This is a genomic window from Streptomyces barringtoniae (genome assembly GCF_020819595.1).
GTDB lineage: Bacteria > Actinomycetota > Actinomycetes > Streptomycetales > Streptomycetaceae > Streptomyces > Streptomyces barringtoniae.
This window is the reverse complement of sequence record NZ_JAJHNP010000010.1, coordinates 1-56,300: the sequence shown is the minus strand read 5'-3', so window position 1 is coordinate 56,300 and position 56,300 is coordinate 1. Positions and strand designations below refer to the sequence as shown.

Annotated in this window: 54 protein-coding genes (1 of these 54 running past the window's edge); 34 read left to right on the top strand and 20 right to left on the bottom strand. The window is 71.4% G+C overall.

The window, feature by feature from the left end; genetic code table 11:
• Positions 1-1,180, top strand: the 3' portion of a protein-coding gene (locus tag LMU33_RS19460) for a citrate synthase (RefSeq protein ID WP_208900767.1). The gene continues 110 nt to the left of window position 1, outside the view; the window shows 1,180 of its 1,290 coding nt (coding positions 111-1,290); its start codon lies beyond the left edge, outside the window; its stop codon occupies positions 1,178-1,180.
• 679 nt (positions 1,181-1,859) lie between these two features.
• Here LMU33_RS19460 and LMU33_RS19455 read toward each other — a convergent pair.
• The 4 genes from LMU33_RS19455 to LMU33_RS19440 form a co-directional block, all read right to left on the bottom strand.
• Positions 1,860-4,112 (bottom strand): heavy metal translocating P-type ATPase, encoded by a 2,253-nt coding sequence (locus LMU33_RS19455; RefSeq protein ID WP_228621758.1) that lies wholly within the window; start codon positions 4,110-4,112, stop codon positions 1,860-1,862.
• 94 nt (positions 4,113-4,206) lie between these two features.
• Positions 4,207-4,446, bottom strand: a complete 240-nt coding sequence (locus LMU33_RS19450) for a heavy-metal-associated domain-containing protein (RefSeq protein ID WP_228621757.1) — start codon at positions 4,444-4,446, stop codon at positions 4,207-4,209.
• 86 nt (positions 4,447-4,532) lie between these two features.
• Positions 4,533-5,486 (bottom strand): PrsW family intramembrane metalloprotease, encoded by a 954-nt coding sequence (locus LMU33_RS19445; RefSeq protein ID WP_228621756.1) that lies wholly within the window; start codon positions 5,484-5,486, stop codon positions 4,533-4,535.
• Positions 5,487-5,603: 117 nt separating this feature from the next.
• Positions 5,604-6,242: a TetR/AcrR family transcriptional regulator gene (locus LMU33_RS19440; protein ID WP_228621755.1), complete on the bottom strand. Its 639-nt coding sequence runs from the start codon at positions 6,240-6,242 to the stop codon at positions 5,604-5,606.
• Positions 6,243-6,402: 160 nt separating this feature from the next.
• On the opposite strand from LMU33_RS19440, the gene LMU33_RS19435 reads away from it, so the two are divergent.
• Together LMU33_RS19435 and LMU33_RS19430 are read left to right on the top strand one after the other, a co-directional pair.
• Positions 6,403-8,643 (top strand): MMPL family transporter, encoded by a 2,241-nt coding sequence (locus LMU33_RS19435; RefSeq protein WP_228621754.1) that lies wholly within the window; start codon positions 6,403-6,405, stop codon positions 8,641-8,643.
• A gap of 148 nt (positions 8,644-8,791) precedes the next feature.
• Complete coding sequence (locus tag LMU33_RS19430) at positions 8,792-9,835, top strand: zinc-dependent alcohol dehydrogenase family protein (protein ID WP_228621753.1); 1,044 nt, start codon at positions 8,792-8,794, stop codon at positions 9,833-9,835.
• Here the strand turns inward: LMU33_RS19430 and LMU33_RS19425 are convergent.
• From LMU33_RS19425 to LMU33_RS19410, 4 genes are all read right to left on the bottom strand, one after another.
• Complete coding sequence (locus tag LMU33_RS19425) at positions 9,816-10,379, bottom strand: GNAT family N-acetyltransferase (protein ID WP_228621752.1); 564 nt, start codon at positions 10,377-10,379, stop codon at positions 9,816-9,818. The genes LMU33_RS19430 and LMU33_RS19425 overlap by 20 nt on opposite strands.
• Positions 10,380-10,434: 55 nt before the next feature.
• Positions 10,435-10,629, bottom strand: a complete 195-nt coding sequence (locus tag LMU33_RS19420; RefSeq protein WP_228621751.1) for a helix-turn-helix transcriptional regulator — start codon at positions 10,627-10,629, stop codon at positions 10,435-10,437.
• 389 nt (positions 10,630-11,018) lie between these two features.
• Positions 11,019-11,972: a helix-turn-helix domain-containing protein gene (locus LMU33_RS19415; protein ID WP_372478013.1), complete on the bottom strand. Its 954-nt coding sequence runs from the start codon at positions 11,970-11,972 to the stop codon at positions 11,019-11,021.
• 41 nt (positions 11,973-12,013) lie between these two features.
• Positions 12,014-12,931 carry a sugar phosphate isomerase/epimerase family protein gene (locus LMU33_RS19410; RefSeq protein WP_228621749.1) on the bottom strand — a complete coding sequence of 306 codons (918 nt, stop codon included), beginning with the start codon at positions 12,929-12,931 and terminating at the stop codon, positions 12,014-12,016.
• 125 nt (positions 12,932-13,056) lie between these two features.
• Here LMU33_RS19410 and iolC point away from each other — a divergent pair, with 125 nt between their 5' ends.
• The 6 genes from iolC (at position 13,057) to LMU33_RS19380 (ending at position 20,958) form a co-directional block, all read left to right on the top strand.
• Positions 13,057-14,007 (top strand): 5-dehydro-2-deoxygluconokinase, encoded by a 951-nt coding sequence (gene iolC, locus LMU33_RS19405; protein WP_228621748.1) that lies wholly within the window; start codon positions 13,057-13,059, stop codon positions 14,005-14,007.
• A 65-nt stretch (positions 14,008-14,072) separates the two neighbouring features.
• A complete protein-coding gene (locus LMU33_RS19400; protein WP_228621747.1) occupies positions 14,073-14,951 on the top strand; it encodes a Cgl0159 family (beta/alpha)8-fold protein in 879 nt (292 codons plus the stop codon).
• 7 nt (positions 14,952-14,958) lie between these two features.
• Positions 14,959-15,789 (top strand): 5-deoxy-glucuronate isomerase, encoded by an 831-nt coding sequence (gene iolB, locus LMU33_RS19395; protein ID WP_228621746.1) that lies wholly within the window; start codon positions 14,959-14,961, stop codon positions 15,787-15,789.
• A complete protein-coding gene (gene iolD / locus LMU33_RS19390) occupies positions 15,786-17,666 on the top strand; it encodes a 3D-(3,5/4)-trihydroxycyclohexane-1,2-dione acylhydrolase (decyclizing) (RefSeq protein ID WP_228621745.1) in 1,881 nt (626 codons plus the stop codon). The genes iolB and iolD overlap by 4 nt, the downstream gene beginning before the upstream one ends.
• A gap of 16 nt (positions 17,667-17,682) precedes the next feature.
• Entirely contained in the window at positions 17,683-19,185 is a 1,503-nt protein-coding gene (mmsA, locus tag LMU33_RS19385) for a CoA-acylating methylmalonate-semialdehyde dehydrogenase (protein WP_228621744.1), read from the top strand.
• Between the two features lie 309 nt (positions 19,186-19,494).
• Positions 19,495-20,958: an APC family permease gene (locus tag LMU33_RS19380; protein ID WP_228621743.1), complete on the top strand. Its 1,464-nt coding sequence runs from the start codon at positions 19,495-19,497 to the stop codon at positions 20,956-20,958.
• Here LMU33_RS19380 and LMU33_RS19375 read toward each other — a convergent pair whose 3' ends face one another.
• The gene (locus LMU33_RS19375; protein ID WP_228621742.1) at positions 20,959-21,366 is read right to left on the bottom strand and encodes a GNAT family N-acetyltransferase; all 408 of its coding nucleotides are present in this window, start codon (positions 21,364-21,366) and stop codon (positions 20,959-20,961) included.
• A gap of 116 nt (positions 21,367-21,482) precedes the next feature.
• On the opposite strand from LMU33_RS19375, the gene LMU33_RS19370 reads away from it, so the two are divergent.
• The 6 genes from LMU33_RS19370 to LMU33_RS19345 all read left to right on the top strand — a co-directional run bounded on the left by LMU33_RS19370 (position 21,483) and on the right by LMU33_RS19345 (position 27,308).
• Positions 21,483-24,134, top strand: a complete 2,652-nt coding sequence (locus LMU33_RS19370) for a CocE/NonD family hydrolase (RefSeq protein WP_228621741.1) — start codon at positions 21,483-21,485, stop codon at positions 24,132-24,134.
• Positions 24,131-24,985, top strand: coding sequence for an ABC transporter permease (locus tag LMU33_RS19365; protein ID WP_228621740.1), 855 nt, complete (start codon positions 24,131-24,133; stop codon positions 24,983-24,985). The genes LMU33_RS19370 and LMU33_RS19365 overlap by 4 nt, the downstream gene beginning before the upstream one ends.
• A gap of 235 nt (positions 24,986-25,220) precedes the next feature.
• Positions 25,221-25,643, top strand: a complete 423-nt coding sequence (locus LMU33_RS19360) for a hypothetical protein (RefSeq protein WP_228621739.1) — start codon at positions 25,221-25,223, stop codon at positions 25,641-25,643.
• A gap of 646 nt (positions 25,644-26,289) precedes the next feature.
• A complete protein-coding gene (locus LMU33_RS41700) occupies positions 26,290-26,493 on the top strand; it encodes a hypothetical protein (protein WP_308280795.1) in 204 nt (67 codons plus the stop codon).
• A gap of 59 nt (positions 26,494-26,552) precedes the next feature.
• Complete coding sequence (locus LMU33_RS19350) at positions 26,553-26,882, top strand: hypothetical protein (RefSeq protein ID WP_228621737.1); 330 nt, start codon at positions 26,553-26,555, stop codon at positions 26,880-26,882.
• Positions 26,883-26,975: 93 nt separating this feature from the next.
• A complete protein-coding gene (locus tag LMU33_RS19345; RefSeq protein WP_228621736.1) occupies positions 26,976-27,308 on the top strand; it encodes a hypothetical protein in 333 nt (110 codons plus the stop codon).
• A 146-nt stretch (positions 27,309-27,454) separates the two neighbouring features.
• On the opposite strand, the gene LMU33_RS19340 is transcribed toward LMU33_RS19345, so the two are convergent.
• Positions 27,455-27,748 (bottom strand): hypothetical protein, encoded by a 294-nt coding sequence (locus LMU33_RS19340; RefSeq protein ID WP_228621735.1) that lies wholly within the window; start codon positions 27,746-27,748, stop codon positions 27,455-27,457.
• Positions 27,749-28,034: 286 nt separating this feature from the next.
• On the opposite strand from LMU33_RS19340, the gene LMU33_RS19335 reads away from it, so the two are divergent.
• The 7 genes from LMU33_RS19335 (at position 28,035) to LMU33_RS19305 (ending at position 36,135) form a co-directional block, all read left to right on the top strand.
• Positions 28,035-29,219 (top strand): glycosyltransferase, encoded by a 1,185-nt coding sequence (locus LMU33_RS19335; protein WP_228621734.1) that lies wholly within the window; start codon positions 28,035-28,037, stop codon positions 29,217-29,219.
• Between the two features lie 230 nt (positions 29,220-29,449).
• Positions 29,450-30,718, top strand: coding sequence for an O-antigen ligase family protein (locus LMU33_RS19330; protein ID WP_228621999.1), 1,269 nt, complete (start codon positions 29,450-29,452; stop codon positions 30,716-30,718).
• Positions 30,715-32,445, top strand: coding sequence for a lipid II flippase MurJ (locus tag LMU33_RS19325; RefSeq protein WP_228621733.1), 1,731 nt, complete (start codon positions 30,715-30,717; stop codon positions 32,443-32,445). The genes LMU33_RS19330 and LMU33_RS19325 overlap by 4 nt, the downstream gene beginning before the upstream one ends.
• Entirely contained in the window at positions 32,435-33,226 is a 792-nt protein-coding gene (locus tag LMU33_RS19320; RefSeq protein ID WP_372478012.1) for a polysaccharide deacetylase family protein, read from the top strand. The genes LMU33_RS19325 and LMU33_RS19320 overlap by 11 nt, the downstream gene beginning before the upstream one ends.
• The gene (locus LMU33_RS19315) at positions 33,223-34,353 is read left to right on the top strand and encodes a glycosyltransferase (protein WP_228621732.1); all 1,131 of its coding nucleotides are present in this window, start codon (positions 33,223-33,225) and stop codon (positions 34,351-34,353) included. Before LMU33_RS19320 ends, LMU33_RS19315 begins: the two co-directional genes overlap by 4 nt.
• Positions 34,354-34,360: 7 nt before the next feature.
• Positions 34,361-35,023, top strand: coding sequence for a YveK family protein (locus tag LMU33_RS19310; RefSeq protein ID WP_228621731.1), 663 nt, complete (start codon positions 34,361-34,363; stop codon positions 35,021-35,023).
• On the top strand, positions 35,020-36,135 hold the full coding sequence (locus tag LMU33_RS19305) for a GNAT family N-acetyltransferase (protein WP_228621730.1): 1,116 nt from the start codon (positions 35,020-35,022) through the stop codon (positions 36,133-36,135). Before LMU33_RS19310 ends, LMU33_RS19305 begins: the two co-directional genes overlap by 4 nt.
• A gap of 66 nt (positions 36,136-36,201) precedes the next feature.
• Here LMU33_RS19305 and LMU33_RS19300 read toward each other — a convergent pair whose 3' ends face one another.
• From LMU33_RS19300 to LMU33_RS19290, 3 genes are all read right to left on the bottom strand, one after another.
• On the bottom strand, positions 36,202-37,467 hold the full coding sequence (locus LMU33_RS19300) for a glycoside hydrolase family 26 protein (protein ID WP_228621729.1): 1,266 nt from the start codon (positions 37,465-37,467) through the stop codon (positions 36,202-36,204).
• A 150-nt stretch (positions 37,468-37,617) separates the two neighbouring features.
• Complete coding sequence (locus LMU33_RS19295) at positions 37,618-38,247, bottom strand: LPXTG cell wall anchor domain-containing protein (protein ID WP_228621728.1); 630 nt, start codon at positions 38,245-38,247, stop codon at positions 37,618-37,620.
• Positions 38,248-38,595: 348 nt separating this feature from the next.
• Positions 38,596-40,515, bottom strand: a complete 1,920-nt coding sequence (locus tag LMU33_RS19290; protein WP_228621727.1) for an AMP-dependent synthetase/ligase — start codon at positions 40,513-40,515, stop codon at positions 38,596-38,598.
• Between the two features lie 208 nt (positions 40,516-40,723).
• Here LMU33_RS19290 and LMU33_RS19285 point away from each other — a divergent pair, with 208 nt between their 5' ends.
• From LMU33_RS19285 to LMU33_RS19240, 10 genes are all read left to right on the top strand, one after another.
• Entirely contained in the window at positions 40,724-41,287 is a 564-nt protein-coding gene (locus tag LMU33_RS19285; RefSeq protein WP_228621726.1) for a hypothetical protein, read from the top strand.
• Positions 41,288-42,145: 858 nt separating this feature from the next.
• Entirely contained in the window at positions 42,146-42,355 is a 210-nt protein-coding gene (locus LMU33_RS19280; protein WP_228621725.1) for a hypothetical protein, read from the top strand.
• A complete protein-coding gene (locus LMU33_RS19275) occupies positions 42,355-42,954 on the top strand; it encodes a vitamin K epoxide reductase family protein (RefSeq protein ID WP_228621724.1) in 600 nt (199 codons plus the stop codon). The genes LMU33_RS19280 and LMU33_RS19275 overlap by 1 nt, the downstream gene beginning before the upstream one ends.
• Positions 42,955-43,084: 130 nt before the next feature.
• Entirely contained in the window at positions 43,085-43,582 is a 498-nt protein-coding gene (locus tag LMU33_RS19270) for a tyrosinase family oxidase copper chaperone (RefSeq protein WP_228621723.1), read from the top strand.
• A complete protein-coding gene (locus LMU33_RS19265) occupies positions 43,566-44,432 on the top strand; it encodes a tyrosinase family protein (RefSeq protein ID WP_228621722.1) in 867 nt (288 codons plus the stop codon). Before LMU33_RS19270 ends, LMU33_RS19265 begins: the two co-directional genes overlap by 17 nt.
• A gap of 204 nt (positions 44,433-44,636) precedes the next feature.
• Positions 44,637-46,049, top strand: coding sequence for a condensation domain-containing protein (locus tag LMU33_RS19260; protein ID WP_228621721.1), 1,413 nt, complete (start codon positions 44,637-44,639; stop codon positions 46,047-46,049).
• 255 nt (positions 46,050-46,304) lie between these two features.
• Positions 46,305-46,553, top strand: coding sequence for a hypothetical protein (locus LMU33_RS19255; protein ID WP_228621720.1), 249 nt, complete (start codon positions 46,305-46,307; stop codon positions 46,551-46,553).
• 183 nt (positions 46,554-46,736) lie between these two features.
• A complete protein-coding gene (locus LMU33_RS19250) occupies positions 46,737-47,075 on the top strand; it encodes a hypothetical protein (protein ID WP_228621719.1) in 339 nt (112 codons plus the stop codon).
• Positions 47,076-47,224: 149 nt separating this feature from the next.
• Entirely contained in the window at positions 47,225-47,476 is a 252-nt protein-coding gene (locus LMU33_RS19245; RefSeq protein ID WP_228621718.1) for a hypothetical protein, read from the top strand.
• A gap of 58 nt (positions 47,477-47,534) precedes the next feature.
• Positions 47,535-48,014, top strand: a complete 480-nt coding sequence (locus LMU33_RS19240; protein ID WP_228621717.1) for a hypothetical protein — start codon at positions 47,535-47,537, stop codon at positions 48,012-48,014.
• Between the two features lie 269 nt (positions 48,015-48,283).
• Here LMU33_RS19240 and LMU33_RS19235 read toward each other — a convergent pair whose 3' ends face one another.
• From LMU33_RS19235 to LMU33_RS19225, 3 genes are all read right to left on the bottom strand, one after another.
• A complete protein-coding gene (locus tag LMU33_RS19235; protein ID WP_228621716.1) occupies positions 48,284-48,577 on the bottom strand; it encodes a hypothetical protein in 294 nt (97 codons plus the stop codon).
• Positions 48,578-48,799: 222 nt separating this feature from the next.
• Positions 48,800-49,096 (bottom strand): hypothetical protein, encoded by a 297-nt coding sequence (locus LMU33_RS19230; RefSeq protein WP_228621715.1) that lies wholly within the window; start codon positions 49,094-49,096, stop codon positions 48,800-48,802.
• 217 nt (positions 49,097-49,313) lie between these two features.
• Entirely contained in the window at positions 49,314-49,784 is a 471-nt protein-coding gene (locus LMU33_RS19225; RefSeq protein ID WP_228621714.1) for a hypothetical protein, read from the bottom strand.
• Positions 49,785-50,288: 504 nt separating this feature from the next.
• On the opposite strand from LMU33_RS19225, the gene LMU33_RS19220 reads away from it, so the two are divergent.
• Positions 50,289-51,089 carry a hypothetical protein gene (locus LMU33_RS19220; RefSeq protein WP_228621713.1) on the top strand — a complete coding sequence of 267 codons (801 nt, stop codon included), beginning with the start codon at positions 50,289-50,291 and terminating at the stop codon, positions 51,087-51,089.
• Between the two features lie 77 nt (positions 51,090-51,166).
• Positions 51,167-51,448, top strand: a complete 282-nt coding sequence (locus LMU33_RS19215) for a hypothetical protein (RefSeq protein WP_228621712.1) — start codon at positions 51,167-51,169, stop codon at positions 51,446-51,448.
• Positions 51,449-51,558: 110 nt separating this feature from the next.
• Here the strand turns inward: LMU33_RS19215 and LMU33_RS19210 are convergent, their stop codons facing one another.
• The 4 genes from LMU33_RS19210 to LMU33_RS19195 form a co-directional block, all read right to left on the bottom strand.
• On the bottom strand, positions 51,559-52,665 hold the full coding sequence (locus LMU33_RS19210) for a glycosyltransferase family 4 protein (RefSeq protein WP_228621711.1): 1,107 nt from the start codon (positions 52,663-52,665) through the stop codon (positions 51,559-51,561).
• A complete protein-coding gene (locus LMU33_RS19205) occupies positions 52,655-53,332 on the bottom strand; it encodes a sugar transferase (RefSeq protein WP_228621710.1) in 678 nt (225 codons plus the stop codon). The genes LMU33_RS19210 and LMU33_RS19205 overlap by 11 nt, the downstream gene beginning before the upstream one ends.
• A 684-nt stretch (positions 53,333-54,016) precedes the next feature.
• A complete protein-coding gene (locus tag LMU33_RS19200; RefSeq protein ID WP_228621709.1) occupies positions 54,017-54,547 on the bottom strand; it encodes a LamG domain-containing protein in 531 nt (176 codons plus the stop codon).
• A 532-nt stretch (positions 54,548-55,079) separates the two neighbouring features.
• Positions 55,080-56,039, bottom strand: coding sequence for a D-2-hydroxyacid dehydrogenase family protein (locus LMU33_RS19195; protein ID WP_228621708.1), 960 nt, complete (start codon positions 56,037-56,039; stop codon positions 55,080-55,082).
• Positions 56,040-56,300: the final 261 nt, after the last annotated feature.

Genomic DNA, 56,300 nt, shown 5'->3' with positions numbered 1-56,300 from the left:
GACCGGTCTCGTGACTCTGGACAGCGGGTACGGCAACACGGCCGCCTATAAATCCGCTGTCACCTACCTCGACGGCGAGGCGGGCATCCTCCGCTACCGCGGCTACCCCATCGAGCAGCTGGCCGAGCGCTCCACCTTCCTCGAGGTGGCGTACCTGCTGATCAACGGCGAGCTGCCCACCGTCGACGAGCTCTCGACGTTCAAGAACGACATCACGCGGCACACCCTGCTGCACGAGGACGTCAAGAACTTCTACAAGGGCTTCCCGCGAGACGCCCACCCGATGGCCATGCTGTCCTCGGTCGTCTCGGCGCTGTCCACCTTCTACCAGGACAGCCACAACCCGTTCGACGAGAAGCAGCGCGACCTCTCCACGATCCGGCTGCTCGCGAAGCTGCCGACGATCGCGGCGTACGCGTACAAGAAGTCGATCGGCCACCCGTTCGTCTACCCGCGCAACGACCTCGGCTACGTCGAGAACTTCCTGCGCATGACCTTCTCGGTCCCGGCGCAGGAGTTCGAGCTGGACCCGGTCGTCGTCGCGGCGCTGGACAAGCTGCTGATCCTGCACGCCGACCACGAGCAGAACTGCTCGACCTCGACGGTCCGCCTGGTCGGCTCTTCGCAGGCGAACATGTTCGCGTCGATCTCGGCCGGCATCAGCGCGCTGTGGGGCCCGCTGCACGGCGGTGCCAACCAGTCCGTGCTGGAGATGCTCGAGGGCATCCGCGACTCCGGCTCCGACGTCGACACCTTCATCCGCAAGGTGAAGAACAAGGAGGACGGCGTCCGTCTGATGGGCTTCGGCCACCGGGTCTACAAGAACTTCGACCCCCGCGCCAAGATCATCAAGGCCGCCGCGCACGACGTGCTCTCCGCGCTGGGCAAGGAGGACGAGCTCCTCGACATCGCCCTGAAGCTGGAGGAGCACGCGCTGTCCGACGACTACTTCGTCGAGCGCAAGCTGTACCCGAACGTCGACTTCTACACCGGCCTGATCTACCGGGCCATGGGCTTCCCGACCGAGATGTTCACGGTCCTGTTCGCCCTCGGCCGCCTGCCGGGCTGGATCGCCCAGTGGACCGAGATGATCAAGGAGCCGGGCTCCCGCATCGGCCGCCCGCGCCAGATCTACACGGGCGTGGAGCTCCGCGACTTCGTGCCGGTCGAGGAGCGCTGACGCCTGCCGGCGGGGGCGCCATCCCGCGTGGTGCCCCTTGTTCCGAGGGTATGGGTTCGTTTCTTCCGGGCGCCTGGGGTGCGATGTGCATCCCTGGCGCCTGACGGACTCGCCGTAAAGGAAGTCGTAGCGACAGGCGAAAAGCGGAAGGCGCCCTGAGACGCCGGTCCCCCCACGGGCCGACGACCAGGGCGCCTTCCCATGTCCCGGTGCGGATTCCCCCCACGGGATCCGGCCGGGCGCTCGGAGAGGACAGCGCCTGAACCGCTGTCTTCGAGCAGAACGAGCAAAACTCGTCCTGCTCCAGTGACGCGCTGCGATCTGCCGGGACAACGCACGCAGGGAGGGCCGCTCAAAGCTTCCCGGCGCGCGTGCCCCGGCAACGCACTTCTGGGGAAGTCCCCCAAGACATCCCCAGATGCCAGTCAGCGCCCCCCAAGACGCTGGTCTGACATCGCCAACTTAGACCTTCGAACCCCTTCGATGGTTACGTTCGCATCACTGTGATCTGCGTCTCTTGCATATGTCCCTTAGGTGCGCAAGAGCCCCGATACGGCGATCGGGGTCCAAGCGTAAGGATGATGCGCGAGCCTTGTGAAGAGCTTATGTGAGGCTCGCGCAGGACTCTAGGGGGTCTCTTACTTCGGCTGCGACGAACCGCCGGTAACCCCACGGGACTTCAGCGGAAGCGGCGCAGCCGCAGACTGTTGGTCACCACGAACACCGAGGAGAAGGCCATCGCGGCGCCGGCGATCATCGGGTTGAGCAGCCCGGCGGCGGCCAGGGGCAGCGCGGCCACGTTGTAGCCGAAGGCCCACACCAAGTTGCCCTTGATGGTGGCCAGCGTCCGCCGGGACAGCCGGATCGCGTCGGCGGCCACCCGCAGGTCGCCGCGCACCAGGGTCAGGTCGCCGGCCTCGATCGCCGCGTCCGTTCCGGTGCCCATGGCGAGGCCCAGGTCGGCGGTGGCCAGCGCGGCCGCGTCGTTCACGCCATCGCCGACCATCGCCACGGCCCGTCCCTCGCGCTGCAGCCGCCGTACGACATCCACCTTGTCCTCGGGCAGCACCTCTGCGAACACGTCCCCGGAGTCGATGCCGACGCTCTTCGCGACCGCCTCGGCGACCGTGCGGTTGTCCCCCGTGAGCAGCACCGGCCTCAGGCCCAGCGCGCGCAGTTCGCGTACCGCCTCGGCGCTGGTCTCCTTGATCGCGTCGGCGACGGCGAGGACCCCGCGGGCCCGCCCGTCCCAGCCGGCCACGACCGCCGTACGGCCCTCCTGCTCCGCCTCGCGTGCCGCCCGGGCCAACTCCTTCGGCAGCTCCTCGTACAGGCGCCCCACGGCCACCTCACGGCCGTCCACGCGCCCGCGTACGCCCCGTCCGGGCACGTTCTCGAAGTGCTCCACCGGCGGGAGCGCCCCGGCGCGTTCCTCGGCGCCGGCGGCGATCGCGCGGGCGACGGGGTGCTCGGAGGCGTGCTCCAGGGCGCCGGCGAGCCGCAGCAGCTCCTTCTCGTCCTCGCCGTCGGCGGCGTACACCGCCTGGAGGGTCATCCGGCCGGTGGTGACGGTGCCGGTCTTGTCCAGCACGACCGTGTCGACGCGGCGGGTGGACTCCAGTACCTCGGGGCCCTTGATGAGGATGCCGAGCTGGGCGCCGCGGCCGGTGCCGACCATCAGCGCGGTCGGCGTGGCCAGGCCCAGCGCGCAGGGGCAGGCGATGATCAGGACGGCGACCGCCGCGGTGAACGCGGCGACCGTGTCCCCGGTGACGCCCAGCCAGACGCCGAAGGTGCCGAGCGCGACGAGGATGACGACCGGGACGAAGACCGCCGAGATCCGGTCGGCGAGCCGCTGCACCTCGGCCTTGCCGTTCTGTGCGTCCTCCACCAGCTTCGCCATCCGGGCGAGCTGGGTGTCGGCGCCCACCCGGGCCGCCTCGACGACCAGCCGGCCGCCCGCGTTGACGGTGGCGCCGGTGACCCGGTCGCCCGGGCCGACGTCCACCGGCACCGACTCGCCGGTCAGCATGGCCGCGTCCACCGCGGAGACGCCCTCGACCACCGTGCCGTCGGTGGCGATCTTCTCGCCGGGCCGCACGACGAACCGGTCGCCCACGGCCAGGTCCGCCACCGGAACCCGCACCTCACGGCCGTCCCGCAGTACGGCGACGTCCTTGGCGCCCAGCTCCATCAGCGCCCGCAGGGCCGCGCCCGCGCGCCGCTTGGAGCGGGCCTCCAGATAGCGGCCGAGCAGGATCAGCGCCACCACTCCGGCGGCGACCTCCAGGTAGATCGTGGAGGCGCCGTCCATGCGCGAGACGGTCAGGCGGAACTCGCCGTGCATGCCCGGCATGCCCGCGTCGCCGAAGAACAGCGCCCACAGCGACCAGCCGAACGCGGCCAGCGTGCCGACCGAGACCAGGGTGTCCATGGTGGCCGCGCCGTGCCGGAGGTTGGTCCAGGCGGCCCGGTGGAAGGGGGCGCCGCCCCAGACGACGACCGGCGCGGCGAGCGTCAGGGAGAGCCACTGCCAGTTGTCGAACTGCAGCGAAGGGACCATCGCGAGCAGTACCACGGGCGCCGCGAGCAGTGCGGAGACGAGCAGGCGGTGCCGCAGGGCGCCGAGTTCGGGGTCCTGCTCGGGGGCCCCGGTGGCCGCCTCGGGCTCGGGCTCCGGCGGTGCCGGCTCCTCGGCGGTGTAGCCCGTCTTCTCCACGGTGGCGATCAGGTCGGCGACCTGGACGCCCGCGCCGTACGTGACCTTCGCCTTCTCGGTGGCGAAGTTGACGGTGGCGCTGACGCCCTCCATCCGGTTGAGCTTCCTCTCCACCCGGGCGGCACAGGAGGCGCAGGTCATCCCGCCGATGAGCAGCTCTGCTTCGGAGGTCTGAGCCGTGGTTATGGCTGTCTCTGCGGTGGTGCTGGTCATGTCCGGACTCCAGACATCGGACCGGACCGTACGGAGCCAGTATCAGCTGGTCGGCGCGGCCCGGTCGGAAAAATTGGGGGGAGCGGAGGGGTGATCAGGCCTTGCCGGCCAGCTCGAAGCCGGCCTCGTCCACGGCGGCGCGCACGGCCTCGTCGTCCAGCGGGGCCTCGGAGACCACGGTCACCTCGCCGGTGGACGCGACGGCCTTCACCGAGCTGACGCCCGGGATCCGGGAGATCTCGCCGGAGACGGAGCCCTCGCAGTGGCCGCAGCTCATGCCGGTCACCTTGTAGACGGTGGTGACGGAGCCGGAGGTGTCGGTGTGGGCGGTCATGTCGTTACTCCTCGTCGAGGCGTGTGGGGCCGGTGGGGCCCGCGAGGGAACCCCACGCTCTCCACACTATACCCCTAGGGGGTACCTCACCAAGAAGGGTCCCGGCGCGCCAGCGACCGCAGCCAGCCGACCCCGGCCAGGGCCACCAGCGCCAGTCCGCCGACCGAGAACAGCGTGAACAGGGGTTCCTGTGCGGCGCTCGGCCGGACGAGGTACCCCGGTGCGAACAACTGTCCCTCGGGTGCGGTGCCGGTCAGCCGGGCGACCGACCAGAGCGCGGCGCCGTGCGTGGCGTCCCCCAGCGCGTGCAGCAGGGCCACGCCCAGGCAGGTGCCGGCGACCGGCGCGGAGAGGCGGAAGTACCCGTTCAGGCGACGCCGGGACAGCAGGACGCCGCCGGCGATCGCGGTCCACAGTCCGTGCCCGAAGGGGCCGAGCAGCCCGCGCGGCAGCTCCGCCTGCAGCAGGGTGCGCAGATCGACGCCCTCGGCGGAGACGGCCGCGCTGGAGAGGGCTGCGTTCACGGCGTACCCGGCGCTCTCCAGTGCGGCGAAGCCGCAGCCGACGGCCGCGCCGAGCACCAGTCCGGCGCGCAGCCCGCGGACGGCCGGCTGCCGGCGCAGCACGAACACCAGCGCGGCGAGCTTGGCCGCCTCCTCGATCAGGCCGACGCCGGCGAACGTCCCCGGCGAGGGTTGCAGCAGGTTCGACTCCGTCAGCGAGGCGCCGAGCACGCCGAGTGTCCCGCCGGCCAGGAAGCAGCCGAGGATCGCGCTGACGCCCAGGTCACGGCAGTGCCGTTCGTACGCCCACAGCACGAAGGCGACCGGTACGAGAAAGCTGCCGAGCAGGATCGGCGTCGGCAGCAGCGTGCTGTTCCGCGTCTCGTACGTCACCCATGTGATCAGCACCCACAGGGCGAGCCCCCCGCCCAGACACCGCCGCCACAGGCCCGCGGCGATGCGGGGATACGGCGGTGGCGGCTGCTGTGGGCCGGGGATACGGGCCTTGGGCGTGCCGGGAGGCGGGGAGTGGCTCACGGGGGTCCCCTCGGACAGCGGCTGGGCGAGGCGATCTATCCGCACTCTAGGCAGATGTGCCGGGGGGCGCAGTTCGGGTGGGTTCCGTTCGCGGCCGGTCCGCTCCCCGGACCGGCCTCACCCGAGCCGGTCGCCCACCAGTGGTCGCAGGTAGCGGACCATGACGTTCTTGATCTCCTGGACATAGGCCGCGCGTTCGGTGCCCTCGTGGGCGAGGACCAGTTCGAGGCCGGACTTGTAGATGCCGAAGCAGACGTGCGCCGTGCGGGTGACGTCGGCCCGGGTGGCGCCTGGCATGAGGGTGGTGAGCAGGTCCTCGGTCCGGCCGATCAGCGTCGCGTGCAGCTGGTCGTGCGTCTCGGCCATCCGGCCCGGGATGTCGGGGCCGTGCATCAGCGCGAAGAACACCGGGTGCTCGGTGTTGAAGGCCATGAACCGGTCGATGGTGGAACCGATGGCCTCCTCCAGCGGGGTGGCGGGATCGACGGGGGCCAGCGCCTCGCCGTAGGTCTCCCGCAGCTCGTGGACGAGCCGGTCGCCCAGCTCGATCGCGATCGCCTCCTTGTTCGGGAAGAACTGGTAGAGCGTGCCGGGCGAGACGCCGGCCTCGCGGGCGATGGCATTGGTGCTGGCGGCGGTGTAGCCGGTGGTGCAGAAGACCCGCGCGGCCGCTTCGAGCAACTGGGCGATACGGCGCTCCCCGCGGGCCTGCCGGCGGCGCGGCTGCTCCTTCTGTGTCTGCGGGTTGTCGGGCACGCGTTATCCCCAGCTCTCCGAACCTGATTGACAAACACGAGTGGCCGCTCGCATTCTGGAGAAACGCGAGCGATCTCTCGTGTTTGTCAGTCTATTGGCAATGGGCGACTCATGCTGCCTGCCTGCACAGACATGGGTCAGGTGAAGGGGACACCGCACGATGACCGAAGTCAACACGCCGCCGCGGACGGGGGAGGAAGCGCCGCAAGGGGCGCAGGAGGGACCGCGGAAGGGGGTACCGCCCCGACCCGGCCGCTACACCCGATTCGTCACCGCCCGCCCACGCCTGTCACTCCTCGTGGCCCTGGTGCTCACCGCGCTCGCCGTGCTGGCCGGCAGCGGAGTCGCGGACCGCCTCGGCAGCGGCGGCTGGGAGGATCCGGCCGCCGAGTCGACGTACGCCACCAAGGCCCTGGAGCGCGAGTTCCCCGACTCCCAGCCGAACCTGCTGCTCCTGGTCGACTCGGGCCGGGCCTCGGTCGACGATCCGGCGGTCGCGTCCGAAGCCCGTGACCTGGCCGGCCGGTTGGCGGGGGAGAAGGGCGTGACCGGCGTCGGCTCCTACTGGCAGAGCAGGTCACCGGCCCTGCGCGCCAAGGACGGCCACGAGGCGCTGATCGCCGCCCGCATCACCGGCGACGACAACGCGATGGGCCGGACGCTCGACCGCATCGCCCCGCACTACCGGGGCACGCACGGCCCGGTCCGGGTGAGGGTCGGCGGCATCGTCGCGGTCCGGCACGAGATGCAGACGATCATCAAGGAGGACCTGGCCCGCGCCGAGGTGATCGCCCTGCCGATCACACTGGTGCTGCTGGTGATGGTCTTCGGCAGCGCGATCGCCGCCCTGCTGCCGCTCGGCATCGGCATCGTCGCCATCCTCGGCACCAACGCCGTCCTGCGTGGCCTGACGGCCTTCACCGACGTCTCCGTCTTCGCGCTCAACCTCACCACGGCCCTCGGCCTCGGCCTGGCCATCGACTACGCCCTGTTCATCGTCCGCCGCTTCCGCGAGGAACTGTCCACGGGCGCCACCCCGTTGACCGCGGTCGGCACGACCCTGCGCACCGCCGGCCGCACGGTCCTGTTCTCCGCCCTCACGGTGGCGGTGTCCCTGGCCGCCATGATGGTCTTCCCGCAGTACTTCCTGCGGTCCTTCGCCTACGCCGGCATCGCCGTGGTCCTGCTCGCCGCGGCCGCCGCCCTGATCCTGCTCCCGGCCGCCCTGGTCCTGCTCGGCCACCGGGTCAACTCCCTGGACCTGCGGCGGCTGTTCCGCCGGCGCCGAGCCCCGGAGCCCGCCGAGGCGGCCACCGCGACCCCCGGGACCGCCTGGGCCCGCGCCGCAGGCCTGGTGATGCGCAGGGCCCCGCTCTTCGCGCTCGGCACCACCGTCCTGCTGGTGGCCCTCGGACTGCCCTTCCTGGGCGTGAAGTTCGGCACCGCCGACGACCGCCAGCTGCCCTCGACCGCCGAGTCCCACGTGGTGCAGGAGCACGTCCGCGAGGGCTTCCCCGGCAGCCCCGGCGGCGGTCTCGAGGTCCTTGCCGAGGGCAGGGCCACCGCCGCCCAGTACGCCGCCTACAAGCAGCGGGTGGCCGCCCTTCCCGAAGTGGCCCGCGTCGACGGCCCGCTGGTCAAGGGCGACGCCGCCTACTTCACGGTGCAGCCGAGGGGGGAGGCCGTGGACGATCCGGCCCAGCGCCTGGTCGGTGACCTGCGCTCGCTGCACACCCCCTTCGACGCCAAGGTGACCGGCACGGCCGCCGTCCTCGTCGACACCAAGCACGCGATAGGCCGGCGCCTGCCCTGGGCCGCCGCGTTCATCGCCGTCGTCACGCTCCTGCTGGTCTTCCTGCTCACCGGAAGCGTGCTGATACCCGTGCAGGCCGTGGTGCTCAACGCGCTCAGCCTGACCGCGATGTTCGGTGCCGTGGTCTGGGTGTTCCAGGACGGCCACCTCTCCGGCGCCCTCGGCTTCACCAGCTCCGGCTCCATCGAGACCACCCTGCCAGTGCTGATGTTCTGCGTGGCCTTCGGGCTCTCCATGGACTACGGCGTGTTCCTGCTCTCCCGCATCAAGGAGGAGTACGACCGCACCGGCGACCACGACGCGGCGGTGCGGCACGGACTCCAGCGCACCGGTGGACTGATCACCGCGGCGGCGGTCATCCTCGCGGTGGTGATGGTCGCCATCGGCACCTCACGGGTGACCAACACCAAGATGCTCGGCCTGGGCATCGCGCTGGCGGTCCTGATGGACGCGATGGTGGTCCGCAGCCTGCTGGTACCGGCGATCATGCGCTTGACGGGCAGGGCCACGTGGTGGGCTCCGGCTCCGTTGCGCCGCTTCCACGAACGGTTCGGTGTGAGCGAGGGGGACGACAGGCGACCCGCGTAAGGGGCGCAGGGCTGCGGGCGCGGGCTGCATCGAACATGCGGCTACCGCCGCGGCAGCGCAGACCAGCCCCGACGAACGGGAACCGGCGCCACAACCCGGCGGCCCCCGAACCGTCTAGTCTGCGCGGAGGTTTCCGAAAGGAGTGCGGATGCGAGCGGTGGTGTTCGAGCGGTACGGCGAGCCGGCCGAGGTGCGGGACGTACCCGACCCGGAGCCTGCGGAGCACGGCGTCGTCGTGCGGGTCGAGGCGACCGGCCTCTGCCGAAGCGACTGGCACGGCTGGATGGGCCACGACCCCGACATCACGCTGCCGCACGTGCCCGGGCACGAACTCGCCGGTGTCGTGGAGTCGGTGGGTTCCCGGGTGACCGGGTGGCGGACCGGCGACCGGGTCACCGTGCCGTTCGTCTGCGCCTGCGGCACCTGCCCGGCCTGCGCGGCGGGCGACCAGCAGGTGTGCGAACGCCAGACCCAGCCGGGCTTCCACCACTGGGGCTCCTTCGCCGAGTACGTCGCCCTCGACCACGCCGACGTCAACCTGGTCGCGATCCCCGACGACATGGCGTACGCCACCGCCGCCGCCCTCGGCTGCCGTTTCGCCACCGCCTTCCGCGCGGTGGTGCAGCAGGGCCGGGTGGCGGCGGGGGAGTGGGTCGCGGTGCACGGTTGCGGCGGGGTCGGGCTGTCGGCGGTGATGATCGCGGCGGCGGCCGGGGCACGCGTGGTCGCCGTCGACGTGTCGCCGCAGGCCCTCGACCTGGCGCGGAAGTTCGGTGCCGCGCAGTGCCTGGACGCGACCGGTACGGCGGACACGGCCGCCGCCGTCCGCGAGCTGACCGACGGCGGCGCCCATCTCTCCCTGGACGCCCTCGGCTCGCCCGCCACCTGCGCCGCGTCCGTGAACGGCCTGCGCCGCCGGGGCCGGCATGTCCAGGTGGGCCTGCTGCCCTCGGCCGACGGCACCACCCCCGTGCCGCTGGCCCGTGCCATCGCCCTGGAACTCGAACTCCTCGGCAGCCATGGCATGGCCGCCCACACCTACCCCGGCATGCTCGGTCTGGTCCGATCCGGCACCCTGCGCCCCGACCTCCTGGTGACGTCCACCCTCACACTCGACGCCGCACCGGCGGCCCTCGCGGCGATGGGTACGGCACCGGGGGCCGGGGTCACGGTCATCGAGCCGTGGGGCTGAGAGCAGCCCACTCCCGGTCCAGGATCGACATGATCACCTCGTCCGCCCACTCGCCGTCGCGCCGCTGCACCGCCCGCCGCACGCCCTCGACCACGAATCCGGCCTTCTCGTAGACCCGCCGGGCACGTGCGTTGTGGGCGTACACCTCCAACTGGACGCGGTGCAGACCGAGTTGCTCGAAGCCGTAGCCCACGATCAGCCGGGTCGCCTCGGTGCCGATCCCGCGGCCGCGGCCCCGGGGGCCGATGAGCGTGCGGAAGGTGCAGCTTCCGGCGGCCGGGTCGTACTCGTACAGGACGACCTCGCCCAGGAGCTCGCCGGTCCCGGGGTCCGTGACGGCGAGGTCGAGACGGTCGGGTGCGGTGCCCCGGGAGCCGTACCAGGACCGCACCCGCTCCAGGGTGAGCTCGTCGGACGGCTCGTAGGTGAAGCGGAGGACCTCGGGGTCGGCCATGATCTCCCACATGACGTCGGCATCGGCCTCGGTGAAGGGCCGCAGTACGGTCTTCCGGCCGGTCAGGGTGGGTTTGACGGAGAAGCTCATGGGGGTGACTGTGCCTCACAGGTCCCGTGAGGCACAGCCGATTTACGGGTGGGTGTCAGGCACGGCCGCGGTTGCCCGGCCGGGAGGCGACCCAGGCGCGGACGGTGTCGGCGTACCAGTAGGGCTTGCCGCTCTCCACATGGTCGGGCGGAGGCAGCAGCCCGTGCTTGCGATAGGACCGCACGGTGTCCGGCTGCACTTTGATGTGCGCCGCGATCTCCTTGTAGGACCAGAGCCTTTGGTCGGTCATGAGTTGCACCTCCCTGTGCGCGCCACAGCGGCGACCGGGGGCGGTCGTCGGGGGAGCCGGGCGCTGCGCCGGCGATCACCAAGCCTGCGTTCGGTGAACGACGCAGAGTGACCGGCGTCAGTGCCTGTCGACACGATGTGACACACAACCCGCGTACATGCGACGTGTGTGACACGGAGGAGGTGTTTGTGACACAGCCGCTGCAAAGGCGTACGCCGGGGCGTCGGCGGGTCGCGTTGATTCCGGGCCGGGAAGGGGGTGGCGGAACCGGTCGTCCACGGCCGGCGGAAGCGGGTCGAGAGGACGGGCCGGGTCCGCTGCGTCAGACCCGGCCCGCCGCCTTCCCCGTGACGCTCCGGCGGCCGCTTCACCCAGGGATGCCCCCTGGATCAGTCCCCCTGGCCGCCGGAGGGCCCCGACTCTGCGGGGCGCATGATGGCCGGGCGATCAGCGTGCCGGGCCCGGCCCGCCCGGGTCTTGGAGAAAAGCGCACCGCGGCCGGGGGCGAGCAGCAGGCTGGTGGCCTCGCCCGCCAGCCGGTCGGTCACGGCGCCCGCCGCCGGCAGCCGCCGGGCCACCAGGAACTCCCCGGGAGTGCAGCCCGTCATGGCCTTGAACTCGCCGCTGAAGTGCGCCTGGTCGTAGTAGCCGCACACCGCCGCGGTCTCCGCCTGCCCGTGCCCGGCGGCCAGCAGCCGCCGTGCCCGCTGCAGCCGCAGCACCCGGGCCGCCGCCTTCGGGGACAGACCGATCTGTTCCCGGAAGCGGTTCTCCAGGTGCCGTACGCTCCAGCCCACTTCCTCGGCCAGTCGGGGCACCGGCAGCGCGCCGGCGTGGCGCCGCAGCAGCGACCAGGCGTGCACCACCCGCTCGGACACGGGCACTCCGGCACGGAACCGCTCCAGCAACTCCCGGTCGAGCAACGCGAACCGCTCGGGCCAGCCCGGCAACGCCGCCAGCGCACCGGCCAGTTCACCGAGACGGAACTCCTCCGCGTCCACCGACCGGTTGGCCAGCTCGTACTGAGGCGTACCGAACAACGTGAACGCGGCCCAGGGAGCGAGCAGCACCTCGACGCCGGACAGCCGGCCGCCGTGCTCACCGAGGGCGGGGGTGGTGGTCAGCCCGTTGACCACGGACACCAGCGACACCGGAGGCCGGCCGGCACGGGAGATGCGCACCGGCTGCTCGAAACCCAGCAGCAACGTGGCCGCACCGATCGGCGCCTCCAGCCGGCGGCGCGGCCGGTCGAGGCGCACCCGAACCCCGCGATAACTGATCACACCGGGCCGCAACGCCGGATGGGGCCGGGCAGGCACGGTCTCCCAGGACACGCCGCCCATGCTACGAGCAGTAACGGCAACCCCCTAGGGATCAGGCGCCCCTACACCCCGCAAGACCGAAGAAACGCCCGGGTCCGCCGGGCGATGGGCAACGGCGTATCCGGCGCGCACGGATACATGTCCTGCTCGACGATCGCGAACAGATCCACGCCCAGTCGCTGCGCGGCCTCCAGCACGGGCCCCAACTCCGGCACACCGCGCGGCGGTTCGCACATCACGCCCTGGGCCACCGCAGGCCCGAACGGCGTGCCCTTGGCCCGTACGTCCGCGAGGATCTCCGGATCCACCTGCTTGAGGTGCAGATACCCGATCCGTTCCCCGTACGTCTCGATCAACCGCACGCTGTCCCCGCCGCAGTACGCGTAGTGCCCGGTGTCCAGGCACAGCGACACCAGGTGGGAGTCCGTGCCGTCGAGGAAGCGGCTGACGTTCTCCTCGCTGTCGATGTGGGTGTCGGCATGCGGATGGACGACGATCGTCAGCCCGTACCGCTCCCGCACCTCCCGCCCGAGCCGCTCGGTCAGCGAGGTCAGGTTCCGCCACTGCTCGGCGGTCAGCGTGTCCGGCTCCAGCACCTCGCCCGTCTTGTCGTCCCGCCAGAAGGACGGGATGACGACGAGATGCCGGGCGCCCATCGCCTGGGTCAGTGCCGCGATGTCCGACACGTGCGCCCACGTCTTGTCCCACACGGACTCACCGTGGTGCAGGCCCGTGAAGACGGTGCCGGCCGACACCTTCAGGCCGCGCCGCGCGGTCTCCTCCGCGAGCACGGCGGGGTCGCTGGGGAGATAGCCGTAGGGGCCGAGTTCGATCCACTCGTAGCCGGAGCCGGCCACCTCGTCGAGGAAGCGCTGCCAGGGCACCTGGCGGGGGTCGTCGGGGAACCACACGCCCCAGGAGTCGGGCGCCGATCCGATCCGGATACGGGACAGTGAGAAGGAGGGTGACAGCGACGTCATGGGCGCCAGAGTGCGGGCGCCCGGAAAGCGGTGTCAAGAGCTGGTCCGAATGTCTGGACAAAACATTGACAGGGTTCGCCGTACGGGACTAGAAAGCCGGGGAGAGTCAAGACGAAGGGAAGCCGATGGCCTACGACCTGATCACCATGGGGCGGATCGGAGTGGACCTCTACCCGCTGCAGACCGGCGTCCCGCTCGCCCAGGTGTCGTCCTTCGGCAAGTTCCTCGGCGGGTCGGCGACGAACGTCGCGGTCGCCGCGGCCCGGCTGGGCCGACGCACCGCCGTGATCACCCGCACGGGCGACGACCCGTTCGGCGTCTATCTGCACGAGGCGCTGCGCGGCTTCGGCGTCGACGACCGCTGGGTCACCCCGGTCCGCGGGCTCCCCACCCCGGTCACCTTCTGCGAGGTCTTCCCGCCGGACGACTTCCCGCTCTACTTCTACCGGCAGCCCAAGGCGCCCGACCTGGAGATCGACGCCCACGACCTGGACCTCGGCGCCATCCGGGAGGCCCGTATCTTCTGGGTCACCGGAACCGGCCTGAGCGAGGAGCCGAGCCGTACGGCGACCCTCGCGGCCCTCGCCCACCGGGCGAAGGCGGGTACCACGGTGTTCGACCTCGACTGGCGGCCCATGTTCTGGTCCGACCCCGACGCGGCCCGCCTCTTCTACGCCGAGGCCCTGCGCCACACCACGGTCGCGGTCGGCAACCTGGACGAGGTGGAGGTCGCCACCGGCGTACGCGAACCGCACGCAGCCGCCCGCGCGCTGCTCGACGCGGGCGTGGAGATCGCCGTGGTCAAGCAGGGCCCCAAGGGTGTCCTGGCGGTCGGCGCGTCCGGCGAGTCCGCCGAGGTGCCGCCCCTGCCCGTCGACGTCCTCAACGGCCTCGGCGCCGGAGACGCCTTCGGCGGCTCCCTCTGCCACGGCCTGCTGGCCGGCTGGGACCTGGAGACGATCATGCGGCACGCCAACGCGGCCGGCGCCATCGTCGCCTCCCGCCTGGAGTGCTCCTCCGCGATGCCCACCCCGGACGAGGTGGCCGCCGCGCTCGACGCCGGAGCGGTGCTGTGAGGGCGGGCCGGGTCACGGGCACGCACACCGAGGGCGGGGACGCCGGACGGAGGCCCCGTGTCGATGTGTCCGAACTCGTCCGTATCCGCACCCACCACCCCGAGGCGATCGCCGAGGCGGCCGTGCGCCGGGTGCGCAGGCCGTTGCTCAACGAGAGCGGCAAGCTGATGATCGTCGCCGCCGACCACCCCGCCCGGGGTGCCCTCGGGGTCGGCGACCGCAAGCTCGCCATGGCCAACCGCGCCGACCTGCTCCAGCGGCTGTGCCTGGCACTGTCCCGGCCCGGCGTGGACGGCGTCCTCGCCACCGCCGACATCCTGGACGACCTGCTCCTGCTCGGCGCCCTCGACCACAAGGTGGTCATGGGCTCCATGAACCGCGGTGGACTGCAGGGCGCCAGCTTCGAGCTGGACGACCGGTTCACCGGGCACCGCCCCGAGGACATCCAGCGGCTCGGTTTCGACGCGGGCAAACTGCTGCTGCGCATCGACTACGACGACCCCGGCTCCCTGACCACCCTGGAGTCCACCGCCCGCGCCATCGACGACATGGCCGCGCGCCGGCTGCCCGTCTTCGTCGAGCCGTTCATCAGCCGCCGCACCCCCGAGGGGAAGGTCGGCAACGACCTGTCGGCCGAGGCGGTCACCAAGTCCATCGCCATCGCCTCCGGCCTCGGCGGCTCCTCCGCCTACACCTGGCTGAAGGTGCCGGTCACGGAGAACCCCGACGACATGGCCCGGGTCATGGAGACCTCCACCCTGCCGGCCGTGCTGCTCGGCGGTGACATCGGCGACTCGCCCGAGGACCAGGTCGCCGCCTACGAGAAGTGGCGCGGCGCGCTCCAACTCCCCACCGTGCGCGGCCTGGTGGTCGGCCGCTCGCTGCTGTACCCGGCGGACGGCGATGTGGCCGCCGCCGTGGACACCGCCGTAGGACTGCTGTGAGGGCCGCATGACCAGCACCGATCTGCATCTGCCCAGGGGCGCCACCGCGAACGCCCAGTACGCCGTCGACATCGAGCCCAAGTTGGCCGGCTGGACACACAGCAGCCTGCGCGTGGTCGAGCTGGCGCCCGGCGGCAGCCATACGTTCACCACCGGCGACAGCGAGTGGATCGTGCTTCCGCTGGAAGGCGGATGTACCGTGCGGATCGAGACCGCATCGACCGAGAAGGGCGAGTTCCAACTCCTGGGTAGGGAAAGCGTGTTCGCGGACGTCTCCGACTTCGCGTACGCGCCCCGCGACACCCGGGTCCAGATCGCCTCCGGCGCGGGAGGCCGCTTCGCCCTGGCAGGAGCGAAGTGCGAGCGACGACTCCCCGCCCGCTACGGCCCCGCGCCGGAGGTCCCCGTCGAGGAGCGCGGCAGCGGAGACTGCGCGCGCCGGGTGCGCAACTTCGCCTCCGCGGACTCCTTCGACTGCGACAGGCTGATCGCCGTGGAGGTGATCACGCCGGGCGGCAACTGGTCGTCGTACCCGCCGCACAAGCACGACGAGCACCGGCCGGGCGAGGAGTCCGAGCTGGAGGAGATCTACTACTTCGAGATCGACGGCCCGAACGGACTCGGCTACCAGCGCGTGTTCCCCTCGCGCGAGGGCGGGTCCGACGTCCTCGCCGAGGTGCGTTCCGGCGACGCCGTCCTCGTCCCCGACGGCTGGCACGGCCCGTCCATCGCCCAGCCCGGACACGACATGTACTACCTGAACGTCATGGCGGGCCCGGGCGAGACCCGGGAGTGGCGGATCTGCTTCCACCCGGACCACACGGAGGGGTACCGATGACGACGACCCGGCTGACCGTCGCGCAGGCGCTGGTCCGCTTCCTGGCCGCCCAGTACACCGAACGCGACGGCGAGCGGCGGCGGCTGATCGGCGCCACCTGGGGCATCTTCGGCCACGGCAATGTCGCGGGCCTCGGCCAGGCACTGATCGAGTACGCCGACGTCATGCCGTACCACCAGGGCCGCAACGAGCAGTCCATGGTGCACGCGGCGGTCGGCTACGCCCGCCAGTCGAACCGCCTGTCCACGCACGCGGTGACGACGTCGATTGGCCCGGGCGCGACCAACCTGGTCACGGGCGCCGCCCTGGCCACCATCAACCACCTGCCGGTCCTGCTCCTGCCGGGCGACGTCTTCGCCACCCGCCCCGCCGACCCGGTCCTGCAGCAGCTGGAGGTGCCGTACGCGGGCGATGTGTCGGTCAACGACACCCTGCGCCCGGTGTCGAAGTACTTCGACCGCATCACCCGCCCGGAAGCCCTGATCCCGAGCGCCCTGCAGGCCATGCGGGTCCTCACCGACCCGGTGGAGACCGGCGCGGTCACCCTCGCCCTGCCGCAGGACGTGCAGGCGGAGGCCTTCGACTGGCCGGAGGAGTTCTTCGCCGAGCGCGTGTGGACGGTACGCCGGCCGGGCGCGGACCCGACCGAGCTGGCCGAGGCGGTCCGGGCGATCCGCGAGGCACACCGGCCGCTGGTCATCGCGGGCGGCGGAGTCCACCACAGCCGCGCCGAGCTCGCACTCGCCGAGTTCGCGGCGGCCACCCGCATCCCGGTCGCCTCCACCCAGGCCGGCAAGGGCTCCCTGCGCCACGACCACCCGCAGGACGTCGGCGGGGTCGGCCACACCGGCACCGCGACCGCCGACGAACTGGCCCGCACCGCCGACCTGGTGATCGGCGTCGGCACCCGCTACACCGACTTCACCACCGCCTCCGGCACCCTCTTCGAGAACCCGGACGTCCGCTTCCTCAACCTCAACATCGCGCCGTACGACGGCCACAAGCTGTCCGGACTCCCGCTGGTCGCCGACGCCCGCAGCGGCCTGGGCGAGCTGACCGAGGCGCTGGTGATGCACGGGCACGAGGTGGCGGAGTCGTACGTCACCGAGTACACCGAGGACAAGGAGCGCTGGGAGCAGCGCGTCGACGCCTGCTTCGAGGCCGTCGAGCCGGACGTCCGGCCGACCCAGCCGCAGGTCATCGGCGCCCTGGACGCCCTGGTGGACGAGTCCGACGTCATCATCAACGCGGCCGGCTCCCTCCCGGGCGAGCTGCACAAGCTGTGGCGGGCGCGGTCGTACGACCAGTACCACCTTGAGTACGGCTACTCCTGCATGGGCTACGAGATCCCGGCCGCGCTCGGCGTGAAGCTGGCCGCGCCGGAGCGGAACGTGTGGGCGCTGGTCGGCGACGGCACGTACCTGATGATGCCGACGGAGATCGTGACGGCCGTGCAGGAGGGCGTGGCGATCAAGATCCTGCTGGTGCAGAACCACGGGTACGCGTCCATCGGCGGGCTCTCGGAGTCGGTGGGCGGCGAGCGGTTCGGCACCGCCTACCGGTTCCAGGCCGGGGACGGGACGTTCACGGGCGCCCCGCTGCCGGTCGACCTCGCCGCCAACGCGGCCAGCCTGGGTATGCGGGTGCTGCGCGCGAAGACCGTACGGGAGCTGCGGGCGGCGCTCGCCGAGGCGCGCGCCGCCGACACTCCCACATGTGTCTACGTGGAGACCGAAACGTCCGACACTGTGTCGGGCGCGCCTCCGGCGCAGGCCTGGTGGGATGTTCCTGTGGCCGAGACCGCGACCCGACCGTCGGCGGTCAAGGCACGAGAGCTGTACGAACGGCACGTCTCGACCCGACGCCGCCATCTGTAATAAGGAGTCTCTGGGCATGACGAAGATCGTCAACCACTGGATCGGCGGGAAGACCGTCGAAGGCGCGTCGGGCACGTACGGGCCGGTCACCGACCCGGCGACCGGCGCGGTCACCACGAAGGTCGCGTTCGCGTCGGTCGACGAGGTCGACGCCGCGGTCGCCGCGGCGAAGGACGCCTATCTGAGCTGGGGCCAGTCCTCGCTGGCCCAGCGGACCACCATCCTCTTCCGGTTCCGTGCGCTGCTCGACGCCCACCGCGACGAGATCGCCGAGCTGATCACCGCCGAGCACGGCAAGGTGCATTCCGACGCGCTCGGCGAGGTCGCGCGCGGCCTGGAGATCGTCGACCTGGCCTGCGGCATCAACGTCCAGCTGAAGGGCGAGCTGTCCACGCAGGTCGCCAGCCGGGTCGACGTCTCCTCGATCCGGCAGCCGCTCGGTGTCGTCGCCGGCATCACGCCGTTCAACTTCCCGGCGATGGTCCCGATGTGGATGTTCCCCATCGCCATCGCGTGCGGCAACACGTTCGTGCTGAAGCCGAGCGAGAAGGACCCGTCGGCCTCCGTCCGGATCGCCGAGCTGCTGTCCGAGGCGGGTCTGCCGGACGGCGTCTTCAACGTCGTCCACGGCGACAAGGTGGCCGTGGACCGCCTGCTGGAGCACCCCGACGTCAAGGCGGTGTCGTTCGTCGGCTCCACCCCGATCGCCCGCTACATCCACACCACGGCCTCCGCCAACGGCAAGCGGGTGCAGGCCCTGGGCGGCGCCAAGAACCACATGCTGGTCCTGCCGGACGCCGACCTGGACGCGGCGGCCGACGCGGCGGTCTCGGCGGCCTACGGCTCGGCGGGCGAGCGCTGCATGGCCATCTCGGCGGTCGTGGCCGTGGGCGCGATCGGCGACACGCTGGTGGAGAAGATCCGCGAGCGCGCCGTGAAGATCAAGATCGGTCCGGGCAACGACCCGACGTCCGAGATGGGCCCGCTGATCACCGCGGCCCACCGCGACAAGGTCGCGTCCTATGTGTCGGGTGCCGCCGACGAGGGCGCCGAGGTGGTCCTGGACGGCACCGGCTACACCGTCGAGGGCTTCGAGGACGGGCACTGGATCGGCATCTCGCTGCTGGACAGGGTGCCCACCAGCGCCAGGGCCTACCAGGACGAGATCTTCGGCCCGGTGCTGTGCGTGCTGCGCGTGGACACCTACGACGAGGGCGTGGCGCTCATCAACGCCTCGCCGTTCGGCAACGGCACCGCGATCTTCACGCGGGACGGCGGCGCGGCCCGCCGCTTCCAGCTGGAGATCGAGGCCGGCATGGTCGGCGTGAACGTGCCGATCCCGGTCCCGGTGGGCTACCACTCCTTCGGCGGCTGGAAGGACTCGCTCTTCGGCGACCACCACATCTACGGCAACGACGGCACGCACTTCTACACCCGCGGCAAGGTCGTCACCACGCGCTGGCCCGACCCGGCCGACGCCCCGGCGGGCGTGGACCTGGGCTTCCCGCGCAACCACTGAGCGACCGGCAGGGGCCGAGAGGGCCCGACAGGGCCGTCCGCTATGCGGACGGCCCTGTTTTTTTGTGCGGGGACGCTGCGATTCTCGTACGGCCGCAAGGGCCCGCCCATAGGGACCGTTGGTACGAGAATCGGCGATCGACCGCTTCTTTGCTGCGGATTTCGTAGGTGAACACCCATTGACGCGGCGGTTTTCGTCGGGGTTCCATTCAGCCGCCGGGAGCGGACCAGAGCATGTACGACCAGCCGCCGGAGGCGATAGCGCTCCCGACCCCCACCCTCACTCGCACGAGTCGATCGGAACCGCCGCATGACCGACACGCTCCGCTCTGTCGACCCAGCCGTCATAGCCGCTTCTGACAGCCCTCAGAAACTCAAGCGGTCCATCGGCGTCGTCGGCGGCACCCTGCTCACCCTCTCGTGCGTCACGCCCGCCTCCACGCTCTTCGTGATCGTGCCCGACCTGTTCTCCAGCCTGGGCACGGCGACGGCGCTCTGCCTCGCCATCGGCGCGCTCCTCTGTATCCCCGTGGCCTTCTGCTACTCGGAGCTGGGCACCCTCATCCCCAGCGCGGGCGGCGAGTACGCCATCGTCTCCACCCTCGCCGGACGGCTCGCCGGCTGGCTGGCCTTCGTGATGTCGCTGCTCGTCGTGATGATCGTCCCCCCGGTCATCGCCATGGGCACCGCCGACTACCTCGCCCCCCTCGTCCACCTCGACCCGTCCATGACGGGCGCCGGCGTGATGATCGCGGCCACCCTCGCCGGCCTGCTGGACCTGCGCGCCAACGCCTGGATCACCGGCATCTTCCTGGTCCTGGAGGTCGTCGCCGCCGGAGTCGTCGCCCTGCTCGGCTTCACCCACACCCACCGCGGTGCCGGCAGCCTCGTGAGCTCGCTGCAGGTCGCCGGCGAGCACACGCACGTCACCCCGGTCACGGCCATGATGGTCCTCTCCGGTCTCGCCATCGCCCTCTTCGCCACCCAGGGCTTCTCCACCGCCATCTACCTCTCCGAGGAACTGGAGAACCCGCGCCGCAGCGTCGCCCGTACCGTCCTCGCCACCCTCGCCATCTCCAGCGTCGTCATCCTGGTGCCGGTCGTGGCGATCACCCTCGGCGCCGGTGACCTGAAGACGCTGACCGGCGGCGACATCTCCAGCATGGTCATCGCCTGGAGCAACTCGGCCGTCGGCACCTTCGTCAGCCTGTGCGTCGCCCTCGCGATCATCAACGCGGGCATCGTCATGGTCATCCAGAACTCCCGCGTCCTGTTCGCCTCCGCCCGCGACAAGGCCTGGCCCTCCCCGGTCAACAACGCCCTCGCCAAGCTCGGCCGGTTCGGCTCCCCCTGGGTCGCCACCCTCGTCGTCGGTGTCCCCGGTGCCTTCCTCTGCTTCGTCAACCTGGACACCCTCTACGGCGTCACCGGCGTCGCCGTCACCGGCCTGTACCTGCTGGTCGCGATCGCCTCGCTGCTGTCCCGGCGCGGCGCGCACGGCACCAGGAAGGCGTGGCGGATGCCGCTGTGGCCGACGATGCCGGTCCTGCTGATCGCCGTCCTCGTCTACGTCCTGGTCGAGCAGGACCCGACGTACCTGTGGTGGACCGGCGGCATCACCGCCGTCGCCACCCTCTACTGGGCCTTCTACCTCCGCCCGCGCCGCGAGACCCGCTGGGTGGTGTCCCTCCCGGAGGACGTCCGGCCGGCCGACGAGGAGCAGCTCGCCGAGGGCGCGCCGGTCGCGCCGCTCGCCGAGGGCGCGCAGGCCTAGTCAGAACTCCCAGGTCATCACCCTGCACGAAGCGTCGTCCTTGCCGCCCGCACTGCGATAGGCGGCAAGGGCGACGTCGTTTCCGGTGTCCACCCCGACCCACATGCCGTAGCAGCCCCGCTCGCGGGCCAGCGCGGCCAGCCGCTCCACCAGCGCCCGCCCGATGCCCCGGCGCCGGTACGGCTCCGCCACCGCCAGCTCGTACAGGAACATCTCGGTGCCCTTGTCGGGGTGAACCGTCTCGACCCCGCTGACGAAGCCGACCGGCCCGCCGCCGGCGTACGCCAGCAGCAGATGGTGTCCGGCGGTGGTGAGGAAACGCTCCGCCCACTCCGGACGCGCCGGGTTGTCGAACAGGTGACCGGCGGCGGCGACTTCGGCGACGGTGGTGGCCCGGCGGATGTCCATGCGCCTTCGTACCACGGCTGGTGTACGCCGGGCAGGCCATGTACTCCTGCGGGAGGGGCCGGGGTTCAGCCCAGCGGCCTCAGCGGTTGTCGGTGGCGGCCCGTACCGTTGAGGGCATGGATCTTCGGGTGCCCTCGGTGCGGGGGCTGCTCAAGGGGCCGCGTCGGCTGCTCGCCGCCGCGGCCGCCGTCGTGGTGCTGGCCGGTGCCGGGACATGGACGGCCGCCGCATCCGGTGACACAGCCCCGGTGCACAGGACCGACCGGGTCATGGCGGTCGACGGCGTCCGCCTGGACACGTCGTACTTCACTCCGGCCACCTCCGGACGGCACCCCGCCGTCCTGCTGGCGCACGGCTTCGGCGGCAGCAAGGACGACATGCGCCAGCAGGCCGAGGACCTCGCCGGGGACGGGTACGCGGTCCTGACGTGGTCCGCGCGCGGCTTCGGGAAGTCCACCGGGAAGATCGGGCTCAACGACCCCGAGGGCGAGGTGGCCGACGTCTCCCGGCTCATCGACTGGCTGGCCAAGCGGCCCGAGGTCCAGCTCGACAAGCCCGGCGACCCGCGCGTGGGCATGGCCGGCGGCTCCTACGGCGGCGCGATCTCCCTGCTCACCGCCGGATACGACCACCGGGTGGACGCCATCGCCCCGGCCATCACCTACTGGAACCTCGCGGACGCCCTCTTCCCGAACGGCGTGTTCAAGAAGCTGTGGGCCGGCGTCTTCTTCAACACCGGTGGCGGCTGCGCCCGTTTCGAGCCCGCGCTGTGCCGGATGTACGACAGGGTCGCCGAGTCCGGCACCCCGGACGCGGCCGCTCGCCAACTGCTGGAGCAGCGCTCGCCGTCGGCCGTCGGCGCCCGCATCCGGGTGCCCGCTCTGCTGGTGCAGGGACAGACGGATTCCCTGTTCACCCTCGGCCAGTCCGACGCCGCCGAGAAGGCGATCCGGGCGAACGGCGCCCCCGTCGACGTCGACTGGATCGCGGGCGGCCACGACGGCGGCGACATGGAGACCGGCCGGGTCCAGGCACGCGTACGTGCGTGGTTCGACCGCTACCTCAAGGGCGACGCCTCGGCCGGCACCGGCCCGGCCTTCCGCGTCACCCGCACCGGCGGCGTGAACTCGACCGACGGCACCGCCCAGCTGCGCGGCGCGACCGCCGGCGCCTACACCGGTCTGCGCGACCACCCGCGCCGCATCGCCCTGACCGGCGGCACCGGGCAGCAGGTCGCCAACCCGGCCGGTGCCAGCCCGCCCGGCGTCTCCGCGCTGCCCGGCCTCGGCGGCTTCGGCGGCCTCACCCAGCTGTCCGCGCTAGGCCTCGGCGTCTCCCTCGACTTCCCCGGCCAGTACGCGACGTTCGACTCCGCGCGGCTCACCCGCGACCTGCAGATCACCGGCACCCCGACGGCGACCGTCCACATCACCTCGACCAGCGACGACGCAGTCCTCTTCGGCAAGGTCTACGACGTCGGCCCCGACGGCACCCGGCAGGTGCTGCCCTCCCAGCTCGTCACCCCTTTCCGGGTCACGGGCGCCAGGTCCGGCAAGGACGTCACGGTCACCCTCCCGGCCATCGACCACGAGGTGCAGAAGGGCCACCGGCTCCGCCTGGTCGTCGCCTCCACCGACCTCGGCTACGCCTCCCCGGCCGCGCCGGCCACCTACACCGTCTCCCTCAAGGGAGAGTTGAGCGTGCCGACGGCCCCCGCCGTCACCACCGCCGCGGCACCCCTGCCCGCCTGGGTCTGGTGGCTGCCTGCGGCCGGTGCGGCGGTGGCGCTCGCCCTGCTGCTCACCGCCCGCCGCCGTACGGCCACCCCCGCACCCGATCCCGAACTGGCCGAAGTCCCGCTCGTCATCAAGGACTTGAGCAAGCGGTACGCCAGATCCGCCGACCGGTACGCGGTGCGCGAGCTGTCCTTCCGGGTGGAGAAGGGCCAGGTGCTCGGCCTCCTCGGACCCAACGGCGCGGGAAAGACCACCACCCTGCGCATGCTCATGGGCCTCATCGGCCCGGACGACGGTGAGATCCGCGTCTTCGGCCACGCGATCCGGCCCGGCGCACCCGTGCTGTCGAGGGTCGGCGCCTTCGTGGAGGGCGCGGGCTTCCTGCCGCACCTGTCCGGCCGGGAGAACCTGGAGCTGTACTGGCGGGCCACCGGCCGCCCGCCGGAGGACGCCCACCTGGACGAGGCGTTGGAGATCGCCGGGCTCGGCGACGCGCTCGCCCGCGCGGTGCGCACCTACTCGCAGGGCATGCGCCAGCGCCTCGCCATCGCCCAGGCCATGCTCGGCCTGCCCGACCTGCTCATCCTCGACGAGCCCACCAACGGTCTCGACCCGCCCCAGATACGCGAGATGCGCGAGGTGATGATCCGCTACGCGGCCGGCGGACGCACGGTGATCGTCTCCAGCCATCTCCTCGCCGAGGTCGAGCAGTCCTGCACCCACCTGGTGGTGATGGACCGCGGCCGGCTCGTCCAGGCCGGTCCCGTCGGCGAGATCGTCGGCTCCGGCGACACACTGCTCGTGGGCACCGCCAGACCCGTGGAGGAGCCGGTCGTGGAGAAGGTGACCGCGCTGGCCGGCGTCGCCTCCGCCGTGCGCACCGACGACGGACTGCTGATCCGGCTGAACCCCGGCGGCACGGCCGAGCGGCTGGTCGCGGAGCTGGTGCGGCTGGAGGTGCCGGTCGCCTCGGTCGGCCCGCACCGCCGCCTGGAAGACGCCTTCCTCACCCTGATCGGAGGTTCAGCATGAGCACGCTCACCGAGGTCGCCTCCGGCTTTTCGACGCGGCACACCCTGCCCCTGCGGGTGGAGCTGGTCCGTCAGCTCAAGCGGCGCCGCACCCTGGTCATGGGCGCCGTCCTCGCCCTGCTGCCGTTCGTGCTGCTGATCGCCTTCGCGATCGGCGGCGACCCGTCGAGCCGGGACGGCCGGATCACCCTGATGGACACGGCCACCGCCTCCGGCGCCAACTTCGCCGCGGTGAACCTGTTCGTCTCGGCCGGCTTCCTGCTGGTGATCCCGGTCGCCCTGTTCTGCGGGGACACGGTCGCCTCGGAGGCGAGCTGGTCCTCCCTGCGCTATCTGCTCGCCGCACCCGTGCCGCGCGCCCGGCTGCTGTGGTCCAAGCTGGCCGTGGCGCTCGGGCTGAGCCTCGCCGCGATGATCCTGCTCCCGGTGGTCGCCCTCGCGGCCGGTACGGCGGCCTACGGCTGGGGCCCGCTGCAGATACCGACGGGCGGCGCGCTCGACACCGGCACGGCGACGCAGCGCCTCGCACTGACCGTGGCGTACGTCTTCGTGTCCCAACTGGTCACCGCCGGACTCGCGTTCTGGCTGTCGACGAAGACGGACGCCCCGCTCGGCGCGGTCGGCGGCGCGGTCGGCCTGACCATCGTCGGCAACGTCCTGGACGCCGTCACCGCGCTCGGCCACTGGCGCGACTTCCTGCCCGCGCACTGGCAGTTCGCCTGGGCCGACGCCGTCCAGCCGCACCCGGAGTGGTCCGGCATGATCCAGGGAGCCTCGATCTCCGTGACGTACGCGGTGGTGCTGTTCGCCCTGGCCTTCAGAGGATTCGCCCGCAAGGACGTGGTGTCATAAAGGACGTGGTGTCATAATTTTCTTTTCGGCCGGTATATCGACTGCCTCATGCTTGAAACACCATACGATCAATCGATTCGCCGAACAGATGTGAATAGGTCCGGGGGGACTGAGTAATGCGCTTCTTCACTCCCTTTGCATTCATGCGTATGGAGTAGCGCCTCGCTTTGAGCTGGCCGCGGACTGCTATGTTCTGCGTCTGTCGGATCAGAGGTAACTTCAAGTGAGGTGAATCATGAAGAAGGCAGTTTTCACCACTGCGGCATTGGCCATTGGTGCGGGTCTTGTAGGTGGTTCCGCCGTGGCGGCTTCGGCCGCCACCAAGGCACCTGCCCACGAAAACACCGGCCCGCTCGGCCTCATGTCCCAGACCGAGGTGACTCCGGCGCTTGTGCCCGCCGCCGACACGGTGATGCGCGTGGCCAAGCAGGGGAATATCACCAAGGGCAGCGCGTTCGACGAGAGCCAGTCGTCGACCGTCACCGGTAAGAACAAGGCGGCCAAGATCTCCGGGGTGTACCTGGACGGTATGGGCCGCAGCAGCAACAAGAAGCCCGCAATTCCGGTGAAGAATCCGCTCGGCACCGGTGCCGTGCAGGTCCACCCGCTGAACGGGCCGACCAGCGCCGGTGTCGGCAGCCTGTTCAACCAGGCGTGACACGGAAACCCCCAGAAGTCGGCGCGGCGGAAGTCTTCCCGTTCGCCGTGCTTTCGCTGCCATGTGCTCCCCTCTGTTCGCGAGACAGAGGTGGGACCGGAATTCCGACACTCTGATCCGGTTCCGGTCCGCCGGAGATCCCGATCCGCGGGCGACGCCGCAGCGCCGCGGGACGGATCGCCCGGTGGCCGCGTGGTACGGCCCCGTCCGGCGCCTCGAAGCCGCAGGCCCAGAGGTCGCAGTCGGACCATTTAGCTCCATACCCACCCGGCGCTCGATGCGTGCGGGGGAAATGCCTCAAAGCCTGTCCGGCCCACTGGACTCCTCCTTGCCAGTGGGCCGGACGCACGTCGGTGAAATCCCGGCACGTGCGTCCGGGTGAAGGGTGCGCGGCGCCGCTGAGCCATCCGGTGGAATCCAGCGCGAATGGGCCTTGTCCGCGTGACTTTTCGCCACATATTTCGGTTTCTTGCTATGTAAGCGCGGCTTACCGTGAATCCAGGAAGGAACCGAGTTGACCAGGAAGTTCGCGGTCGTCACTGCACTCGCCCTTAGCGCGCTCTGCGGCAGCGCTGGCGTTGCCTCCGCCCACTCGAACACGACGAACGTCACTGGTGGTGACGGCTTTTCGGAGTCTCCGGTCGTCGTGAACGCCCCTCAGCAGGGGGTGGTTGTCGTCAACGGCGCGCTCATCGACGGCCGCTGCATCGCGCCGTGGTCCAACGGCGCCGTCGGCGCCGTCATCGGCGGCGCCGCGACCATCGCGCCGAACTCGCACTACGCCGCCTGCGACACCGCGTCGGTCGACCAGTCGCAGAAGGCCGGTTACCAGGGCGGCCTGCTCTTCTGACCCCTGCTTCGAGTCATCCCGAGCAGGTGAACCCCCTCGCAGTCCGGAAAGGACACTCCATGCGTAACAAGGTTACGGCCATCTCCGCCCTCGCCGCGGGCGTCGTCCTCGCGGCCGCCGGCACTGCCGCAGCCGACAACTGCACGACGGTCACCGGCGGCAACGGCTTCTCGTCGTCCCCGGTTGTCGTGAACGCCCCGCAGCAGGGCGCCGTCGTCTCCAATGGCACGCTCGCCGACCTGCGCTGCGTCGCGCCCTGGTCCAACGGTGCCGTGGGCGTCCTCGGCGGCGCCGCGACCATCGTGCCGAACTCGCACTACGCCGCCTGCGACACGGCCAAGGTCGACGAGTCGCAGAAGGCTCCGTACACCGGCGGCCTGCTCTTCTGAGCCCCCTTTGCGCTCCGAACCATCCCGGAGCAGGGCGGGGGCGTCGGCAGACGTTCCCGCCCGACCTGCCCCTCCCATCCGAAAGGCGCATCCATGCGTAAGAAGGTTACGGCCCTGTCCGTCCTGGCAGCGGGCCTCGTCCTGGCGGCCGGTGGCGCCGCTGCGGCCGACGACAACAACACCAACGTCACCGGCGGCAACGGCTTCTCGGAGTCCCCGGTCGTCGTGAACTCCCCTCAGCAGGGCCTGCTCGTCTCCAACGGCGCGCTCATCGACGGCCGCTGCATCGCGCCGTGGTCCAACGGCTCCGTCGGCGTCCTCGGCGGCGCCGGTGTCGCCGCGCCGAACTCGCACTACGCCGCCTGCGACACCGGGTCGGTCGACGAGTCGCAGCAGGCCCCCTACACCGGTGGTCTGCTGTTCTGAGCAGCCCGGAGCCTGGCGGCCCGCCGACGCTCGGCGGGCCGCCATCTGCTTTACACCTTTTCCTGCACACTGCTTTTCCCGCACACGAAGAAGGCCGGCTCCGCGGCGGGCGGAGCCGGCCTTTGCGGTCCGGCAGGGCATGTCCTCTACTTGAGGGCCGGAAGCGCGGCGGGGGGCTTGCCGTTGAGGGGGTTCGGCAGGGCGCCGCCGAAGACGGGCGTCTTGACGACGCCGGACTTCTTCACGCCCTGCGCCGTCTGCTTGACGTTGCTGGCCAGTTCACCCGTCGGGATCTCGGCTGCGTTGGGCAGGGTACGGGCGACCGACTTCCCGTCCTCGAGGAGGCCCTGCCCCGGCAGGTCCGCGGCGACAGCGGGCGCCGCAGCGCCGGCGATGGCCAGAGCGCCGGCCATGAGCGCGGCAGCCTTCAGATTCTTCATTGGGTTCCTTTCATCTGGCTTCCGCTGGGCTAACGAGTGAAAGACGCCGTGGGAAACTCCGCCGGCAACAAGTTCCCGGAATTCATACATCCTGAATGACCGTGCGGAATTCTTATCTTATTATTCGTCTGAAGGTGGCTGTGTTTCCGACACAGTTCATGCCCTCCCGGAAAAAGACGGATAAGCGGCTAGTGTTGCTTCACGGATCCGACGAATTTATGCCGAACCTGCGTTCATGCGATCAGTGGCGGGTTCGGAATGTTTCTTCAGAAGGGAAGCCCTGGTCATGCGCATTCCCCTCGGTTCCGTCCCGCGCCGTGCGACGCGGTTCGCCGCACGCGAGCCACACGTCCTGCACGTCACGCAGCCCGTGGAGGGCGGTGTCGCCCGGTTCGTGACGGACCTGGCGGCGGCACAGGTCGCCGCGGGGCTGCGTGTCACCGTGGCGTGCCCGAGAGGCGGCACGCTCACGGAGGCCCTGCGCGCGGCCGGCTGCAGGGTGCTGCCCTGGGACGCGACCCACGCACCGGGGCCTCAACTCCCCGGTGAGGTGGGGAGGCTGGCCCGGCTGCTGCGCGAGGTGCGGCCCGACGTGGTGCATGCGCACAGCGCGAAGGCGGGGCTCGCGGCACGGCTCGCGGTGCGCGGCCGCCGCCCCACCGTCTTCCAGCCGCACGCCTGGTCGTTCGAGGCAGTGGACGGCGTCATGGCCCAAGCCGCCCTGCGCTGGGAGCAGTTCGGGGCGCGGTGGGCGACGCGCGTGCTGTGTGTGAGCGAGGCGGAGCGGCGTACCGGGGAGCAGAGCGGCATCACCGCCCACTGGCACGTGATTCCCAACGGCGTCGACACGAGCAGGTTCCGGCCGGAGGGGAGCATCGCCCGTCCCGGAGCGGGCCCACTCGTCGTATGCGTGGGACGGCTGTGCCGGCAGAAGGGCCAGGACGTGCTGCTGAAGGCGTGGCCCGCCGTCGTACGGCAGGAGCCCGCCGCCCGGCTGGTGCTGGTCGGCGACGGCCCCGACGAGGGCCGGCTGCGCGCGCTCGCGCCCGCCTCGGTGGAGTTCGCCGGTCCGGCGCTCGACGTCGCCCCCTGGTACCGGTCCGCCGACGTCGTGGTCCTGCCGTCCCGCTGGGAGGGCATGGCACTCGTCCCGCTGGAGGCCATGGCGTGTGCCCGGCCCGTCCTGGTCACGGACGTGGACGGGGCGCGCGAGAGCCTGCCGCCCGGGCACCTGCCGCACTGCCTGGTGCCGCCGGAGGACCCCGACATGCTGGCACGGGCGCTGACGGCGCTGCTGCGCCGCGGACCGCTGCGCGCGGCACTGGGTGCGCAGGGCCGCGCACACGTGCTCGCCGCCCACGACGTACAGCTGACCACGGACGCGGTGATCGACGTGTACCGCGAACTCCTCGGCACCGTCACCAAGCCGGTCCTGGTACCCACCCAGAGCAGGGAGTCCATCACCACATGACCGGGAAAGCACCGTTCCCCCCTCCGGCTGGGCGGTCCCGGACTGCGGGCCGTCCTGCCTGCATCCCGGCGCGCAGGGCGGTCACGTTCGTACGGCCGGCGGGGAGCTGACTGCCGGTGAGCACCTCCCGGACGGCCGCGCCGCCGGCCGCGCTTCCGGCCGCGCTGCCCCCGGCGCCACCGGCGTTGCGCCGCGCCGCGCCGGTCCTGCCCGTCGTGGCGATCGTCGTGATGGTCGCGCTGCCGGTCGCCGCGGGCAGCAACGCCACAGCGGCCGATGCGGTGTCGGGCCTTGTCGTGCTGTGGGCCCTGCTGCGGACCTCGCTGCGGGCACGGCGCCCGCTGACGGGGACGGCCGCGGTCGTCCTGGGACTGCCGGTGGTGGGCGTCGCGGTCGCCGCGGGCGGGGCGGTGACGCCCGGTGACGCCCTCACCGGACTGGCCCGGTACCTGCAGGTGTTCGTGCTCGTCCCGGTCGCGGTGGTGCTGCTCGTGCGGGACCGCCGCGACGCCCGGCTGGTGCTCTGGTCGCTGGTCGGGCTCGCGCTGTGGGAGGGCGGGATCGGGGTGCACCAGTACCTCACCGCAACCGGGGCCTCGTACCAGGGGGCCGACATCCGGGCGGTCGGCACCTTCGGGCCGTCCGACGTGATGGGGATGTCCACCGTCGTGGCGTTCGGACTGGTGGCCGCGACCGGGTTCGCCCTCAAGGCGCGGGACCGGCGGCAGCGGGTCGTGGCGGCCGCGTGCGCGCTGGTGCTGCTCGTGCCGCTCACGGTGTCCTTCAGCCGGGGTTCCTGGATCGCCACCGCCGTCGTGGGCGGGGCACAGCTGCTGTCGGCCGGGGCACGGCGGGCGGCGAAGGTGTGCGCGACGGTGGTCGCGGCCTCGGTGGTGCTGGTGGGCGGGGTCGGCGTGGGCACCGCGGCGCTGCAGGAACGTCTGACCAGCATCACCCGGGTCACCGACGCGCCGGACCAGTCCGTGATCGACCGCTACAGCCTCTGGGCGGCGGCCACCGGCATGTGGCGCGAGCACCCCGTGACGGGCGTCGGGCTGAAGGCCTTCCCCGCGCACCGGGACGGGCACGCCTCGCTCGCGCTGTCCGCAGGCAGCGACACGGAGGGAGCGGGCCAGGGCTACCGGCGCCAGCCCCTGCTCTCACCCCACAACATGTATCTGCTGGTGCTCAGCGAGCAGGGCCTGCTCGGCGTCCTCACGGTGGCCGGCAGCTGGCTGGCGCTGCTGGTCTGCGCGCTGAGACGGCTGCGGCGGGCCGAACGCGCGGCGGACTGTGCCGTCGCCGTCTGCGGACTGCTGCTGTGGCAGCTCGTGGACTACCTGTACTCCGACATCGGCGGACCCACCACCGTCCTGACGGCCGTGGTCCTGGGGCTCGCCGGCTGGTGGGCCCTGGCCCCCGACACGGCGGACACCACGGCGCCGGCCTCCGACACGGCGGACGCCACCGCCCGGGCCTCGTCGGAGGTCCCGGGATGAGAGCCACGCCCCCGGCCGCACAGGGCACCGACGCGCACACCTCGCCCGATCCGGGCACCGCGCACGGCGCCGATGCGGCGGGTACCCGGGACCACGCCGCCACCCCACGCGCCGCCGGGGGCGCCGTGGCGCAGGAGGCCTTCCCGGGGACGTCGGGCCGCTTCCTCGCGAAGGCGACGCTGCTCTCCGCCGTGCTGTCCGTGGCCGGATCGCTGCTCGGGCTCGGACGCGATCAGGCCCTCGCCGCCTTCTTCGGAGCCGGGGCGGAGACCGACGCCTTCCTGGTGGCGTGGACCGTGTCCGAGACGGCCGCGACGCTGCTGATCGACGCGGGGATGGCCTACGTGCTCGTGCCCGCGTTCAGCCTGGCGCTGGCCCGGCGGGCGCGCGCCTGCGCCGGACACGACCCCGTGCGCGCACTGGTCGCCGCCTCCCTGCCGCGGCTGTTCCTGGGCCTGGCCGCCGCGGCCGCCGTACTCGTCGCCGGCGCGCCGCTGCTGGTCTCGCTCCTCGGCCCCGGCCTGGCCGACGCGTCCCTCGCCGTGGACTGCACCCGCCTGACCGCGACCACCGTGCTGACCTTCGGACTGGCCGGGTACTGCAGCGCGGCGCTGCGGGCGCACGGCTCGTTCCTCGTCCCCGCGGCGATCTCCGTCGCGCTCAACGTCGCGGTCATCGCCACGGTGTACGGCCTCGGCGCCCGCTGGGGCGTACGTTCCGCCGCGCTGGGCGTCGCCCTCGGCGGATGCCTGATGCTCGCGCTCCAGGGCCCGGTCCTGTGGCGCCGGATCTCCGGGGCGTTGCGCCCGCAGCAGCCGCCCGCGCAGTCCGGGGACGACCGGCGGCCGCTGAAACCGGCCCTGGTCGTCTCGGTACTGCTGTTCGTGCTGTGCCGTCAGTCGCAGGTTTTCGTCGAGCGCTACTTCGCGTCCGCACTGCCCGCCGGTGCCATCTCACACCTCAACTACGCCCAGAAGGTGGCGCAGTTGCCGATGTCGCTGTCGCTGATGGTGTGCGTGGTCACGTTCCCCGTGCTGGCGAGGGCCGTCGCCGAGGGCGATCTGCGGCGGGCCGCGGAGCGGACCGAGCAGGACCTGGTGCTGGTGGGCTCACTCGTGCTGCTGGGCACCGCCGTGGTCGTGGCCTGCGCGCCGTCTGTCGTCGAACTCCTCTTCCAGCACGGCGCGTTCACCGCCGCGGACACCGCCGCGACCGCCACCACGATGCGGGTGTACGCGCTCGGGCTGCTCGGCCACGCGCTGGTGGGCGCGCTCGTGCGGTCGTACTTCTCGGCGGGCCTCGCCACCTGGTACCCGCTGGGCGCGATGGTCGCGGGCCTTGTCGTCAACATCGGCGCCGGTGCCGTGGCGGTGGGGATCTGGGGCGCGCCCGGCATCGCCGCGGCCAACGCCGCCGGGATCAGTCTCACCGCGCTGCTCCTGCTGCGCGGGCTGGGCACGCGCAGCGTGCCCGTACGCGTCCACCGGCTCGTCGCCGAACTGGCCAAACCGGTGGGCGCGGCCCTGTGCGCCGCGGGCGCCGGGGCCTTCTGCGCGCGGCCGTTCGCCTCGGCCCCGGCCGCCGTCGCCGTGGGCTGCGCGAGCGTGACCGCCGTCTTCGTCCCGCTGGTCTGGGCTCTCGACGTGGCAGGCGCCCGGTCGCTCCTGGCCCGCGGCACGCACATGGTCCGACGCACCGTCACACGAGGTATGAGCCATGGTCGTTGACGTCCCCGTACCGTCCCCCCACGCCGGCGAACCCGATCGCGAGCGGATCGGCAGACAACGCCGGAAGCGGGGGCCCGCCGCCTGGATCGCCATGTACCACTCCGTCTCGGACCATCCCGAGGACCCGTACGACATCACCGTCTCGCCCGCCCGGCTCGACCGCCAGCTCGCCTGGCTGCGCCGCCGCGGTCTGCGCGGGGTCAGCGTGCGCGAGCTGCTCGCGGCCCGCGCACGGGGCGAGGAGCGCGGGCTCGTCGGTCTCACCTTCGACGACGGCTACGCCGACTTCGTCACGGCGGCACTGCCCGTGCTCGGCCGCTGGCAGTGCGGCGCGACCGTGTTCGTGCTGCCCGGCCGGCTCGACGGCGAGAACGACTGGGACCCGCTCGGCCCGCGCAAACACCTCCTCGGCGCCGAGGGCATCCGCCGGGCCGCGGCGGCGGGCATCGAGATCGCCTCGCACGGCCTCACCCATGTCGACCTCACCCAGGCCGGCCCCGGCGAACTGCACGCCGAGGTCCAGCGCAGCCGTACCGTGCTGGCCGAACTCATCGACGCCGACGTCCAGGGGTTCTGCTACCCCTACGGCCGGGTCGACGCGCAGGCCCAGGCCGCCGTGCACCACGCCGGCTACGGCTACGCCTGCGCCATCGCTCCCGCGCCCGCCCACCTCGCCGGCGACTTCGCGCTGCCCCGGCTGCACATCGCACAGGCCGACACCCCGCTGCGCCTGGAGCTGAAACGACGCCTGGCCCGCGGCCGGACCCTGGGGGCACGGTGAGAGTCCTGCACGTCATCACCGGCCTCGGTGTGGGCGGCGCGGAACAGCAGCTGCGCCTGCTGCTGCGGCACCTGCCCGTCCGGTGTGACGTGGTGACACTGGCCAACCCCGGCCCGGTCGCCGAGGGACTGCGGGCCGACGGCGTCCACGTCACCCATCTGGGCATGCGCGGCAACCGCGACCTGGGCGCCCTGCCCCGCCTGGCCCGGCTGATCCGCGCCGGCGGCTACGACATCGTGCACACGCACCTGTACCGGGCCTGTGTGTACGGCCGGATCGCGGCGCGTCTGGCAGGAGTACGGGCCGTGGTGGCCACCGAGCACTCCCTGGGCGACTCCCAGATCGAGCGCCGCCGGCTGACGGCGGGCGTCCGGGCCCTGTACCTGGCCGGCGAACGCCTCGGCCGTGCCACCGTCGCCGTCTCGCCGACCGTGGCCGAACGGCTGCGCCGGTGGGGCGTGCCCGGCCCGCGCATCCGCGTGATCCCGAACGGCATCGACGCCTCCCTGTTCCGCTACGACGCGGCACGACGCAGCCAGGCCCGCGCGTTCCACGGGATTCCCCAGGACGCGTACGTCGTCGGCGGCCTCGGCCGGCTCGCCGAGGGCAAGCGCTTCGACCTGCTCGTCCGCGCGCTGGACGGGCTGCCCGGCGACGTGCGGCTGCTGCTGGTCGGCGGCGGTTGCGAGGAGGAGGCGCTGCGGCGTACCGCGCACGCCCTGGGGGTCGCCGACCGGCTGGTGCTGACCGGCGAGCGGCCGTGTCTGCCGGCCCCCCGGGACCGCACGCCCGGCCTGCCCTCCCTGCTGTCCGCGATGGATGTGCTCGCCGCCCCCTCGGCCGAGGAGGCCTTCGGCCTGGCCGTGCTGGAGGGGCTCGCGGCCGGACTCCCCGTGCTGTACACGACCTGCCCCGCCGTCGACGACCTGCCACCGCAGGCCGCGCCGGGCGCCCGGCGGGTCACGGGCGGCACCGATGCGTACGTCCGGGAGCTGCTGCGGCTGCGCGCGGCCGGACCCGGCGAACGTGCCGTACCGGACGCCGTGCGGCACTACAGCATCGAGCGAACCGCCGGACAGCTGATGGACGTGTACACGGCCGTGCTGTCCGGCTCAACCCGGAAGTGAGGTCCTGATGCCCGACAGCCCCCCACCCCCCGTACGACCGCGCCGCCGGATCCTCGCGCGTGCCGCGCGACTGCCGGTGCGATGGCTGCTCCCGGCCGTCGCGCTGCTCGGCGCGGCGGCCGGAGGCGGGTACGCGAAGGTCAACCCACCGCAGTACACGGCCACCAGCTACATCATCGCCGTACCGTCCGGGAGCAGGGCCGACTCGGCGACGGCACTCGGATACGCCCAGGGATACGGCCGTGTGGTGACCGAACTCGCCGTGCTGGGGCAGGCGCAGGCGCAGGCGGGGGTGCCGGTGGCGGAGCTGCGCAGAAGCGTGCAGGCCGCCACGTCACCCGACGCGCCGATGATCGAGATCACGGCGACCTCCGCGCGCCCCGCCCGGGCTGCCGCCGTCGCCAACGCCGTGTCCGGCGCGCTGACCGCCCAGGCCAACCGGACCCGGAAGGACACCGGCGTCGCCCTCGTCCGTCTCTCCCGCGCCCTGACACCCACCGAGCCCTCGTCCCCGTCCCCGGCGCTGACCGCGCTCGTGGGTGCGGCCGCCGGAGGCCTGCTGGGCGGCCTCGCCCTGCTGGCCCGGCCGCGGCGGACGGCGGCCGGCGACACAGGGCGCGCCCAGCTGCCGGCCCCGGCTCCCGCCGCCGACGCGCAGGAGGTGCTGTGACCGGCCCCGGCGGCGCGCTGTCGGTGGAGGTCTGCACGGACGAGCAGGCCTTCGCCGAACTGGCGGGGGAATGGGGGCGCCTGTACCGGGCCGGCCGGTCCGTGACGCCGTTCCAGAGTCACGCCTGGCTGCATTCGTGGTGGCTGTCCTACGGAACGCCGGGCAGCCTCCGGCTCGTCCTGGTGCGGGCGGACGGTGAACTGGTGGCCGTGGCACCGCTGATGCGCGTCCACCACCCGTGGCCGGCGCTGGTGCCGATCGGCGGCGCCATTTCCGACTTCTGCGACGTGCTCCTCGACGAGTCGGCCGCCGACCGGGCCGCGCCGGAACTGGCGGACGCCCTGGCCGACCTGGCCCGCACCGCCCTGGTCGACTTCCGCGAGGTGCGGCCGGGCAGCGCGGTGGAACTGGTCTACCAGGCCTGGCGCGGCCCGCGTCGGCGCCTGAGCGACTCCGAGTGCCTGGAGATTCCCGCCCTGCCCATGGAGCAGTTGGCCAAGCGGTTGCCCAAGGCGCGCGCGCAGCGGGTGCGCAACAAGCAGAACAAGCTGAAGAAGCTCGGCGTGCAGTGGCGCACCGTGGATCACCACGGGACGGAGGCGGCGCTGCGCCGGATGCTGGACCTCCACCGGCTGCAGTGGCAGGGCCGGAAGGTGAATCCGGAGCATCTCCGGCCGCGCTTTTCCGACCACCTGGTCCGGTCGGTGGTTCCGCTGGTCCGGTGCGGTGAGGCCGTGGTGAAGGAGTTCCTGCTGGAGGACGAGGTCGTGGCCGTCGATCTCACCTTCCAGTCCCGGCGGTTGGCGGGGAAGTACCTGTACGGTGTCCACCCGCGGCTGCGGGAGCGCAAGGTGGACGCTGTGACGATGATGCTCGTCGCGGCCGTCGACTCCTTCAATCCCGAGGGCCCGGCGGTGCTGAGCCTGCTGCGCGGCAAGGAGCCGTACAAGTACCGCTGGCTTCCCGAGACCGTCGTCAACCAGCGCTTCCTGCTGGCCCGTCGGCGCACCGCACCACTGCTGGCGGCCGCTGCCTGCGCCGCCGGTGCCCGGGAGGCGGGGAAGAGGCTCCTGCGCCGGACCGATGCGGCCGGCTCCCCGGACCACCCGTAGCGCTCCCGTCACCCGCCACCGGGGACGGGAGCAGTCACCACCACCGGGGACGGGGGCCCCGCCGGCCTAGTGGTGCCTCTGGACCGGGCCGTTGGTAGGCCCGCACGGGCAGGGGTGCGGCGGGGTCGCCGGCGTCGGTGTCGGATTCGGCGTGGGCTGCGGCTCGGACGGTGGGGTGGGCGACGGCGAGGCGGGGACCGACGGCTGCGGCGCGGGACCCGACGCACGACCGGACAGTGCCGCCCGGTAGATGGCGGACGACCGGGGATTGGCCGAGCACAGCCACACGCCGTGCGGGCAGTAGTCGGTGACCGACTGGTAGAGCGGCTTGTGCTCGTCCATCCACGCGAGCATGCGCAGCATGTACGTCGCGTTGTCGCCGTTGCGGAACAGACCCCACTCGGGATACGAGAACGGCTTGCCGTGCGTCTTCGCGAAGTCGACGTGGTACTGCAGGCCGTAGGGCTCGGACACCTGCGTGTCGAACGTGACGCCCTCGGGCTGGTCGTAGGAGTCCATGCCGATGATGTCGACGACGTCGTCACCGGGATAGCACTGCGGCCACGGAACCGCGTCCACGCCGCGGTCCGGGGTGAAGTCGAACCTGAACCTCTGCCCGGGCACCGAGCGCATGACGGTGACGATGCGCCGCCAGTACGTCTTCCAGTCGGCCGGGTCGGGGCCGCAGCGGTGGGTGTAGGTGATGCCGTTCATCTCCCAGCCGGGCACGAGGATCGTGTCCGGCACCCCCAGGGCGACGAGGCGCTCGGCGAGCACCCGGAAGTGCTGGTCGAACTCGCCCGCCGCGGCCCGTTGCAGCAACTGCCTGACCTCGGTGTCCGGCAGGTGCTCCTCGTTGCGTTCCATCATCGGGACGTTGACCACGAGGAGCCGGTCGGCCTTGGCGCGCCGCCATGCGGCCCAGCTGTCGAGGAACTCGTGGGCGCCCTCGATGTTGCTCCACAGGTCCCCCGGCAGGTACGTGTGGCCCACGCGCACCTCGGCGTGGTCGAGCCAGTCGCTGAGGCCCTGGATCTGCCGCACGCCGAGGGGCCCGTAGTTGAGGTAGGCGCCGAGCGCGGGCGCCTGCGCCGCTCCCGGCGGGCCCGCCGCCCCGTCCGCCGGGCATGCCGAAGGGAGGGGACCGGCGGGCACCGCCTTCGGGGACACGGCCGGCGGCATGGCCCCCGCGACCGGTGCGCAGTGTCGCTCCACCAGGTTCGCCGCGGTGTCGCCTTTGAGGATCGGGCTGGGAATGAAAGCCGCCGCCGCGCACAGCCCGGCGGCGATGAACGACACTCGCCTCAGGGATCGACGGCACTCGGGCATCATTCCCCACTCCTTTGGTGCGGCTATGTCCTAACTCGCGGGACACAGCCATATATACGCTCATTGCACCAATGGAGTCGGGCGGCTCGACGCTGATCGGCCACAAGGATGACCGGCGGGGTGCCGGGCGTGACCCGTCCGGCACCCGGTGTCCTACTTACGGGCCGCGGCCCGGCCTCGCCGGTACAGGATTGTTCCGGCGGCCAGCAGCGCCGCGCCGGCGGTCGCGGCTCCGATGGTGCCCTCGGAGCCGGTGTGGGCCAGGTGGTGGTGATGGTGCTTGTGGTGGTGCGGCGGCGGGACGTGCCGGTGCGGAGGCTTGGGGTGCTCGTGCGGCTTGTGGATCGGCGTCACCGGGTGGTGGCGGTGCGGAGGCGGGTTCTCCTCCTCGCCGTAGCAGCCGCAGTGCTCGTCGTCGCCGTAGTCGGACTTGCCGTAGCTGGAGTCGTCGTCGCCGTAGCTCCCGGACTTGCCGTGACCCGAGTCGTCGTCGCCGTAGCTCCCGGACTTGCCGTGACCCGAGTCGTCGTCGCCGTAGCTCCCGGACTTGCCGTGACCCGAGTCGTCGTCACCGTAGTCGCCGGACTTGCCGTAGCTCGACTCGTCGTCGCGAGAGGTCTTGTGGCTCGGCTCGTCGTCGCCGTAGTCGCCGCCCCCGGAGGAACGCGACTCACTCGGTTCGGCCACAGGGGCGGAGGCCTCCGGGGCCATCAGCCTGGCCTCCCTTTGCGCCGTCCGTACGGCGTCCTGGGCCTGCTCGATCGCCCTCATGGCGCTTGCCATACCCGGGAAATCCTCATCGGCGTCGTCGGCCGTGTAGGCCGACGGCGCGGAGGCGCGTGAGTCCGTCATCGCCGCATACGGATCGGAGTCCGCGAACGCCCATGGACTGCACAGAGACAGGGCGCTTGTCGCGGCGGCGGCCACGACCAATCCCTTGCTCAGGGTCTGTCGCACTCTCGTTGTCTTCCTCTCAGGGGGAATCAGAAGCCGGCCACGGGGCCCGATGGAGGGGCTTCACGCGTGCCACGACCTGCAGACTGTGAACGAGATATGGACGCCCGAAGAAACCGGAAGACCTGTAATGCGGGGTAATTCACCCGAATGCCACTCTTGTGCTGCCCGAAGGGCTCATCCGCCGTACAGTGCCTCGACCTGCTCCGCGTACGCGCTCGCCACGGCCTGCCGCTTGACCTTCAGCGACGGGGTCAGCAGCCCGTTCTCCTCGGTGAACTCGCCCTCGACCAGCGCGAAGGCGCGGATCGACTCGGCGCGTGAGACGGCCTCGTTGGCGTAGTCCACGGCTCGCTGCACATCGGCGCGCATCCGTGGATCCCGGACCACATCCGACATAGGCGTGTCCGCGGGCAGCTTGCGGACCGACAGCCAGTGGGCCACCGCTTCCGGGTCCAGGGTGATGAGGGCCGCGACGAAGGGGCGCCTGTCGCCGACGACGAGGCACTGGCCGATGGGCGGGCGGCTGCGCAGCCGGTCCTCCAGGACGGCCGGGGAGACGTTCTTGCCGCCGGAGGTGATGAGGATGTCCTTCTTGCGGCCGGTGATGGTCAGGTAGCCGTCGCCGTCGAGGGAGCCGAGGTCACCGGTGGCGAACCAGCCGTCGGTCAGCGCCGCGTCCGTCGCCGCCGGGTTGTTCCAGTACCCCCCGAACACGACCCCGCCCCTGACGAGGACCTCCCCGTCGTCGGCGATGCGGACCGCGGTGCCGGGGACCGGAAGGCCGACCGTGCCCGGACGGGGCCTCAGCGGCGGGACGATGGTGGCGGCGGCGGTGGTCTCGGTCAGGCCGTAACCCTCGTAGACGACGATCCCGGCCGCGTAGAAGAAGAGGCCGAGGTTGCGGTCGAGCGGGGAGCCGCCGCTGATCGCGTAGCGCATCCGGCCGCCGAGCTCCTTGCGGATGCGCCGGTAGACCAGCAGGTCGTACAGCGCCCAGGCGGCGTACAGGCCGATCCCCGGGCCCTTGCCCGTGCCGAGGAACTTGTTCAGGTACGCCTCCCCGAAACGCACCCCGATGCGGTCCGCCCGGTCGAAGGAGGCACCCCGGCCGAGCCTCTCGGCGGTGGCGCGCCCGGTGTCGTGGATCTTCTCGAAGAGGTACGGCACACCGACCAGGAAGGTGGGGCGGAACTCCTTCAGCATCGGCCGCAGTTCGTCCGGCTTGACACTCGGGCAGTGGCCCAGCTCGATGCGGGCCAGCAGGCACGCGATCTGCAGGGTGCGGCCCAGGATGTGCGCGAGCGGCAGGAAGAGGAGGGTCGAGGCGACCTGGCCGGTGACCTCCTTGAAGACCGGGTGGAGCAGCTCGACCGTGTTGGCGGCCTCGGCGTACAGGTGGGCGTGGGTGAGGACGCAGCCCTTGGGCCGGCCGGTGGTGCCGGAGGTGTAGCAGATCGTGGCCACCGTGTCGGGCGTCAGCGCCGTACGGCGCTTGGTGACCTCCTCGTCGGGAACGTCCCGGCCGAGGGCGACGAGTTCGTCCAGCGCCTGTGCGTCGAGCCGCCAGACGCGCGGGGGCTCGGAGTGGCCGGCCGTGCCGGCGGCGACCGTCCCGGCGTTCCCGGCGGTCTCGGCGACGACGAAGCGGGCGCCGGAGTCGCGCACGATCCACTCGACCTGCTCGGCGGAAGAGGTGGCGTACACCGGGACGACCTGCCCGCCGGCGGCCCAGATCGCGAAGTCCAGGACCGTCCACTCGTAGCGGGTGCGGGACATCACGGCGACGCGGCCTCCGGGTTCGAGACCGGCCGCGATCAGCCCCTTGGCGACGGCGGTGACCTCGTGGGCGAAGGCCGCGGCGGTCACCCGATGCCAGGTGCCGTTCTCCCGGCGGCGCAGGACCACCGCGTCGGGCGCCTCCTGCGCGTTGGTGAACGGGATGCCGGCGATGCCGCCGCCGGGGCCGCGGGGCGCCAGGGGAGCGGTACGGACCTCGCGCACCGTGCCGCTCTCGTCCCGGACCAGCTCGATGCGCGCACGCGCCGCCAGGTCGGTGCGCTGCTGAGCCCGTTTCAGATCCCTGCGTACGCCCATGACGGCTCCCCGCTCGCGGCTCGGCTGACGCGGACTTACCGAGGAGTCAACTTACTCGTGCGTAGTGGATGGTCAATGGGTCCGGCGTGCGGAAGTCGTGCCCCGGATGGACCGGTGGTTCACCGGAACGCCCTCGATCGGTTGCGGGGGGCGGTGGGCGATTTCACGGTGGGCACAAGATCCCGCTCACCCAGCGAAAGGAACGTTCATGGGGGCTCCACCCGTTCGGCGCATCGCGTCCATCGCACTCAGCGCCGTCCTTCTGGCCGGTGTCGCCGGTCCGGCCGCCTTCGCGGCCGACTCCACCCCGGAGCGCACACAGACCGTGGCCCAAGCGCCCGTCCCCGGTGCGGACAAACTCCTCACGCACGTCAACAGCCTCGGCCGCTTCGGGACCGTGCTCCAGCCGGTCAGCACGCTGCTCAACACCGTGCTCAAGGCCGACAAGGGCCGGCTCTCCCCCGACCAGGCCACCAAGCTCGTCCGGGCCGCCAAGGACGCCGTCGCCAAGGCGGCCACGGAGGCGCCGGCCCCCTCGATGCCCAACTCCGGCGGCTCGGGGGCCTCGGGCCCGCTGTCCCCGCACGGCAAGACCACCGGCGCCACCACGGCGCGCACCGACAGCGTGAGCGACGCGCAAGCCACCCTCGACAAGGCGCTGGACACCCTGCAGAAGGCCACCACCTCCGGCGACGACGACCAGGTCACCGGAGCCGTCCACGGAGTCCTGTCCGGCCTCCTCGGCCTCCTCACCTCCCTGCTGGGCCTGTAGTCCCCTCCGCCCCGGCCCGCCGGGATCGGCCCGGCTCGCATTGTTCCGCCACCCGAAGGCGGGCCGGTCCCGGAGGAAGGGGCCCGGGGGGTCTGTGTGACCTTGGGTTGATCCGGAGGGAGCGGTCCGGGGCGTCCTGTCTGGTCCCGGGCTGATCCGGAGGGAGGGGCTGGGGCGGCCTGCGCGGTTCCGGGTTGATCCGGGAGGGAGCCCCCCGAGGGACGGGCTGCCCCGGGTCCTGGCCGCTCCGGGGATCCCTGAGCGGCCTGTCCGACCCTGGGCTGACCCGGGGCGAGGACTCATAGGCGGCCCAGGGGCGTCCTGTCTGGTCCCGGGCTGATCCGGAGGGAGGGGCCGGGGGCGGCCTGTGTGGTCCCGAGCCGGCCCGGAGGGAGGGGCCGGGGGTGGCCTGTGTGGTCCTGGGTTGATCCGGGAGGGAGCGCCCGGGTGGGCTGCCGGTTCTGGGTCATCCGGAGGGAGCCGCCGGGGAGGTCTGTCCGATCCCGGGCTGACCGGAGGGAGTTCCCGGGGTGGGCTGCCGGTCCCGGGCTGATCCAGCCGGACGACCCCGGGGCTGCCTGTCTGGTCCTGGGCTGATCCGGGAGGAAGGCCCGGGGCGGCCTGCCTGGTCCCGGGCTGATTCGGAAGGGGAACTCAGGGCGGCCTGTCCGGTCTCGGCCGGGGCGGGGGCCGGACCGTCGGGGGCGGTGCCGGAGGTCCGGGCGCCGTGGGAAGCACCGGCGGTGACACGGCACGCTCGGCCGGGCGTCCCCCGATCGTGTGGAGCGCCGGCCGCTCTGCACCGGTCGGGTGAGCCGCCGGCCGGGCCGTCCCGCCGCGTGCCGATAAGGTCGCGCGGTGACCTCGACCTCCGGCGACACGCGCTCCGTCCGCACCGCCGACCAGGGCGGCTCCGCCCGGCGGGGCCCGATGCCCCCGCTCCGGCCGGCGGCGGGCCGGGCGGTCGTCCCCGCGCCGTCCCGGCACACCCGGTACGGCACCACCCCGCGGCCACGGCCGGCCCCGTACGCGGGCGCTGTTCTCCCGGCCCCCGGACCGGGTGCCTGATGGCGTCGGCGCAGACGCCCCCGGCGGTGGGGGCCAGCCGTGGTTTCGGGCTCCTCCTCGTCATCACGGGCGCGGCCGGGCTGCTGGCCTCCTGGGTCATCACCCTCGACAAGTTCAAGCTGCTCGAGAACCCGAACTTCAAGCCCGGGTGCAGCCTGAACCCGGTGGTGTCCTGCGGCAGTGTCATGAAGAGCGCCCAGGCCTCCGTCTTCGGCTTCCCCAACCCGATGCTGGGCCTGGTCGCCTACGGCATCGTGATCTGCGTGGGCATGAGCCTGCTGGCCGGTGCGGCCTTCCCCCGCTGGTACTGGCTGACCTTCGACGCGGGCTGTCTGTTCGGGGTCGGGTTCGTCTCGTGGCTGCAGTTCGAGTCGCTGTACCGGATCAACGCCCTGTGCCTGTGGTGCTGTCTGGCATGGGTCGCCACGATCGTCATGTTCTGGTACGTCACCTCGTTCGCCGTACGACACCACTTCCTGCCCGCGCCCGCTCCGGTGCGGGCATTCTTCGCGGAGTTCACCTGGGTGCTGCCGCTGGTGCACACCGGAGTCGTCGGCATGCTGATTCTGACCCGCTGGTGGGATTTCTGGACCAGCTGAGCACTCCTGAGCCCGTGCGCTCCGGAGCCGCTCGGCCGCGCACTCGTCACCGGTCCGGGCGCACTGCGGTGACCGGGAGGGCCGTCCGTCGGTTACCGCTTCGGACACCTGACCGGACGAGGAGTGAACGATGGTTCCAGACGTCGACGGAGCGCCGGTGGGCGAGCAGTGCGGAACACCGGCCGAGGGCGGAGCGCGGCCACGGGAGAGCACCCGGCGGGAGGTGACGCGGAGGCTGCTCGTCTCGGCCGTCGGCGTCGGGCTCGTCCCGGTGGCCGCGGCCTGCGAGCGGCGCCCGAGCGCCCAGGACGACGGCCGCCGGGCCGACGCCTTCGACGAGACCTACCGCGGGCGCCACATCCGCGGCATCGAGGTCCACACCGGCCGCCGGGCCGCCGCCGGCCGGTGGCAGGTCACCATCGACGGCCGCCCGCTGCACCTGATGCGCCGCGCCGACGGCAGTTGGCTGAGCATGGTCGACCACTACCGCTCGTACCCGACCCCGCTCGCCGCGGCCCGCGCCGCGGTCGACGAACTGGGCCCCGACGGGCAACTGCGCGACCTGGCACCGGGCCCGATGGGCGGAGCGCCGACGCACGGGGGAGGCGAGCATGGCGTACACGCGTAAGAACGTCAGCAAGCTGACCCGCAGCGAGCGGCGACGGTTCGTGGAAGCCCTGCTGAAGGTCAAACGGCGCGGTGAGTACGACGACTTCGTACGCATGCACATGGAATACAACTCCCCCGACGGCGAACGCGGGCTGCGCACCGCCCACATGGCGCCCTCCTTCCTGCCCTGGCACCGCAAGCTCCTGCTGGAGCTGGAGCGGGCGCTGCGCCGGGTGGACGGGTCGGTGACGGTGCCGTACTGGGACTGGACCCGCGACCGCACGGCCACCTCCCTGCCGTGGACCGACGATCTGATGGGCGGCAACGGGCGGCGCTCGGACCGGCAGGTGATGACCGGCCCGTTCGCCTACCGCACCGGCCACTGGACGATCAACGAGAACGTGACCGACGTGGAGTACCTCACCCGCGACCTGGGCCACCACAGCAACCCGATCCAGCTGCCGACCGCCCATGACCTGGAGACGGCACTGGCCGATCCGGTGTACGACACCGCGCCCTGGAACTCGACGGTCACCAAGGGGTTCCGCAACAAGCTGGAGGGGTGGGGGCCGGGCCGGGGCAGCGCCTCCTGGCGCAACCACAACCGGGTGCACCGCTGGATCGGCGGGGTGATGGTCGGCGGCGCCTCCCCCAACGACCCCGTCTTCTGGCTGCACCACTCCTTCGTCGACCTGCAGTGGACCCGCTGGCAGCGGCGGCACCGCGACCACCGCTACCTTCCGGCGGAGCAGCCCGGCCCGCGCGACGCCCAGCACGGCCGGATCGTGGCCCGGCACCAGCGGCTGCCGCCGTGGGACGTGACCCCCGACCAACTGGAGGACGTGAGCGGGATCTACCGGTACGAGTGAGTGCCGGCTCCGGAAGGCGCGCCACGGGAAGAGCTCCGCTGCGCGAGGTGCCGGCGCTCTTCTCCGTCTGCCGTGAACCCGCGTCGCTCGCTTCACCGTTCGAGGTGTCACACGTCCCGTTGAAAAGCCGGCGACACGGCAACCGCCGCTCGCGCACGGCTCTCCCGTGATCAAGTCTGAGTCTTCTGCGAAGGAGACGCCCCCGTGCGAATTTCTGACATTCAGCGCTGCGAAGTCCGGCCCGGACGCCTCGTCGAGTGGACGTACAGTCCGGCGACGGTCGCGACCGCGGCAGCGCAGCCACCGGATCCGCGGCCGCCGGCGTACATCCAGGAGTCGCACATCAGAACCGCGCGCTCGGTGCGCGAGGACGGTCTGTTCGTGCCGACCTGGATCGGTACGGCGTTCGATCTGCCGGGCCGAGCCGACCTCGACGCGCTCGAACAGGCGCTGCGCGGCTGGACGCTGCGGCACGAGACGCTGCGCAGCGGCTTCAGGTGGGCCGGCGACGACATGCACCGGTTCACGCTCGACGAGGACGACGTGACCCTGCGCCGCGAGGTGGTCGGCGACTTCGCCGACGCGGACACGCTGGTCCGTTACCTGCAGGACCGATTCGACGTCGCGGCGGACGCGCTCGGCTGGCCGAACCTGATCTACGCGGCCGTCGTCCGCGAGGACTCCACCAGCGTGTACCTGGCGTTCGACCACACCAACGTCGACGCCTACTCCCTCTACCGCATCCCGGACGAGATCCACGAGTTGTACCTCGCGGGCGTCACGGGCCGGACCATGTCCGGTACCCGCGTGGGCAGTTACGTCGACTTCTGCGAGCAGGAACGGGCGAACGCGGACGACATCGACGACACCCACGCGATCGTCGCCCGCTGGCGGGAGTTCATCGCCCGCTGCGGCGGGAAGCTCCCGGACTTCCCCGTCGACCTCGGACTGCGGTCCGGTGACGTACTGCCCACTCAGAAGCTCCTGCGCGAGCCGCTCGTCGACGCGGACGCCGCCGCCGCGTTCGAGACGTACTGCCGGCCCTACGGCGGCAGCATGGTGGGGATCCTGGCCGCGACCAGCCTGCTCGTGCACCAGCTCGGCGGGCAGCCGGTCTACCGTACGGTGGTGCCGTTCCACACCCGGGTGAAATCGGCGTGGTCGGACTCCGTGGGCTGGTACGTCGGCGGCGCACCGATCGAGGTGCCCACGGCACGGGACTTCGAGGGCGCGCTCACCGCGGTCCGCGCCGAGTTGCAGGCCAACCGGTCACTGGCGCGTATTCCGCTGGCGCGCGTACTGCGCCTGCTCGGCGCGGACTTCCGCCCGACGTCGCCGGACATGTACTCGATCGTCTCGTATGCGGACGCCCGCCTCGTCCCCGGCTCGGCCCAGTGGACCGAGCAGAAGGCGTACGGGCTGATCCGGGTGTCGTACGGCGACCAGGTGTGCGCCTGGATCACCCGGCTGCACGAGGGTCTGTGGTTCGCCTGCCGCTACCCGGACACCGACGTCGCGTACAAGAACATGCGCCTTTACATCGAGGGTTTGCGGGACCTCGTGGTGTCCGTGCCGGCGGATCGCCGTCATCGGGCCGCGGAGCCGACATTTTCGTAATACCGGGGGCGCGTCTTTCGCTCGCGGACAACTGCCCTTTTCACGTTCCGTGTTGGCGTGCCCAATGCCAATCCGGCGCGATGCGGCGTCAGTTGCCGTTCCCCGCCAGAGCCTGTGCTCTCATGTCCCCTTTTAGACACGGATATCCGCCAAAGTGGAATACGACACTTGGCTACTGGTAGTGTTCGTTAAGTCACGGTAGGCAATCAGCCTCGATGTCAGCAATACGTCAAGCAATGAAGAACCGAGGGTTCCATGCGCAAGCTTCAGCAGGTCGTGATCGCAGCAGTGGCGGCGGCCGGCGGTCTCTCCGCCATCGGTGCCGGCGCCGGTACCGCCTACGCTCATGGCAGGGGAGGGCTTGAGGTGAACGACCTCTACCGCCCGTACCAGGAGTGCAGCCCGCAGACGGTGGCCGAGAACGACATCCCGATCGGCGTGCTCGGACTTGCCCAGACCCTGGACACCACCTGCGGCCAGTTCAACAACGCTTTCTCTGGCTGAGGTCGACGGCGTCATCACCTGCGACGCCTTCCGCGGAACCCTTCGGGTCACTCCCCGAAGGGTTCCCTTCACGCCCGGCCGGTTGCCCGGGGCTCGAAGACGACGACAGGGCGAAGCCGGGGGCCGGCGCGGACGGTTGGCGGCGCACGGTGCCCGGCGCCCCTCACAAAGGAAACGCAGCACATGTTCAGCACGAAGAAGATCGCGGCCGTCTCGGGGCTCATCGGCGGCCTCGCCGTGACCTGCGCCGGTGTGGCCCAGGCGCACACCGTCCGGGGTCCGGGTACGTGCACCCGCGACATCCTGGGCAACGTCACCTGTGTCCAGCGGATCGAAGGTGAGATCCCCGAGAACGGCCAGATCCCGCACTACGACAACTGCCTGCCGACGCAGCCCTTCACCGTCCCCGCCGCCCTGGGAGGCGGGTCGATGCGGATCGGGCCCCAGGTGACCTGTTCCAACACGACGTCGGGAGCGCCCGACAAGGCCGACGGACAGAAGGAGTTTTCCGGTCTGTTCTGAGTCCCGAGAGTGAAACCCCTCGGCGCGTGCCGTGCGGTGAGCCGACACGACGTATGGAGCGAAGATCCCAAATTGCTACGGACTGTGTGTATAAGCTCACAGCAAGTAGTCAAACCAGGGCTGTCCGCCCGGGTAAGAAAGGGTCAACCATGCGTAAGTTTCAGCGTGCTGCGGTCGTAGCGGCGGTCGTTGCGGGGCTGTCCACCCTTGGTGTCGGCGTCAGCTTCGCCGGTGGCCAGGACGACAAGGATGTCGCTCCCCCGACGATCACCGCGGTGGCCAACTCGTCGGCCAACGCCGTGGCCACGTGGGGTGGTTACAACGAGGACAAGAAGGGTGAGCACAAGGAAGGCGGGGAGGAGGGCTACGGCCAGTACGCCGCTCCGGGTGACGCCCAGTAATACAGAACGATAGGCACATCGCACGAACTCGGACGCTCCTGTCCCGGACCAACTCGGCTTGTTCACCGGTGTGCTGAGTGACACCCCATGCGAAGGCAGCCCGGACGCGCGGCAGATCCCCCAGGGAGCGCGTCCGGGCTGCGCCAATTTCGGCGCCGACTCGTCTCCTGCAGTCAATTGCAAAGGAACGCAACACATGTTCACTCGACAGAAGGTCGCGACCATTTCGGGTCTCGTCGGAAGTCTCGCCGTGATCTGCGCCGGTGCCGTACAAGCGCACGCCGATGAACCCGGGGGCGAATGCAGGAACACCGCCACGGGTGGCGTCGTCTGCATGCGCAAGAGCGACATCCGCACCGACCACGGCGGCAAGCACTTCATCGACCAGACACAGGATTGTTCGATGGCCGACCGGCCCCGCGTGGTGTTTCCCGACGACGAACTGCTGCACGGGGGAACCGCGAACGTCGGGACGGTGGTGGACTGCTCCAACCATGCGAAGCTGCCCAAGGGCTTCAAGAGGCCTCGGTTCGACTAGCCTCGCATCGCGTTCCGACGGGCGACCGGCGCATGCCGGACCGGGATCTTTCCCGGTCCGGCTTCTTGCGTTTTACGGTCCCTTGTTTCGGTTTTCTGATCCGGTGTGACCGCTCGCTGCTCCGACGTTCCGGTTCCGGCTTTCCGGTCCGGTATTACGGCTTCCTGGTACGGCATTTCGGCCTCCGGGGGAGCGGAACCGGCCGCCGACATGGCTGTCCCCGGTGTCCCGGCCTGCGGCCGGGACACCGGGGACAGAGGGGGTGCGCCCTACTTGCCGACGCTGTTGTTGCAGCCCATGGTCGAGCCGAGGCTCGACTGCTGGGCGCCGGCGTTGCCTTCGCCGTTCAGCAGGTTGCCGCCCAGGCCGTTGGCGATGCCGACCTCGCCGAGGACGTCGGCGTTGAGGTCGTGGGACCTGCAGGTGGTGGACTGCAGGACGCTGAAGCGCGGACCGTTGCCGCCCTTGCCCCATCCCTGGTCGGCGTGGGCGGCGCCGGCGCTCAGGAGCCCGACGCTCCCGAGGGCGGCGACCAGGACGGCAGCCTTGCGCAGCTTGTGCATGTCATCTCCGGTGGAATGAAAGTGGTGGATGCGATCTCTTGGAGATCGACTTCGTGCGGTAATGGAGGCTAATAGGAAATATCCGAAGACAACCAACGACGCGCCGAATTCCGATTTGTTGTCACCCTGAATGCTCACAGGCGCACAAAAAGGTCCCGGCACCGAACCTGAGGCTCGGTGCCGGGATCGTTTCCTGCTCTGGTCGCCGGTGCGGCGGTGCGCTTAGAAGGCGCTGTTGTTGCAGCCCATGGTCGAGCCGATGTGGGTGGCCTGGGCACCCGGGTCACCCTCGCCGTTGAGCGCGTTGCCCAGCAGGCCGTTGAGGATGCCGACCTCGCCGAGGACGTCCAGGTTCAGGTCGTGCGACTTGCAGTTGGAGCTCTGCAGGACGCTGAAGCGGTCGCCGCCCTTGCCGCCTTCCTTGCCGCCTTCCTGACCGCCGGCGTGGGCGGTGCCCCCCATGAGGGCGATGCTGCTGACGGCGGCGATCAGAACGGCAGCCTTGCGAAGCTTGTGCATGTCTTCTCCGGTGGAGTGAAGGGGTTGCGATCCGTGACAGATCGCTTTCTTACAGTCACGGAGATTAATAGGAAATAACCCAAAACGGACAGCGACGCGCCGGTTTCTTGATCTCCCGACAAAAGCACCCGAAAGCCGTATCGCATGCGTGCGGGCCCTTCGCGGTTGTTCCTCGAAGGGCCCGTGCCGGGGGTGGGTGTCCGGACGTCCGGCGACGCTAGTGGGCGCTGGCGTGGGCGAGCGCGTTCGACTGGGTGTTGGCCTGCGTGCACTCGATGCCGTGGGTCTCGGACGCGGCGAGCAGGGCGACCGGGACTGCGGCGTTGAGCAGGGACTGCGGGCTGCACTCCTGGGACGGACGGAAGAGGTTGGTCTGGCCCAGGCCGCCGCCCTGACCCGGGGCCGCCTGAGGGGAGATCTGCGGGTTGATCTGCGGGCTCAGGTTCGGGTTCACCTGCGGTGTGACGTCAGCGCCCCGCTGTGGACCCGCATACGGGGCCGGGGAGCCGTAACTCTGCACGCTGGCCTGCGAGGAGGTCGCCGAAGCCGCCTGGGCGTCCGGCTGCGAAACGGGGAGCGGAAGTCCACCGCCGTACGCGGGAACGGCGGCGGAGCTCGGGCCGGCGCCGACGGCGGACAGACCCCCGGCTGCTGCGACGACGAGCGCGACCCTGTGAAGCTTGCGCATGAAACCCTCGGCCCTTCATTGACCTGTGCTCGGAACGTATCGGAAATGCTGATGAGTTGGTGCCGGTGGTGCTGTTTCCTGCTGCCCTGTACGGCTGCGACGGACCATCGCCCTGGCCCAGTGGGGAACGAGACAAGCGGCGGAACGGATACGGATACCCGGCCCTGGTCACCCATTTGCCCCAGGCTCTGTGTGCCTCGGTGTCGCGCCGCGGACTCCTCTGCAATCCTGGTCCGGCGCATCCGGCGGGTGATGGCAAATGGGTGACGCGGTTTCGGCTCCCGTGACCGGGGCGGGGGAGAAGTCGTTGCCAGCTGGGAGAGGGCAGCGATCATGGATCTACGGAGGGGCAAGGGAATTCGCTGTCAGCTCCGGCGAAAGTCCGCGTGCAGCCGAGGAGTTACCCCTGTAACGGTGCAGTACGAACATCAGACTGTGCGCACGCGAGACCGCACCGAATACAACGGATTTCCCTGTTCAGGTATTTGAAGGGCCGAGGGTTCCATGCGCAAGCTTCACAAGGCCGCGCTCGTCGCAGCAGCGGCCGGCGGTCTGTCCGCCATCGGCGCCGGCGTCAGTCAGGCCGCCGACTATCCCGCGGGGTACAGCGGCGCCGCTCCAGCGTCGGCTCCCGAGTACCCCGCACCGCAGTACGCGGCGCCGCAGTATCCGCCGCCCCAGTACGCCGCTCCGCAGTACGCGCCGCCCCAGTACGCACCGCCCCAGTACGCCGCTCCGCAGTACGCACCGCCCCAGTACGCACCGCCCCAGTACGCCGCTCCGCAGTACGCGCCGCCCCAGTACGCCGCTCCGCAGCCGAGTGGTCCGCAGGCCGAGGCGACGTCCCGCTCGACGGGCACCGCACAGATCGCCGCTCCGCAGCCGCAGCCGTACTCCCCGCCGATGATGCAGGCCGCTCCGCCGGCACCGCCGCAGGAGCGTGCCGCCACCGCCTCCGCCACGGCCGTCTCGGGAGGCTTCGCGCAGGCCGCCGGCCCGTCGTACGCCCCCCAGCAGGCCGCCGCCCCGCAGCAGTCGGCGCCGCAGGTCGTGCCGCAGGTCAGCCCGCAGTCGGCGCCGGAGGTCATGCCGCGGGTGGCCCCGCAGGTCGCCGTACCGCAGACCTTCGGCGCGACGGACGCCCCGCCGCATGTCGCCCCTCAGGTGAACCCTCAGGTGAACCCTCAGGTGAACCCGCTCGTCAACCCGCTGCTCGCACCGGACGCACCGCAGGCGCCCGGGCTCGGCCTCGGGCAGGTCGCCGCGCCTCCCGTCGGCTCACTGGGTCTGCCCCGCGTCGGCTGATCGCCTCGCCGGGTTTCCTCCGTCCTCCCCCCACCAGATCTGCCGCGGATCGCATCCGCTAGACCAACGGAGAAGTAATGCGCAAGTTCCAGAAGGCCGTCCTCGTGGGTGCTGCCGTCCTCGGCAGTGTCGGCACCCTCGGCCTCAACACCGCCTTCGCACACGGCGAGCCGGGCCATGACGACCTCGACGTCAACCAGGGCATCGAATGCCGTTCGCACGACATGAACATCGATGTCCTGGGCAGCGTCGGCGCCCTCAACGGCCTGGCCGGCAACGTGCTGAACGGCGAAGGCAACCCGGGTGCGCAGCAGAGCCACCTCGGTTCGGACATGGGCTGCAACAGCAAGGCGCTCTGACCGGCCGACAGCATCCACATGGAAAGCGCCGGACCTTCCCACGACCGCGGGGAGAGTCCGGCGCTCTTCTGCATGCCGCCCGTGCCGCCGTCCGGCGCGCCCGGCATCCGTCACTGGCCGTACGCGTATCGCAACATCCTGCGCTGCCGCTCCGGGGTGTGCTCGGCGAACAGCATGTCCAGCCGCGCGCCGCTCTGCTCGCCGGGACCGTGCGTCAGCACGGCGACGGCCGCCGCCGCCAGCTCCCCCGGCGTGTCGACCAGACCGGTCAGGCCCAGCGACTCCAGGGCCGGGATGCGCCGCGCCACCACCGGCCGCCCCAGCCCCACCGCCTCCAGAAGCGTCATCGGCGCTCCCTCCCACAGCGCGGTGTGCGCGTACACGTCCGCCTGGGCGAGCAGTCGCTGCAGGGAGCGGTGGTCCAGCCAGCCGGTGACCGTCACACCGGCCCGCTCCAGTCGCGCACCGTGGGCGGATTCGCCGCCGCCGAGCCAGAACCAGTTGCTCGACGGCATCAGCCGCCGCCCTTCGGCCGCCGCCTCGGCGAAGAAGGCGGGGTCCTTCTGCGGGCACAGCCTGCCGACGGCGGCAACGGTCCGAGGCGGCAGACCGGTGCCGTCGCCGCTGCGCACGTCGGGCTCCGGCCGCTGCCGCGGCGGGGCGGCCGTCGCGGCTTCCTGACAGGGCACCAGGTTGGGTACGTGGACGGCTCGCTGGCGCCTGCGCAGCGAGCGGGCGAGTTCGACCTCACGGGGGCTGACACCCGCCACGGTGCCCGTACGCCGGGACAGCACGCGCTCGACCGCCTGCACCGCCGCCGCCGCGTGCCGCGCGAGGTCGCCGCGCTCCATCGCGTAGCAGTGCGGGGTGTAGACGATGCGGTCCGTCGGCACGGCGGGCGCGAGGCGCACATAGCCCCCCGCCAGGGAGGAGTGGGCGTGGACCACGTCCGGCCGCAGCCCACGGAAGAGCCGGCCCACTTCGCGGACGCGCGCGAAGTGGCCTGGCGGCATCCGCCAGACGCCGTCGAAGAGCGCGTCCGTGTCGGCGATCTGACAGCCGTCGCGCTCGGACATCAGCAGCAGGTGCCGCACCTCCGGAACGGACCGCACATAGTCGCGGACCGCCGTCTGTACCCCGCCGCCCCATGCCTCCGCGACATGCAGGACGGTGGGCCGCCCGCCGTCCGCCGCCGCGCCGCCCGGATCACCGCGCATTGCTGGTTCTCAGCACGGCGGGCAGGGTGCGCAGCAGGATCAGCAGGTCCAACTGCAGGCTCCAGTGGTCGACGTACCGCAGGTCGAGCCGGATCGCCTCGTCGACCGTGGTGCTCGAGCGGCCCGACACCTGCCACAGCCCCGTCATGCCCGGCTTGACGGACAGCCGTCTGGCTCGGTGCTCCGGGTGCAGCAGCTGGTTCTCGGGGCGCACGTTGGGGCGCGGGCCCACCAGCGACATGTCGCCCCGCAGCACGTTGATCAGCTGAGGCAGTTCGTCCAACGAGGTCTTGCGCAGGAACCGGCCGACCGGCGTGATGCGCGGATCGTGCCGCGGCTTGGTGCAGATGGACATCTCACTGCCGTCGGCCAGCAGCAGCGCCGCCACGTCCACGGCCGAATTGTGATGCATGGTGCGGAACTTCAGCATCGTGAACGATCGCTGCCCCATGCCGTCCCGAGCCTGCCGGTAGATGACGGGTCCCGCACTGCTGACGGCCACCGCGAGACCGATGAGCGCCATCAGAGGAAGCAGGGCGACCAGCAGAAGCGCGGAGAGTACGACGTCGAGCGTGCGTTTGGCGCGGGCGCCGGCCCGGTCGGCGCGTGTCTCGCCGGTGAGCGGAGGCGGTGAGGTCACCGCCGAGGTCTCGGCGCCGCTCAGCACCTGAGCTACTCCTACCAAAACAGTACTCCTTCCGAATTAGAAGCAAATAATGTGACGTATGCCTCAGAAATGGTGGAGTGGCCGACGCCGCGGACCGGCTGCGACATACCGCGGTCCATTCCGTCGCCGGGGCAAGAACACCCGTACGACGCATCGCGGCCACTGTCGCTCTCGAAGTCCTTGCCCGAGCGGGGAGTTCAGGCCGCTCCGGGTTCGGCGGCCCGTTCCGGCCCCTGGACCCGCCCGAAGGACCGTCACGGCCCACGCCTGGCCGTGCCTTCGTCCAGGCTTCGGTTCACACGGATGCGGCCGACCGGTTGTTACGGCTGGTCAGGGGCGGTCGGCGTACGAGAGGGCTGCTGGGCCGCTTGCCTGCGATCCTCCCGGGCAGGGGCCGCGAGCAGCTCTCGCATGCCCACCCCGCACCGTCCGCGGCCGCACGGCCAGGCGGCCGCAGGTGACAGGACTCAGCCGCAGGTGACAGGACTCGGCCGCAGGTGCCGGACTCGGCGGAAGACGCGTACGTGATCGGCGCTGAAGGCGATCGGGTCGTCGGTAGGCGGGGCGGGGTGGATGTCACCCGAGGAAATCGAGAGGTTGACGTTCAGACAAGCCGACCAGTCCGGGGCCACTCCGCGTCCGTCCTCGTAGACAAGGGCGCCGTTGACATACCAGTCGACGTAATCAGTGCCCAGCCGCACACCGATACGCGTCCAGTCCGCGCCGCCCGAGGGGGGTGATGACGTCGTAATTGGCGGCGTACCGGACGTGGTTCACCATTTCCAGCAGGTCCGGGGCGTCGGGATGGTATTCGAACACATTGATCTCGTGGCCGCCGCCGGCCCAGGTCCACACAGACGGCCAGGCTCCAACCGTGGCGGGCAGCTTCGCCCGCACCTCGAGGTGGTCGCCGGGCCGCAGACGGAATCCCTCCCGGGACCCCTCCGTGGTGATCAGCCCCGTGTCCCAGGCCTGCCGACCGTTCTCCAAGGTGTGCGGGCCGGGCCGGGCGGTGAACGTCGCCATGTCGTCGGCGATCCGCGCGTCGTCGGGACTCACCGTCGGGGAGATCACCCGGAGCTTGGTCTTCCCGAGCGGGTGGGTACCGCTCTCGTCCTCGTCATAGGCGTACTGGGTGTACGTGCCCGCTCGGAAGGTGCGGGGCTGGGTGGTGAAAGTGAACCCGTCGGGGCAGATCCGAGCGGTCTCGGCCACGCCCGGGTAGTGGAACGCTTTTCTGCATGGTGAGGTTGGGAGGGCGCCCATCCTCACCGTGCCAGTGGGGCGCGGCGGCATTTCCGTGACACGCCGATGACACCGTTCCCGCCACCATCAGCGCCACGACGCGACTCGTCGTCCTCACGCGCCGGACCTCCTCCGCCTCGCGCTTTCCGCCGAGTGGCCTGCGCTGTCATGGGCAGCGATCGGGGGTAGTAGGTCACGACGCGTGGGGGAACGCCCGTTACAGCCGGTTTCGGCGCGGGTGTCGGATCGGCGGCAGGCGGCGACCGGTTGCGGCGGATCCGGCTGGTGCTGATCCGGCTGGTCCTGCTGGTCCGGCAGATCGGGCTGGGCCGGAAGATTCGGCTGATCCGGCCGGGCGGGTGGAGGGCTGGGCGGGCCGGGCGGGCCGGGCGGGCCGGGCAACAGCTTCCGTGCTCCCGGTCGCGCTCACCGCCGCGACCGCAGCCTCCCGCCGTGACCGCAGCCTCCCGCCGTGACCCGCAGCCGGCCGCAGCCGCGGGGCTCAGGCCAGGAGCCGTATCGGGGACCCGGCCAGGTAGGCCTGGATGTCCTCCACCGCCTGGCGGTAGTACGTCGTGAAGTTGGCGTGCGACACGTAGCCGAGGTGGGGTGTGGCGAGGAGACGGGGGGCGGTGCGCATCGGGTGGCCGGCGGGCAGTGGCTCGATGTCGAAGACGTCCACGCCGGCACCCGCGATCCGGCCCTCGTGCAGCGCGGCGAGCAGGGCGTCCTGGTCGACGACGGCAGCCCGGGAGGTGTTGATCAGGTAGGCGGTCGGTTTCATCAGGGCGAGTTCGGCGGCGCCGACCAGCCCCCGGGTGCTCTCGCGGGCGGCCACGTGGACGGAGACGAAGTCGCTCTCGGCGAGCAACTCCGCCTTGCCGGCGGTGAGTCCGACGCCCGCCTCCTCGGCGCGCTCCTGGCTGAGGCCCGGGGTCCAGGCGCTGACCCGCATGCCGAAGGCGAGCCCGACCCTGGCCACCCGGCTGCCGATCCGGCCGAGACCGAGCAGGCCCAGCCGACGGCCGTGCAGGTCGGCGCCGACGGTGGACTGCCAGGGGCCGTTCGTGCGCAACGCGGTGTTCTCCTCGACGATCCCGCGGGCCAGACCGAGCAGCAGCGCCCAGGTCATCTCGACCGGCGGGGTGCCCGAACTCTCCGTACCGCACACGGTGACGCCCTGGGCCGCGGCTGCCGCGTAGTCGATGACGGTGTTGCGCATACCGGAGGCGACGAGCAGCTTCAAGCGGGGCAGGCGGGCGAGCAAGGAGCCGGGAAAGGGGACGCGTTCGCGCAGCGTGACGACGATGTCGCAGTCCACGAGCGCCGCGACGAGGGCGTCCTCGCCGTCCAGGTGCTCCCGCAGCGAGAAGACCTCCACCTCGTCCTCGATCACCGACCAGTCGGCCAACTCGGTGGCCACACCCTGGAAGTCGTCCAGCACCGCACAGCGAAGTCGCACGTCGTCTCTCCTCCCGGACCTCTGCCGCGTTCCACGGACGGAGACAAGTGTCCATCCCTCGGCCGGAGCGACTGACAGCCGGGCAGGGCGGCCGCTGCAGGCGATGCAAGCTTGCCGACATCCGGTCGGCTCCGGGCACGTTGCCGTCGGCGCTGCCGTCACTGGACTCGGTCCCGGCCGCAGACCCGGCCCCTGACGTCAACGGCAGTGGTTGCAGTCGTTGACCCCATCACCAGGCAGCGCGTCGCGGACGCGACTCAG

Excerpts from the sequence above, each read along its gene's own strand:
- LMU33_RS19425 (WP_228621752.1), bottom strand. The coding sequence starts at position 10,379 with ATGAGCTTCTCCGTCAAACCCACCCTGACCGGCCGGAAGACCGTACTG.
- LMU33_RS19330 (WP_228621999.1), top strand. The coding sequence starts at position 29,450 with ATGGTCGCGCTGCCGGTCGCCGCGGGCAGCAACGCCACAGCGGCCGAT.
- LMU33_RS19270 (WP_228621723.1), top strand. The coding sequence starts at position 43,085 with ATGGTTCCAGACGTCGACGGAGCGCCGGTGGGCGAGCAGTGCGGAACA.
- LMU33_RS19265 (WP_228621722.1), top strand. The coding sequence starts at position 43,566 with ATGGCGTACACGCGTAAGAACGTCAGCAAGCTGACCCGCAGCGAGCGG.
- LMU33_RS19220 (WP_228621713.1), top strand. The coding sequence starts at position 50,289 with ATGCGCAAGCTTCACAAGGCCGCGCTCGTCGCAGCAGCGGCCGGCGGT.
- LMU33_RS19335 (WP_228621734.1), top strand. The coding sequence starts at position 28,035 with ATGCGCATTCCCCTCGGTTCCGTCCCGCGCCGTGCGACGCGGTTCGCC.
- LMU33_RS19455 (WP_228621758.1), bottom strand. The coding sequence starts at position 4,112 with ATGACCAGCACCACCGCAGAGACAGCCATAACCACGGCTCAGACCTCC.
- LMU33_RS19350 (WP_228621737.1), top strand. The coding sequence starts at position 26,553 with ATGCGTAACAAGGTTACGGCCATCTCCGCCCTCGCCGCGGGCGTCGTC.
- LMU33_RS19430 (WP_228621753.1), top strand. The coding sequence starts at position 8,792 with ATGCGAGCGGTGGTGTTCGAGCGGTACGGCGAGCCGGCCGAGGTGCGG.
- LMU33_RS19380 (WP_228621743.1), top strand. The coding sequence starts at position 19,495 with ATGACCGACACGCTCCGCTCTGTCGACCCAGCCGTCATAGCCGCTTCT.
- iolB (WP_228621746.1), top strand. The coding sequence starts at position 14,959 with ATGACCAGCACCGATCTGCATCTGCCCAGGGGCGCCACCGCGAACGCC.
- LMU33_RS19450 (WP_228621757.1), bottom strand. The coding sequence starts at position 4,446 with ATGACCGCCCACACCGACACCTCCGGCTCCGTCACCACCGTCTACAAG.
- LMU33_RS19370 (WP_228621741.1), top strand. The coding sequence starts at position 21,483 with ATGGATCTTCGGGTGCCCTCGGTGCGGGGGCTGCTCAAGGGGCCGCGT.
- LMU33_RS19245 (WP_228621718.1), top strand. The coding sequence starts at position 47,225 with ATGCGTAAGTTTCAGCGTGCTGCGGTCGTAGCGGCGGTCGTTGCGGGG.
- iolD (WP_228621745.1), top strand. The coding sequence starts at position 15,786 with ATGACGACGACCCGGCTGACCGTCGCGCAGGCGCTGGTCCGCTTCCTG.
- LMU33_RS19300 (WP_228621729.1), bottom strand. The coding sequence starts at position 37,467 with ATGATGCCCGAGTGCCGTCGATCCCTGAGGCGAGTGTCGTTCATCGCC.
- LMU33_RS19285 (WP_228621726.1), top strand. The coding sequence starts at position 40,724 with ATGGGGGCTCCACCCGTTCGGCGCATCGCGTCCATCGCACTCAGCGCC.
- mmsA (WP_228621744.1), top strand. The coding sequence starts at position 17,683 with ATGACGAAGATCGTCAACCACTGGATCGGCGGGAAGACCGTCGAAGGC.
- LMU33_RS19275 (WP_228621724.1), top strand. The coding sequence starts at position 42,355 with ATGGCGTCGGCGCAGACGCCCCCGGCGGTGGGGGCCAGCCGTGGTTTC.
- LMU33_RS19415 (WP_372478013.1), bottom strand. The coding sequence starts at position 11,972 with ATGGGCGGCGTGTCCTGGGAGACCGTGCCTGCCCGGCCCCATCCGGCG.
- LMU33_RS19435 (WP_228621754.1), top strand. The coding sequence starts at position 6,403 with ATGACCGAAGTCAACACGCCGCCGCGGACGGGGGAGGAAGCGCCGCAA.
- LMU33_RS19420 (WP_228621751.1), bottom strand. The coding sequence starts at position 10,629 with ATGACCGACCAAAGGCTCTGGTCCTACAAGGAGATCGCGGCGCACATC.
- LMU33_RS19345 (WP_228621736.1), top strand. The coding sequence starts at position 26,976 with ATGCGTAAGAAGGTTACGGCCCTGTCCGTCCTGGCAGCGGGCCTCGTC.
- LMU33_RS19255 (WP_228621720.1), top strand. The coding sequence starts at position 46,305 with ATGCGCAAGCTTCAGCAGGTCGTGATCGCAGCAGTGGCGGCGGCCGGC.
- LMU33_RS19325 (WP_228621733.1), top strand. The coding sequence starts at position 30,715 with ATGAGAGCCACGCCCCCGGCCGCACAGGGCACCGACGCGCACACCTCG.
- LMU33_RS19340 (WP_228621735.1), bottom strand. The coding sequence starts at position 27,748 with ATGAAGAATCTGAAGGCTGCCGCGCTCATGGCCGGCGCTCTGGCCATC.
- LMU33_RS19250 (WP_228621719.1), top strand. The coding sequence starts at position 46,737 with ATGTTCAGCACGAAGAAGATCGCGGCCGTCTCGGGGCTCATCGGCGGC.
- LMU33_RS19360 (WP_228621739.1), top strand. The coding sequence starts at position 25,221 with ATGAAGAAGGCAGTTTTCACCACTGCGGCATTGGCCATTGGTGCGGGT.
- LMU33_RS19310 (WP_228621731.1), top strand. The coding sequence starts at position 34,361 with ATGCCCGACAGCCCCCCACCCCCCGTACGACCGCGCCGCCGGATCCTC.
- LMU33_RS19215 (WP_228621712.1), top strand. The coding sequence starts at position 51,167 with ATGCGCAAGTTCCAGAAGGCCGTCCTCGTGGGTGCTGCCGTCCTCGGC.
- LMU33_RS19230 (WP_228621715.1), bottom strand. The coding sequence starts at position 49,096 with ATGCACAAGCTTCGCAAGGCTGCCGTTCTGATCGCCGCCGTCAGCAGC.
- LMU33_RS19225 (WP_228621714.1), bottom strand. The coding sequence starts at position 49,784 with ATGCGCAAGCTTCACAGGGTCGCGCTCGTCGTCGCAGCAGCCGGGGGT.
- LMU33_RS19375 (WP_228621742.1), bottom strand. The coding sequence starts at position 21,366 with ATGGACATCCGCCGGGCCACCACCGTCGCCGAAGTCGCCGCCGCCGGT.
- LMU33_RS19235 (WP_228621716.1), bottom strand. The coding sequence starts at position 48,577 with ATGCACAAGCTGCGCAAGGCTGCCGTCCTGGTCGCCGCCCTCGGGAGC.
- LMU33_RS19365 (WP_228621740.1), top strand. The coding sequence starts at position 24,131 with ATGAGCACGCTCACCGAGGTCGCCTCCGGCTTTTCGACGCGGCACACC.
- iolC (WP_228621748.1), top strand. The coding sequence starts at position 13,057 with ATGGCCTACGACCTGATCACCATGGGGCGGATCGGAGTGGACCTCTAC.
- LMU33_RS19290 (WP_228621727.1), bottom strand. The coding sequence starts at position 40,515 with ATGGGCGTACGCAGGGATCTGAAACGGGCTCAGCAGCGCACCGACCTG.
- LMU33_RS19320 (WP_372478012.1), top strand. The coding sequence starts at position 32,435 with ATGGTCGTTGACGTCCCCGTACCGTCCCCCCACGCCGGCGAACCCGAT.
- LMU33_RS19295 (WP_228621728.1), bottom strand. The coding sequence starts at position 38,247 with ATGGCAAGCGCCATGAGGGCGATCGAGCAGGCCCAGGACGCCGTACGG.
- LMU33_RS19210 (WP_228621711.1), bottom strand. The coding sequence starts at position 52,665 with ATGCGCGGTGATCCGGGCGGCGCGGCGGCGGACGGCGGGCGGCCCACC.
- LMU33_RS19410 (WP_228621749.1), bottom strand. The coding sequence starts at position 12,931 with ATGACGTCGCTGTCACCCTCCTTCTCACTGTCCCGTATCCGGATCGGA.